Source organism: Sulfurospirillum sp., from assembly GCF_036802865.1.
Lineage (GTDB): Bacteria > Campylobacterota > Campylobacteria > Campylobacterales > Sulfurospirillaceae > Sulfurospirillum.
In genome coordinates this window covers 57672-115342 of record NZ_DAIRVK010000006.1, presented here as the reverse complement: position 1 = coordinate 115342, position 57671 = coordinate 57672, and the positions used below count along the sequence as shown (strand labels likewise).

50 protein-coding genes (1 of these 50 only partly in view) are annotated in these 57671 nt (G+C 40.0%); 16 read left to right on the top strand and 34 right to left on the bottom strand.

Features of this window, described 5'->3' with window-relative positions; translation table 11 throughout:
• The 9 genes from V7Q04_RS12445 to V7Q04_RS12405 all read right to left on the bottom strand — a co-directional run.
• Positions 1 to 462, bottom strand: partial view of an energy transducer TonB gene (locus V7Q04_RS12445; protein WP_333805505.1) — the 5' portion only. 228 nt of this gene lie to the left of the window's left edge; 462 of the gene's 690 nt are visible here — the first part of the coding sequence; the start codon lies at positions 460 to 462; its stop codon lies off the left edge, out of view.
• Positions 463 to 476: 14 nt separating this feature from the next.
• A complete protein-coding gene (locus V7Q04_RS12440; RefSeq protein WP_333805504.1) occupies positions 477 to 1172 on the bottom strand; it encodes a hypothetical protein in 696 nt (231 codons plus the stop codon).
• Between the two features lie 41 nt (positions 1173 to 1213).
• Complete coding sequence (locus V7Q04_RS12435) at positions 1214 to 1597, bottom strand: biopolymer transporter ExbD (protein WP_333805503.1); 384 nt, start codon at positions 1595 to 1597, stop codon at positions 1214 to 1216.
• Positions 1575 to 2009: a TonB-system energizer ExbB gene (exbB, locus tag V7Q04_RS12430; RefSeq protein WP_333805502.1), complete on the bottom strand. Its 435-nt coding sequence runs from the start codon at positions 2007 to 2009 to the stop codon at positions 1575 to 1577. The genes V7Q04_RS12435 and exbB overlap by 23 nt, the downstream gene beginning before the upstream one ends.
• Positions 2010 to 2172: 163 nt before the next feature.
• Positions 2173 to 3204, bottom strand: coding sequence for a sensor domain-containing diguanylate cyclase (locus tag V7Q04_RS12425; protein ID WP_333805500.1), 1032 nt, complete (start codon positions 3202 to 3204; stop codon positions 2173 to 2175).
• 2 nt (positions 3205 to 3206) lie between these two features.
• Positions 3207 to 5231 (bottom strand): ferrous iron transport protein B, encoded by a 2025-nt coding sequence (gene feoB, locus V7Q04_RS12420; RefSeq protein WP_333805498.1) that lies wholly within the window; start codon positions 5229 to 5231, stop codon positions 3207 to 3209.
• Positions 5228 to 5455: a FeoA family protein gene (locus V7Q04_RS12415; protein ID WP_333805497.1), complete on the bottom strand. Its 228-nt coding sequence runs from the start codon at positions 5453 to 5455 to the stop codon at positions 5228 to 5230. The genes feoB and V7Q04_RS12415 overlap by 4 nt, the downstream gene beginning before the upstream one ends.
• Positions 5452 to 6198 carry an EAL domain-containing protein gene (locus tag V7Q04_RS12410; RefSeq protein ID WP_333805495.1) on the bottom strand — a complete coding sequence of 249 codons (747 nt, stop codon included), beginning with the start codon at positions 6196 to 6198 and terminating at the stop codon, positions 5452 to 5454. The genes V7Q04_RS12415 and V7Q04_RS12410 overlap by 4 nt, the downstream gene beginning before the upstream one ends.
• A 62-nt stretch (positions 6199 to 6260) precedes the next feature.
• The gene (locus V7Q04_RS12405) at positions 6261 to 6569 is read right to left on the bottom strand and encodes a DUF2325 domain-containing protein (protein ID WP_333805494.1); all 309 of its coding nucleotides are present in this window, start codon (positions 6567 to 6569) and stop codon (positions 6261 to 6263) included.
• Between the two features lie 133 nt (positions 6570 to 6702).
• Here V7Q04_RS12405 and V7Q04_RS12400 point away from each other — a divergent pair, with 133 nt between their 5' ends.
• The 4 genes from V7Q04_RS12400 to V7Q04_RS12385 all read left to right on the top strand — a co-directional run bounded on the left by V7Q04_RS12400 (position 6703) and on the right by V7Q04_RS12385 (position 9824).
• Positions 6703 to 7029 (top strand): YnfA family protein, encoded by a 327-nt coding sequence (locus V7Q04_RS12400; protein ID WP_333805493.1) that lies wholly within the window; start codon positions 6703 to 6705, stop codon positions 7027 to 7029.
• 68 nt (positions 7030 to 7097) lie between these two features.
• Positions 7098 to 7844, top strand: a complete 747-nt coding sequence (locus V7Q04_RS12395; RefSeq protein WP_333805492.1) for a nickel/cobalt transporter — start codon at positions 7098 to 7100, stop codon at positions 7842 to 7844.
• 3 nt (positions 7845 to 7847) lie between these two features.
• Complete coding sequence (locus tag V7Q04_RS12390; RefSeq protein WP_333805491.1) at positions 7848 to 9299, top strand: nickel/cobalt transporter; 1452 nt, start codon at positions 7848 to 7850, stop codon at positions 9297 to 9299.
• 9 nt (positions 9300 to 9308) lie between these two features.
• Complete coding sequence (locus V7Q04_RS12385) at positions 9309 to 9824, top strand: DUF1007 family protein (protein WP_333805490.1); 516 nt, start codon at positions 9309 to 9311, stop codon at positions 9822 to 9824.
• Between the two features lie 152 nt (positions 9825 to 9976).
• On the opposite strand, the gene V7Q04_RS12380 is transcribed toward V7Q04_RS12385, so the two are convergent.
• The gene (locus tag V7Q04_RS12380) at positions 9977 to 10483 is read right to left on the bottom strand and encodes a flavodoxin (protein WP_333805489.1); all 507 of its coding nucleotides are present in this window, start codon (positions 10481 to 10483) and stop codon (positions 9977 to 9979) included.
• A gap of 23 nt (positions 10484 to 10506) precedes the next feature.
• Positions 10507 to 10950 carry a hypothetical protein gene (locus tag V7Q04_RS12375; protein WP_333805488.1) on the bottom strand — a complete coding sequence of 148 codons (444 nt, stop codon included), beginning with the start codon at positions 10948 to 10950 and terminating at the stop codon, positions 10507 to 10509.
• Positions 10951 to 11058: 108 nt separating this feature from the next.
• Between V7Q04_RS12375 and V7Q04_RS12370 the strand changes: the two genes are divergently transcribed.
• Positions 11059 to 11685 carry a LysE family translocator gene (locus tag V7Q04_RS12370; protein ID WP_333805486.1) on the top strand — a complete coding sequence of 209 codons (627 nt, stop codon included), beginning with the start codon at positions 11059 to 11061 and terminating at the stop codon, positions 11683 to 11685.
• Here V7Q04_RS12370 and V7Q04_RS12365 read toward each other — a convergent pair.
• From V7Q04_RS12365 to V7Q04_RS12340, 6 genes are read right to left on the bottom strand one after another with little or no spacing between them, the layout of a single operon-like run.
• The gene (locus tag V7Q04_RS12365; RefSeq protein WP_333805485.1) at positions 11682 to 12500 is read right to left on the bottom strand and encodes a TIGR01777 family oxidoreductase; all 819 of its coding nucleotides are present in this window, start codon (positions 12498 to 12500) and stop codon (positions 11682 to 11684) included. The two genes, V7Q04_RS12370 and V7Q04_RS12365, sit on opposite strands and share 4 nt — an antisense overlap.
• Position 12501: 1 nt before the next feature.
• The gene (locus V7Q04_RS12360; RefSeq protein WP_333805484.1) at positions 12502 to 13008 is read right to left on the bottom strand and encodes a hypothetical protein; all 507 of its coding nucleotides are present in this window, start codon (positions 13006 to 13008) and stop codon (positions 12502 to 12504) included.
• Entirely contained in the window at positions 13005 to 13964 is a 960-nt protein-coding gene (locus V7Q04_RS12355; protein WP_333805482.1) for a hypothetical protein, read from the bottom strand. Before V7Q04_RS12355 ends, V7Q04_RS12360 begins: the two co-directional genes overlap by 4 nt.
• Complete coding sequence (locus tag V7Q04_RS12350; RefSeq protein WP_333805481.1) at positions 13961 to 14629, bottom strand: ABC transporter ATP-binding protein; 669 nt, start codon at positions 14627 to 14629, stop codon at positions 13961 to 13963. The genes V7Q04_RS12355 and V7Q04_RS12350 overlap by 4 nt, the downstream gene beginning before the upstream one ends.
• On the bottom strand, positions 14626 to 15813 hold the full coding sequence (locus V7Q04_RS12345) for an ABC transporter permease (RefSeq protein WP_333805479.1): 1188 nt from the start codon (positions 15811 to 15813) through the stop codon (positions 14626 to 14628). Before V7Q04_RS12345 ends, V7Q04_RS12350 begins: the two co-directional genes overlap by 4 nt.
• A complete protein-coding gene (locus V7Q04_RS12340; protein WP_333805477.1) occupies positions 15803 to 16114 on the bottom strand; it encodes a hypothetical protein in 312 nt (103 codons plus the stop codon). The genes V7Q04_RS12345 and V7Q04_RS12340 overlap by 11 nt, the downstream gene beginning before the upstream one ends.
• Positions 16115 to 16368: 254 nt before the next feature.
• Between V7Q04_RS12340 and V7Q04_RS12335 the strand changes: the two genes are divergently transcribed.
• A complete protein-coding gene (locus tag V7Q04_RS12335) occupies positions 16369 to 16992 on the top strand; it encodes a LysE family transporter (protein ID WP_333805475.1) in 624 nt (207 codons plus the stop codon).
• Here V7Q04_RS12335 and V7Q04_RS12330 read toward each other — a convergent pair.
• Positions 16989 to 17330 carry an arsenate reductase family protein gene (locus V7Q04_RS12330; RefSeq protein ID WP_333805473.1) on the bottom strand — a complete coding sequence of 114 codons (342 nt, stop codon included), beginning with the start codon at positions 17328 to 17330 and terminating at the stop codon, positions 16989 to 16991. The genes V7Q04_RS12335 and V7Q04_RS12330 overlap by 4 nt on opposite strands.
• Positions 17327 to 19450: a diguanylate cyclase domain-containing protein gene (locus tag V7Q04_RS12325; RefSeq protein WP_333805472.1), complete on the bottom strand. Its 2124-nt coding sequence runs from the start codon at positions 19448 to 19450 to the stop codon at positions 17327 to 17329. Before V7Q04_RS12325 ends, V7Q04_RS12330 begins: the two co-directional genes overlap by 4 nt.
• Positions 19451 to 19581: 131 nt before the next feature.
• Between V7Q04_RS12325 and rarD the strand changes: the two genes are divergently transcribed.
• The 5 genes from rarD to V7Q04_RS12300 all read left to right on the top strand — a co-directional run bounded on the left by rarD (position 19582) and on the right by V7Q04_RS12300 (position 24710).
• Positions 19582 to 20478, top strand: coding sequence for an EamA family transporter RarD (gene rarD, locus V7Q04_RS12320; RefSeq protein ID WP_333805471.1), 897 nt, complete (start codon positions 19582 to 19584; stop codon positions 20476 to 20478).
• Complete coding sequence (locus V7Q04_RS12315) at positions 20479 to 21153, top strand: response regulator transcription factor (protein WP_333805470.1); 675 nt, start codon at positions 20479 to 20481, stop codon at positions 21151 to 21153.
• Positions 21137 to 22537 carry a sensor histidine kinase gene (locus V7Q04_RS12310; RefSeq protein ID WP_333805468.1) on the top strand — a complete coding sequence of 467 codons (1401 nt, stop codon included), beginning with the start codon at positions 21137 to 21139 and terminating at the stop codon, positions 22535 to 22537. The genes V7Q04_RS12315 and V7Q04_RS12310 overlap by 17 nt, the downstream gene beginning before the upstream one ends.
• A 62-nt stretch (positions 22538 to 22599) precedes the next feature.
• Entirely contained in the window at positions 22600 to 24156 is a 1557-nt protein-coding gene (locus V7Q04_RS12305) for a phosphoethanolamine transferase (protein WP_333805467.1), read from the top strand.
• Positions 24157 to 24239: 83 nt separating this feature from the next.
• Positions 24240 to 24710, top strand: a complete 471-nt coding sequence (locus V7Q04_RS12300) for a DNA-deoxyinosine glycosylase (RefSeq protein ID WP_333805465.1) — start codon at positions 24240 to 24242, stop codon at positions 24708 to 24710.
• Here the strand turns inward: V7Q04_RS12300 and V7Q04_RS12295 are convergent.
• From V7Q04_RS12295 to nikA, 6 genes are read right to left on the bottom strand one after another with little or no spacing between them, the layout of a single operon-like run.
• A complete protein-coding gene (locus V7Q04_RS12295) occupies positions 24707 to 25231 on the bottom strand; it encodes a GNAT family N-acetyltransferase (protein WP_333805463.1) in 525 nt (174 codons plus the stop codon). The two genes, V7Q04_RS12300 and V7Q04_RS12295, sit on opposite strands and share 4 nt — an antisense overlap.
• Positions 25218 to 25967: an ABC transporter ATP-binding protein gene (locus V7Q04_RS12290; protein WP_333805462.1), complete on the bottom strand. Its 750-nt coding sequence runs from the start codon at positions 25965 to 25967 to the stop codon at positions 25218 to 25220. The genes V7Q04_RS12295 and V7Q04_RS12290 overlap by 14 nt, the downstream gene beginning before the upstream one ends.
• Entirely contained in the window at positions 25955 to 26752 is a 798-nt protein-coding gene (locus V7Q04_RS12285) for an ABC transporter ATP-binding protein (protein WP_333805461.1), read from the bottom strand. Before V7Q04_RS12285 ends, V7Q04_RS12290 begins: the two co-directional genes overlap by 13 nt.
• Positions 26749 to 27594, bottom strand: coding sequence for a nickel/cobalt ABC transporter permease (gene opp1C, locus V7Q04_RS12280; protein WP_333805460.1), 846 nt, complete (start codon positions 27592 to 27594; stop codon positions 26749 to 26751). The genes V7Q04_RS12285 and opp1C overlap by 4 nt, the downstream gene beginning before the upstream one ends.
• The gene (opp1B, locus tag V7Q04_RS12275) at positions 27591 to 28520 is read right to left on the bottom strand and encodes a nickel/cobalt ABC transporter permease (protein ID WP_333805459.1); all 930 of its coding nucleotides are present in this window, start codon (positions 28518 to 28520) and stop codon (positions 27591 to 27593) included. The genes opp1C and opp1B overlap by 4 nt, the downstream gene beginning before the upstream one ends.
• 9 nt (positions 28521 to 28529) lie before the next feature.
• Entirely contained in the window at positions 28530 to 30125 is a 1596-nt protein-coding gene (gene nikA / locus V7Q04_RS12270; RefSeq protein WP_333805458.1) for a nickel ABC transporter substrate-binding protein, read from the bottom strand.
• 81 nt (positions 30126 to 30206) lie between these two features.
• On the opposite strand from nikA, the gene V7Q04_RS12265 reads away from it, so the two are divergent.
• Together V7Q04_RS12265 and V7Q04_RS12260 are read left to right on the top strand one after the other, a co-directional pair.
• Positions 30207 to 31400 carry an OprD family outer membrane porin gene (locus V7Q04_RS12265; protein WP_333805457.1) on the top strand — a complete coding sequence of 398 codons (1194 nt, stop codon included), beginning with the start codon at positions 30207 to 30209 and terminating at the stop codon, positions 31398 to 31400.
• Between the two features lie 113 nt (positions 31401 to 31513).
• Positions 31514 to 32701: an EAL domain-containing protein gene (locus V7Q04_RS12260; protein WP_333805456.1), complete on the top strand. Its 1188-nt coding sequence runs from the start codon at positions 31514 to 31516 to the stop codon at positions 32699 to 32701.
• Here the strand turns inward: V7Q04_RS12260 and V7Q04_RS12255 are convergent.
• The 5 genes from V7Q04_RS12255 to V7Q04_RS12235 form a co-directional block, all read right to left on the bottom strand.
• Positions 32698 to 33549, bottom strand: a complete 852-nt coding sequence (locus tag V7Q04_RS12255) for an FAD:protein FMN transferase (protein ID WP_333805455.1) — start codon at positions 33547 to 33549, stop codon at positions 32698 to 32700. The genes V7Q04_RS12260 and V7Q04_RS12255 overlap by 4 nt on opposite strands.
• Positions 33550 to 33558: 9 nt before the next feature.
• Complete coding sequence (locus tag V7Q04_RS12250) at positions 33559 to 34068, bottom strand: EF-hand domain-containing protein (RefSeq protein WP_333805454.1); 510 nt, start codon at positions 34066 to 34068, stop codon at positions 33559 to 33561.
• An 87-nt stretch (positions 34069 to 34155) separates the two neighbouring features.
• Positions 34156 to 35685, bottom strand: coding sequence for a PAS domain-containing sensor histidine kinase (locus tag V7Q04_RS12245; protein ID WP_333805453.1), 1530 nt, complete (start codon positions 35683 to 35685; stop codon positions 34156 to 34158).
• Between the two features lie 100 nt (positions 35686 to 35785).
• Positions 35786 to 36550, bottom strand: coding sequence for an undecaprenyl-diphosphate phosphatase (locus V7Q04_RS12240; protein ID WP_333805452.1), 765 nt, complete (start codon positions 36548 to 36550; stop codon positions 35786 to 35788).
• A gap of 75 nt (positions 36551 to 36625) precedes the next feature.
• Positions 36626 to 37354 (bottom strand): hypothetical protein, encoded by a 729-nt coding sequence (locus V7Q04_RS12235; RefSeq protein WP_333805451.1) that lies wholly within the window; start codon positions 37352 to 37354, stop codon positions 36626 to 36628.
• A gap of 282 nt (positions 37355 to 37636) precedes the next feature.
• Between V7Q04_RS12235 and V7Q04_RS12230 the strand changes: the two genes are divergently transcribed.
• Genes V7Q04_RS12230 through V7Q04_RS12220 form a run of 3 tightly spaced genes read left to right on the top strand, consistent with a single transcriptional unit; the run spans position 37637 to position 40856 of the window.
• Positions 37637 to 38956: a double-cubane-cluster-containing anaerobic reductase gene (locus V7Q04_RS12230; RefSeq protein ID WP_333805450.1), complete on the top strand. Its 1320-nt coding sequence runs from the start codon at positions 37637 to 37639 to the stop codon at positions 38954 to 38956.
• On the top strand, positions 38956 to 39714 hold the full coding sequence (locus tag V7Q04_RS12225; protein WP_333805448.1) for an acyl-CoA dehydratase activase: 759 nt from the start codon (positions 38956 to 38958) through the stop codon (positions 39712 to 39714). The genes V7Q04_RS12230 and V7Q04_RS12225 overlap by 1 nt, the downstream gene beginning before the upstream one ends.
• Before the next feature lie 59 nt (positions 39715 to 39773).
• A complete protein-coding gene (locus V7Q04_RS12220) occupies positions 39774 to 40856 on the top strand; it encodes a DUF4062 domain-containing protein (protein WP_333805447.1) in 1083 nt (360 codons plus the stop codon).
• Positions 40857 to 40887: 31 nt separating this feature from the next.
• Here V7Q04_RS12220 and V7Q04_RS12215 read toward each other — a convergent pair whose 3' ends face one another.
• The 4 genes from V7Q04_RS12215 to V7Q04_RS12200 are packed head-to-tail and all read right to left on the bottom strand — an operon-like array spanning position 40888 to position 57662.
• Complete coding sequence (locus V7Q04_RS12215) at positions 40888 to 42159, bottom strand: HlyD family type I secretion periplasmic adaptor subunit (protein ID WP_333805446.1); 1272 nt, start codon at positions 42157 to 42159, stop codon at positions 40888 to 40890.
• Positions 42160 to 42206: 47 nt separating this feature from the next.
• Positions 42207 to 43004 carry an FkbM family methyltransferase gene (locus V7Q04_RS12210; protein ID WP_333805444.1) on the bottom strand — a complete coding sequence of 266 codons (798 nt, stop codon included), beginning with the start codon at positions 43002 to 43004 and terminating at the stop codon, positions 42207 to 42209.
• Positions 43004 to 45115, bottom strand: coding sequence for an ATP-binding cassette domain-containing protein (locus tag V7Q04_RS12205; protein ID WP_333805441.1), 2112 nt, complete (start codon positions 45113 to 45115; stop codon positions 43004 to 43006). The genes V7Q04_RS12210 and V7Q04_RS12205 overlap by 1 nt, the downstream gene beginning before the upstream one ends.
• A gap of 7 nt (positions 45116 to 45122) precedes the next feature.
• A complete protein-coding gene (locus tag V7Q04_RS12200; protein WP_333805440.1) occupies positions 45123 to 57662 on the bottom strand; it encodes a hypothetical protein in 12540 nt (4179 codons plus the stop codon).
• Positions 57663 to 57671 lie beyond the last annotated feature (9 nt).

The window sequence follows — 57671 nt, the reverse complement described above, 5'->3', positions numbered from 1 at the left end:
CAAACGTGACAAGACTTTATCGCGAATAATCTCAAAATCGGTTCGCTCATACGGCTCAGCACTGGTTGAAGTAGGTGTCATAGGAGCAGCTTCAGGTATAAGATTAGGTTGTACTGCTTCTACAGGTGTGGGAGGTGTTACAACCTCTTCATGAACCCTCTCAGGATTAACGACTTCTTTTTTGACGATGGGTTTAGGAAGCGGTTTTACTTTTTCAATGGGCTTTACAGGCTCAACTTTTTTTACCTCTTGAACAGGCGCAGGAGGCGTTGGTTCAATGGGCTTTGGTGCGACACGCTCGATGTTTGAGATTTCTAAAACAACGGTTTTACTTTGCATGATTTCAAGTGGTTTTTGGTATAAAAACAGGAGATAAAAGCCAATAGCAGCACTGTGAAGTATCAAAGAAAACAACAACCCTTTGGCTTCATTATGACTTCTATAAATAGTTTCGTGTATCATTATTTTCTACTCCTTTAAACGGCTTTTTTATGCTTTTTTGAATACCAAAGATAAACACCTGTCGCAATAAAAAACAGTAAACAACAAGCTAAAATATCTTGCCATATCCACATAGCCTGCTCTCCCAAAAGTGCTCTGCCTGTGTGCAAGTCTAGGTTTAATTTTTTCAGCGTAATGCGGTTAAGTGTTTGAGCATCTTTTGGTATTTCTATAGGCTTCCATGTTTTTAAATCGTGTGAGTTCAACAAACCATCTTTATTGACAACAACGCTTACGACACCACCACGAACACTTAAATCCCAAATATCTTTTTTGAGTACCTCTTTAAAAAGCCCCTCTTGTTCACTGAAAAGTGCTTTTCGTGTTCCGACCAAAAGATGACCGTCCAGCATTTCAATGCCTCGAACTTCATGGGTATCGAAAAAAGGTACCGATGATACGATGCCCTCTTTTTGAATCAATAAGCCCATTTTATAGCCAAAGTACTCCACACCCTCTGGATCTTTAAAATACGATTTGATCTCATTGCGCATCATTGTTTTGTCATGATACCCTGGAAAAAATGAAGTAGAAATCCAGTATTTACCCAAGTTAATGCTTTTTTCATGTGCCATAAATAGTGCCGTAACACCCACAATGAACAACGGAATGGCAAACACCACGCCCAGCCATGTATGCCATTTACGACTCTGTTTTTTAAGCCAAGCCATTAAAACTTACTCTTACGTAGCCCAAAAAAGAGCATTTTACGTTATTCATTTTTAGTGACTACCATACCAATTTTCTCGACCTCTTTTTGTTTTAAAAGATCAATCACATAGATAAAATCTTCATAAGAGGCCATTTTATCGGCACTAATGGCAACAGAATCCTCTTTGCTCAGGCTTTCAAACTTCACCCCTAAAGCATCCCTGCTCGTAAACTCACCGTTGATAAAAAATTGATGATCCGCGGTAATGCCAATCTCATAAAATTTAGGCTCAACTTTTGTGAAGTTGCTCGCTTGAGGAAGTGTTATCTCGATTTTGCCAAGGGCAATGAACGAAGAAACGGTTAAAACAATGGTGAGCAGAACCAGCATAATGTCGATGAGTGGGACGACATTGATCCCCTCAACTCTTTTTAATGCTCTCATCTTCCCACTCACTCACTGCCACATCCACTTTACGTAAAAACGCACCGTAAATCATTGTCGAAGGAATCGCTACGATGAGTCCTGCCGCCGTTACTTTAAGCGCTAAAGCAAGCCCTACGATAACCTTAGACGTATCCAGCGCTCCTCCACTAATGCCTATCTCATAAAAAACCACCATAATGCCACCAACGGTTCCCAAAAGCCCTACATAAGGGGCATTTGAGCCGATCAATGAAATAATCGTTAAATTTTTAGAGACATCGCGTTCAAGCCTATTTTTACTCTCATAATTTTTCACACGCAATGCCCTAAAAAAGGCAAAACGCTCCATCGCATAACCCACAACCAAAATGCTCATCAAGAGCAAAATTCCCAGTGCGCCGTAATCTACGGCTAATTTAATATTTTCCATTTTTCCTCTACTTGTTAACTGACGTGTACACGCTTTGAAACGTTGCACAAAACCAGCTATATAATAACCATTCTCAGAATGTTAGACTTTTTGAGCTTAATTTCCTATGAAATTAATAACTCTTATCAAATTTAAAGAATCTATTTTTCGTCATTTATCCTGCTTAAGCAGTGAAACAAACGCGGTTTTTCCCACTTTTTTTGGCTTTATACATCGCTTCATCCGCTCGTTTGATTGCCTCTTCAAAAGCATGATTTTCAACCACACTTACGCCAAAACTGCAGGTGATGTTTAATGACTCGATGCTAGCATCTGCAATACTCTGACGTATTTTTTCAGCGATTTGCGAACCTATGTCTAATTCTGCTTCTACCCACATCACAAACTCTTCACCACCAAAGCGTGCTATCACATCACTTCCTCGAAGATTTGCCACAATGAGCCTACTAACACCTTGCAAAACTTTATCGCCTTTATCATGCCCATACGTGTCATTGATTGTTTTGAAATTATCGATGTCTGCAAAAATAATGCACCCGCTTTTACCCTCTTGAAGCCTTTTTTGAAGCGCTTCGTCAAACCCATTGCGATTGAACAGTTGCGTAAGAGGATCTTTTTGAGCAAGGGCTAAAATACGCTCTCTCTCACTCTGACTCTTTTCAATAATACGCAAATACTCTTTAGCTTCGCGCTTCATTTGGACATAACACAGTGTATCGCTTAGGTCATTTTCAACACGAAATGCCGAGATAAAAACATCTTTATACCCTTGTTTCGATCTACTTTTAAAAATGCCTGAGAACTCTTTAATGCGGTCTAACTCCTCTTTGAGGAGTACCTCTTTGGTATTGATATAAAAAGAAGCTTGCGCATTTTGCAATTCTTCTAATTCAAGCCCAAACAATGCGTGATGGCTTCTATTTTGCCAAATGTAATTTCCTGCCTCATCCACAATGCTGATGGCATCATTAGAGTGTTCAAAAATAGTTTGAAACAGAATAAATTTCTGTCCAAACGCATAAAAAAGCATATAAGCACACAGGCTTAAAAAGAGAATGAAAAGGACGAGCAACACACAAAAAGCACCTCTTTCATCATAACGGATCATCTGAGCTATTTTCGTGACAATCGTTCCTGCAACGCCTAGAGAAAAAAGGCTAAGCCCAATAAAAAGAGGTGTTTTTTTGGTACGCACGTTTAGTATCCCACCAAAGCAAGCAAATGAACAGCACTATACGCTAAGACCCACGCTGTAATATTGGGGAAAAGCAAGTACAACAGCCGCCATTTTGTCTCTTTGACTTCACTGAAAAAAGCACCCATCGCCGCAAAGCATGGCGAATAGACCATCATCAAAATCAAAAAAGCGATACCTGCTTTAAAGTCAATAGACTCTCTTACCACAGCGATTAGCCCATCGTTTGGCTCACTGTCTTCCAACTCAACAGCATTGAGTGCAGCAAGCGTACCAACGGCGACTTCTTTGGCAGCAAGCCCCGTAATGGCTGCAATGCTCATCTTCCAATCAAAGCCCAAAGGCTCAAAAACAGGCACTATCGCTTTGCCGATGGCACCTATGTAGCTCTGCTCTAAAGGCACCGAAGTTCCATGTTCATCTAACGGATAGGTACTTAAAAACCAGATCACCAGCGATGCACTGCCTATAAAAAGACCTGCGCGTTTCAAAAACAAAATGGAGCGAATCTGAAGCTCTTTGAGAAGGGCGAGCAAGGAAGGTAGACGGTATTTTGGCATCTCCATGACAAAGGGTTCGCTTTGACCCGAAAAAATAAGCCCTCTTAAGATGCGTGCCGCAACAAGACCCAAAAGTGCGCCAATCACATAGATGGCAAACAGCAAGTTCCCCGCATTATCAGACTCAAAAAAAGCACTCACAAACAGCACATACACAGGCAGTCTTGCGGAGCATGAAAAAAAGCTAATGACCAACATCGTGATGAGTTTATCTTTAGGATTTTTAAGTGTCTTGGTTGCGATGTAGGCAGGAATGGAACATCCAAAGCCCGTTACAAGGGGTATAAAACTCTTCCCGTGCAAACCAAAGCGTTTAAAAATACCATCGAGCAAATACGCTGTTCGTGCCATATACCCTGTCTGCTCTAGCAGATTAATCCCTAAAAACAAGATGATAATATTAGGCAAAAAGCCAATGACCGCCCCAATAGAAGGGATAACACCTTCGCTAATGGCTCGACTCACAATACCCTCAGGCAATGCATTTTTTACCATGTCAGCAAACACGACAACGCCTTTTTCTATCCATCCCATAGGAATTTCACCTATAACAAACGTGACTTGAAACAGAAGCCACATAATGACAAAAAAGAGCGGTAAACCAAACAATTTATGAATCAAAAGCGTATCTATCTTGCGGCTTAGCGTATCAAGAGAAGGTTGTTTCACAGCAATTGAAGATAAAAATTTGATAATAGAACTGCGTGCTGAGGACATCACAAAAGCATGGTTCTCTTCTGCTTCAAGAATCCCTAATTTGGCTTGTTCATGCAGTAACACTTCGTAAAACTCTAAAAAGATGGGCTTATCGTGAATCAATCGGTAGATGTCTTTGTCATTTTCCAATAAACGAAGGGCGTAAAAACGAGCATGGAGAGCTAACTCTTCATCTTTTTCCAAAAGCGCACACAAGCGTTCCAGTGCTGTTTCGATATTGCGATCAAACACCAAATTATGATTGGCTTCGCCAAAGGCGTGCATCTCTAAGATCTTTTGTGCCAGCATATCAACGCCCCGTTTCTCTTTGGCTGAGACCAACATCACAGGAACACCCAGTGCGTGAGATAGCGCTACATTGTCAATCGCACCACCGCTTTTTTCAACTTCATCGATCATGTTAAAACACAAAATGACCTTGGTACCCAGCTCCAAGAGTTGAAGGGTCAAGTCAAGATTTTTGCTTACCGCATTACTGTCGATGACGTTGATAATAAGGTCATATTTGTCTTGCAGTAAAAAGCGTTTTGTCACCTCTTCATCAGGAGCATAGGCGTTCAGCGAATAAATCCCTGGCAGATCAGTGATGATAATCTCATACCCGCCTCTACTCACATGCACCTCTTTTTTCTCAACCGTCACACCTGCAAAATTGCCTACTTTAAAACTAGCCCCAGAAATGGCATTAATAAGCTCGCTTTTACCAACATTGGGCTGACCAACGAGTGCTACACGAACAGTCTGGCTCATGCGCATTGCTCGATTAAAATGGCTTCGGCTTCCTCTTTACGAAGCGCTACAATGGTACTTTCCACACGCACATCAAACGTTCCCTTGGCAATGGTCATTGCTAAAAGCGTGATGGGAGAGCCGAGTGAAAATCCCATCGATAAAAGACGATAACTCAAAGGCGCTTTAGCTGTAATTTTGGTGATGGTATAGCTCTGATTGAGCTTGGCTTCTGAGAGTTTCATAGAGCATCTTTAGAGGTAAGATTGAGATGTTTAAAGATGTAGCCTTGCACAAAATCAACACCCAAAGACTTTGCAATTCTAAAATCCTCCTCACTCTCTACACCTTCAAGGACACTCTTTTTTCCTTGTGCTTTGGCAAAGCTCAAAAAGCCTTTGAGAATCTCCTGATAATCAGAGCATGCTCTAATTTTTGAAAGCCATGAGCGATCAAACTTTAAAAACTCTGCCCTCTTGGTAAGGTCAAAACAAAATGGCTTTTTATCGTTGCCAATGTCATCTTGTGCGATGGGAATACCGCTTTTTTGGATCTCATCTAAACAGTGTGAAAGCAGCGTTGTTTGCATATCATCGGTGTTTTCAGTCACTTCGATGCAAATATTATTCACCTCTTCAAAAAAATCATGCCAATAGGCAATCTTCTCACTATCACTAAAATTATGCGGATCGATGTTCACAAACAACATGCCACCTTCTTGTGGGCGATGGGCTATTTGTATGATTTTTAAAGCACGTTCTAGTCTAAAAAAAAGTTCTTTCACTTGATGCGCTACTTCTAAGATTGGGGTAGGAGGGATTTGTTTGCCATTTAAAACAAAACGCGCCAGTGCTTCATAGCCATAAATATCACCATTTTTCATATCGATGATGGGTTCATACTCGACCCAAAAACTTTGTGTCTCGATGATTTTACGTATATCATCGTAATTAAGGAGTTGTTCATACGCGGGGGTTGGAATAGACATTATAAAACCTTTGGAAATAGCTAAAGTGAATCCTAATGCACGTTAGGACTCACATAAAGCGTTTATTTTTCGAGCATACATCCGCCGTTAGGATTGTATTTTTTACAGAGTTCGCAAAAGACAGAGCTTTCGCTTCGTTTCGCACAAATAAATTCAATCGCTTTACGCTTGGCTTCGTTTTTGAATTTATTCATGGCATTGTGGTTTAAAAAATTGGTGAGCATAATCACCAATGTAATATCCTGAGGGATCTCTTTTTTTGTCACTGAAGGATTCCTTGCATCCCAATGCACGACTTTTTTAAAAGAGAAATCTTGCAATACCGAAGTTATCGAATCTATCTTATCGCCACCAATCACTAATACAGACATCATTTCTCCTTTTTGATAATTGTTATTGAAATAATAAGATAGTTAACCTTAATTTCTTTTAAATTTGATAGTTGTTATCATTTTATTGTATACTATTGGCATAAATAGGACACGAATGCTTCAAAGGAAAATGATGGATTATCTTAAATCACTGGGCTACTTTGTACTCGCAGGTATTTTTGAAATTGGTGGGGGCTATCTCATCTGGCTGTGGTTAAGAGAAGGTAAAGGGCTTCATTATGCGATTATTGGCGCTGTTGTCTTAGTACTTTACGGTGTTATCCCAACATTGCAACCTGCTAGTTTTGGACGTGTTTATGCCGCGTACGGTGGTGTTTTTATTGCACTTTCATTGCTTTGGGGTTGGGCGATTGAAGGCGTCATTCCGGATCATTTTGACCTTATCGGTGGAGCAATCGCACTGATTGGTGTAGGGGTTATCATGTATGCCCCAAGGTAATCTGATCTATTTAGCTTTCTTACAATGATGGTGCTGTATAATAAGTTTTACTTATTTTGGAGACTCCCATGCTTTCATCTCTCGCTAACAGTTTTGCTGAGGCAAATCGCTATTTTAACACCGAACTTTCTTCTCATTTTCGTGCCATTGACGATGGTAACCTTGCACCCATGTTGCTCATTTTTGCGCTCTCTTTTGGGTATGGCGTGGTTCATGCCATAGGACCTGGACATGGAAAAGCCCTTGTTGCAGGCTATCTTTTGGCAAACCCCACCAAGCGTTCTCATGTGTTTCAAATAGGCTTTATGATTGCCATCGTGCATGCACTCTCAGCGCTTCTTGTGACACTTGCCGCAACCTATCTGATTCAAATCAGCGCGATGAAACTTTTTCGTCAAGTTAACCCGCCGCTATTTCAAATCTCAGGTGCGCTCATTGTTCTTATGGGCTGTTGGCTACTGTATGATGTGTGGCGTTCACGAAACATCACTAAAGAGAGTGTTCGCCCTCATAAAAGCCGTTTTGGCGTTGTGGTTTTAGCGGGCATCGTACCCTGTCCTGGGGTGATTACGCTTTGCTTTTTTGCCATCACATTAGGACACATCACCATCGGTATGGTTGCTGCTGTGTTTATGAGTTTGGGTATGGGACTGACCATTTCACTGGCAGGATTATTGGTAAATACCCTTCAAAAAGCTCGTCCTATCGTAACGCAACCGCGTTGGTTTTGGGCACTACGTCTTCTAGGTGTTTTGTTCGTTATCGCCTTAGGGGTTTGGTTCTTACTCAATCCAATGTCAACAAGAGCTTTTTAAATCATGCTTAAAAAATTTCTTTTTGCTTTTTTGCTTCTGGCACTACCGTATCAGATGTATGCTTGTGCTTTGTGTGCGCTGTATACACCCTCAGCAACGGTGAGCATCAACCTCGAAGGCACGCCTACTAAGATAGAAACCATAACGTTTCAATGGACGTTTAGCCAAGATTTTATCAACACGCTTTTAGAACGTTACGATGAAAATCACAATAACAAACTTGACCCCAAAGAGATAGAGCGCATTAAGGTCATTTTAGAAAATTACATTTCAAAACGCCATTACCTTACCAACATCGAATACTTAAGCGCATCGCGCCCCAATCAAGAAGATATTAAAAAGCTTCCCCTTAAAATCATCTCTAAATCGTTTTGGCAAGAAGCGGATACGCTCAACTTTCGTTTTACCACCCTTCTCAACCAAGAAATAGCAACAGGGGATGAGCTTTCCTTTGTGATTGAAGACAAAGAGGAGTATTTTAAATTTCTCGTACACACAGTGACACATACGATTGCAGAGCCTTTTTCGCTCGAATTTAATCTCTTTAACCACATTGCTTTCACCAAAATCACGCATGGAACAACCACTCAACCGCAAGAGCTTTCAAAAGAACCAACAACCACTCAACCGCAAGAGCTTTCAAAAGAACCAACAACAACACTGCCGCAAGAGCAACCCAAAGAACTTCCGGCTTCCATGTCTTGGCTACAATCACGCTTAACCCATATGCAACAAAACATTCAAGAAACGATTCGCTCTCTAAAAGAACAAGGTACACCTTTAACGTATGCCCTATTTTTAGGGCTTTCTTTTTTATACGGGCTTCTTCATGCCGCAGGACCAGGACACGGTAAAGCACTGGTGAGTTCTTATCTTTTTGCGTCTGAGCATCGCTATTCAAAAGCGATCAGTATGGCAGCCCTCATTGGCATTGTCCACACGTTTGCAGCATTTCTTTTGACACTGGTTATCTACTTTTTATTCGACCTTTTCTTTAATGCCTTTTTTGACAATGTGACCTATTATGCGACAAAACTATCGGCACTTATCATCATTTCAATTGCAGGTTATTTGGTCTGGAAAAAGATAAAAGCGATGAAAGCACAACCAAAAATCGTCGCTTTTTCAACACACCCTTTTGCGTGCCAATGCGCAGGATGTTCGCAAAAATCGCAAAGTACCGACTGGGGTGTTGTGCTGAGTGCTGGGATTATTCCTTGTCCTGGCACCATCACTATTTTTATTTTTGCACTCAACACAGGAGCCTATATACTGGGCTTTTTAGCAGCCCTTAGTATGAGCTTCGGAATGAGCAGTATCATAGCGCTAACGTCCATAGCAACGCTCTTTACCAAAAAACGTTTCCAAACAAAAAGCCCAAAAATCATCCTCTATAGCGAAACGATTAGTCTTGCTATTATGTTGATTTTGGGTATTTTATTACTTATTGCGTAAGGAGCATTTGTGTTTTTTCGTTCACTCTTTGTAGTCGTTTTCTTCAGTACGTTTGTTTGCGCACATCCCCATGTTTTTATTGAAACAAAAGTCGAAGTTTTACCCGAAAAAATCGTCCTAATATGGAGTTTTGATGAGATGAGTTCTGCGATGTTAATGGATGATTACGATAAAAATAAAGACAAAAAGCTTGATGCCAATGAGGTCGCTTTCATGGAAAAAGATCATTTTAAAACGCTTGAGCCTTATACGTACTTTACGCATATGTCCGATGGCAAAGATGAGTTTGACCTCAAACGCGTTATGGAGTTCAATGCCAAGTTTGAAAACAAAAAGCTCATTTATACCTTTGCCATTCCCAAACCAAAATTCAAAAAGTACGAACTACGTTTTTACGATGCGGAGATGTATGTTGCACTCATTTTAAAAAAAGAGTGGCTTATCTGTAAAGAGCCTATAAAATGTAAAATTGAAGGTTACGATGCGGATTATTACTACGCCTATAAAGTGGTCGTCCAAGAGTAAGAGAAGGCAAAATGCCTCCTCAACTTAGCAAGTACATTTGCAAAACAGCAGTCGCTCTTTCGCACTTTTCGCATGCTTTTCATCTACCTTTTCGGTATTGTAAGATTTAAAAAAAGCCTTAGCTGGTCTACTGTAAACTATTTCGCAAGCACTCATGCACTCTCCTTTAAAGCAAGTTCTAATTGATCGCACCATAAAGCAATCCGTCCATCGCTCAGTTCACTTTGATTATCTTCATCCAAAGCAAGCCCCACAAATTTTCCATCAATAATCGAAGCCGAACTCTCGTACGAATACCCCGTATCGTCCCATGCCCCAATCACTTTAGCACCTTTTTCAACTACCTTATCGTAAATGAGGCGCATACCGCTGACATAGTCGCTACCATACCCCTCTTGATCACCAAGACCAAAGAGCGCTACGATTTTTCCGCCAAGATCTGCTGATGTGAGATGACTCATAAAACTATCCCAATCGTCTTGCAAATCACCGTCATACCATGTGGACGTTCCGAGTATAAGCAGGTCGTATTTGGCAAGATCATCGCCATTCTTGAGTTTCCCTACATCGAAAATATCCGTATTTAAACGTTTTTGTATTTTTAAAGCCGCATCGGCAGTATTGCCGTTTGTACTTCCGTAAAAGATAGCTGTCTTCATAAACTCATTCTCCTTTGTAAGATTTAATAGATAGTATAAGGAACTAATTTAAGCGTGTACTCAATGCCTAAAGCATCAAGCTTTGGACTACGAATGGGCACATGTTTTCTAAAGTTGGCACTTCGAGGAAAAAGCAAATAAATATGCTTGCACTCCAACGATTCAAGCAAATCAATCGCACGGTTGATCTCTTCGTGTGCTTCAAGATCAGCGCGCTCTTCTATCAATTTCCATGTTGGGTAAAGATGCAATGCCTCAGCGTCATCGCTTTTAATCACAATGCGTGATGCTTCTTGCATAATGGTCATATCAGGGTTTTGGCGCTTAACACGGCTAAAAACATGATGCGTAAAAAGTTCATAACTGTTAATGGTAAAACAAAGAGCAGGATGCTTTGCTAGCAGAGCCAAATCTTCTTTATCAAAACGCTTGCTTATTTCATTGAGTGTTGAATACGCTTCTGACATTGGACACCTTTTTTATTTCTTGAAATGATAACCGTTTTCAAATAAGAAGTCAATATCTTTTTATACTTTTCACTGTAAAATACATTTTTAGTTGAAAAGGAACGGATTATGCCACTCGATCTTTGGACATTTTTAATTGCTATTACACTTCTTACCATGACACCAGGTGCCGATACAATGATCGTCATTCGTAACACATTGCGTGGTGGGGCAAAAGATGGATTGGTTTCAAGTTTTGGGATTTGCTTGGGATTGTTTGTTCATGCGACACTCTCAGCAGTGGGCATTTCGGCTATTCTACTCTACTCAGCAACAGCATTTATGCTCTTAAAAACAGTGGGGGCACTCTATTTACTCTGGCTTGGTTTTAACTCACTTAAGTCATTTTGGAATGCAAAAGGCATCCACCAAACACATGTTGTTCCAAAGCCATTTCGCTTTTTGGTCTCTTTGCAAGAAGGATTTTTATCGAATGTTTTAAACCCAAAAGCAGTTATTTTTTACATGGCATTTTTACCGCAATTTATTTCACATGAGCATTCAGCCCTTGCACAATCGCTTTTTCTAGCACTCATACATTTTATTATTGCTATGATTTGGTTAGGACTTCTTATCTATACCCTTATCTCTGCCAATAGTTTCATTACGAAAAGAAGTGTACGTCAAAGCCTTGATGCCATCTCTGGTATCGTAATGATAGGACTTGGCATCAGGCTTTTTTTAGAAAAACGTTAATTTAAAATCTTGGTCAGTGATTTTTGTAAATCACCGTACGCAAACACAAATCCTTTTTCCAAAAGTGCTTTAGGATAGACCTCTTTACTGTCCAGTAAAACGCTCGACCCCTCACCAAAAAGTAGTTTAATGACAAAAGAAGGCACGGGTAGAAAAGTTGGACGATGCAACACATTTCCTAGAATCTTTGTGAAGTGGTAGTTACTAAGTGGGTGTGGTGACGTTGCATTAAAAATACCACCGTATTTATGCTCTAAAACAAAAGTATAAATAGCAACCAAATCATCAAGATCAATCCAACTGGTCACCATTTTTCCATCACCAATAATACCTCCAACACCCAGTTTAAAAGCCGGTAACATCTTCTCAAGTGCGCCACCATCCCGACCCAAAACCACACCAAAACGTAAAATAGTTGTTAGTTTTGTGCATTTTAAAGCTTCTGCTTCCCAATCGCGTGCAAGGTGCCCTAAAAAATCATCGCCCAATTGAAGCGTATGCTCATCGCTGGGCACATTATTTGGGTAAATACCCACGGCAGAGGTAGAGATAAAATGTTCTACGTCACTTTGATTCATCGCTTCCACTAACTTTTTCGTCGTTTCAATACGACTTGTGTAAAGCACTTTTTTGTACGCTTCATTCCACTTTGCCACAATTGGTGCACCCGCAAGATTAAAAACCGCTTGTACCCCTACCAATTTTTGACGAATTGCATCAACATCATCACCACGTTCAATGATGACAAAATCAGAAAATCTCTGTTTTAACGCATTGGCAACAAATCCGCTTGCCCCACTCATAGCTACTTTCATCTTAGTGTCCTTTTAAATGTTGTCGTACTTTTGGGTCACTCATAGTCTCACCTCTAAGCATACGAAGGTGCATTTGCTCAAAGTCTATCATACTCTCTTTTGACATCTCATATGCTCCAAATCCATAACGCATAGGCGTTTCATCATCACTCTTATAGCTTGCTTTGAACGCATCAATATAACGATTGGTATCATTACTAAACACCCAAAAAGTAATGGTTTGTGGCTCTATTTTTTGTTCTTTAAGCCATAAAATAGCACACCCAATGTCATCAAAAAAGTGGGTTTTTAAATCATTTGTTATAATTTGCGCTGTGTGTTTTTTACCCACAAGATACATATGGCACTGCGGGCATTGCACCGTATTGTCTTTAAAGTCCAGTGGGACTCTCTCTTTATTGATGATTTCAGAAGGGAGTTGATTTTTAAGATGCAACGTGTAAAAAAGTCCCCCAAGCGCTAAAAGCGGAAAAACAATCAGAATACTAATTAAAACATTTTTTTTCAAAGCCATACTCCATTACGTATAAAATAAACTATCGGATATGTCGAAATAAGAAAAAGATAAAACGCGTTTAATCCCAAAGAGAGCCTGCTAAAACGCATATTTCCTTTGGAGAGAAGCGATAAAACCGCGCCACCCATCCCGTAAAATGTGCCAGAGAAGAGTAGCGTATAAAGCAAATACCCCACATAGTAATAATCTTTTTGTAAAAGACAAAATGGACAGCGATGTGTGGGAAGTTCATACACATAAGGGCTAAAGAAAACAATCAAAGCGATAATCGAAAAAATAAGAAACATGGCGTTAGCAAAAAGTGTTAACACACCATTTTTAAGGTAAAAAGCAAGAATACACATCACAAAAAAGCCATAAAATAGCCCTACCCACAGCAATTCATTGACCGCAAACAACAGTGAGATATAAGAACTACTGGAGGCTGAAAAAAGCGTACCACAACAACTGACAATTTTACTGATATTAAGCCCTGCAAAAAAGGCTATTTCAAGCCCTATTTCTGCAAAAAGAGGTACAGCAAATAAAGCAAAAAGCGTAAATTTCAGCTTTGTAAAGGGCAACTTTTCAGAACTCACATCGGTATAATGAAGCAGCAACCAAAACCCAAAAAAATACAGATTGAGCAGTTTAAAGAGTGTTAGGTAAAGCCCAAAATCAACCGAATTGATGACACCACTCGCACACATAGCGCCTGCGATGATGTTTGAGAGTTTATCACACGTGTAGATAAAAAACAAAAACAGAGGCAGTTTGAGTATGAAGATGTATTTGATGATGGTGGCAACCAGATAACTCTGTTTGGTGAGACTGTACTGTAATGGGGTACTGGCGTTATTATTCCAGTAAAAAGCAAGTCTCATTGAAAGGAAAAAAGCAATAACACCAAAGAAAAGAAAAATGGCATCCAGCGTTAAGAGAGCAATAATCTCAGGCGTTAAGCTCATAAAATGATCTCACCATTTTTAATTTCAATGACACGATCTACAAAAGGCAACTCAAAAAAGAGCGGATCATGCGTTGCGATGAGCAATGTCACACCACTTTGTTTCAGTACTTCAAGTGAGACTATCAGTTCACGTGTCAGTGTTTCATCGAGATTTGCCGTTGGTTCATCGGCAAGAATAATGGAGGGATTGTTCACCAAAGCCCTTGCGATGGCAACACGTTGCTGTTCGCCTCCAGAGAGGCGGTTAACCCTCATCTTTGCTTTATGCACGATGCCATATTGCGCCATAATCGCTTTAGCTTTTTCTTCTAAAACATGCACAGGCAGGTTTTCAGGAATCAATGGAACTATAACATTTTCAAGCGCTGAAAGATGGGATATAAGATGAAATTTTTGGAAGATAAACCCAATGTTCTTTCGTCTAAGTTGCGCACTAAATGCCTCAGGCAGTTTGGAAATCTCTTTGCCATCCACACTGATTTTTCCGCTGCTTGGTTGCATCAGTCCAGCAATCAAAGAGAGTAAAGTACTCTTGCCACTGCCACTTGAACCTTTCAGCACCACACATTCACCCTTTTTTATCTCCAAAGAGATGTTTTTCAGCGCATGTGCTTCTTCATCCCCTTGCATAAACTGTTTGCATACCTCATGAAGGGTTATCATCGCATTACCTCGTCTGCATCCAAAATAGAAGCTCTCCATGCAGGAATTAAAGTTGCTGCAATATAAATGGGCACACTGAGCAAAAAAAGTAAAACAAGCATCGAAGCATCCACACTAAATGGAAGTACAAAAGAGGGTTTTAATGCGGAATAGCCCATAAAAAGGTTACGCAAGAGTGGTGCTTGCAAAGCGTACACGTAAAAGAGTGACACAACAATGCCGACTAAAAAAGCACTTACAGAGAGTGTAAAACTCTCGTAAAACTTCTCCTTAAGGATGTCATCACTGCTCCACCCCACTGCTTTTAAAATGCCAATTTCCTTCTTCTCTTCGGAGCTTAAACCACTTGTTTTATCGTAAATAATAATAAAAAAAGCAAACGCACAAATGCTAAAAAGTGCAAGAAAAAAACCGCTTTTATAATCAAAAATATTCTGGTAACTCACCCTAATGTCGTCTTGGGTAATGGCCCGCATATCGGGGTATCGCTCATTGATTTTCTGCACGATGGTCGGAATCTCTTTAACATTAGTAACTTTAATGACAATATCGGTGGCTTTGCTCTCATCCATACCAAAAATACCATACACCAACTTTTTAGGAAGGATGATGAGATCATTGGATTCTAATGCAAGATCGGAGTGAAAAACACCCGCAATGCGAACCCTTTGCCATTTACCTTCACTGGTGATGAAGTTAAAAAACTCAGTGTAATAATTCTCTTCCAAAATCTTTTTCACACCCTCGCCGATGATCATGCCATTCTCTTTTTCCAGAAGCTTGACATCAAAACGCTGCGTAAGCGTAGAGAGTGTTGCGGAGTACTGTTCTTCATAGGCATCTATACCCACAATCGAAAAATTCACACCTGCAGGTTTAAAGTAGTAGTAGCCCCACACACGAGGTGTCACCGCGCTGATGCCCTCAATATCCAGCAATGCTTCTACCCGATCAAGGGGCACATCACTTTGCTTTCCTGCTGAAAAACGCTGTAAAGTAATCTGCGGTAAAGCCTTAAGTGTAGTATTGAGCTCAAGTTTAATCGCATCGGCAATCATCAAAACTGAAGCAAGTACAAAAATCAGTAAGCTCAAAATAAAAAAGATGAAAAAACTCTTGCCAAAACGACGCATAAGGGAGCGAATGGCGTAATCAAGAAGAAGGAAATTGGGCTTAAAAGACACGTTCTATCCTTGAAGGATGTGTATATGGCGCATAACGATAAACAAAAGTGGAGGGAAAATACTCTAAAAGTTCGGGTGACTCATTAAAATAGGCAAAAATAGAACTAAGGCTACGGTGGCGAACATAGTGCGCTTCATTCACAAGAGCAAGGTCAGGCAACCCCACAAGCGCACTCAATTGCTCTTTTGATGTTATTTGCGTTGACGTGAGTGTGCGCGTATGAGAAAAGTAAATGCCCTGTGCCATTAGTGTGACACTAAGCGTAAAAAATAGTGTGAAAAACATGAATCTAGCGCGCATTGCTTCTCCTTAACCTAAGAAAAGATTGTACCACAGCAAGGCACTTTTATCAATAGAGTCATTATTGAACTCTTTACACGTTTTTAAAGCAAAGCTTCAAAAACTACGTTAACACTGGGTTTTTCTCGGCAAAATGCCCACGCACCCTTGGTGCTTCAAATTTTTGCAAAATAAATTTTGCAAAAACTCTATTCTCTCTAAGCCACTTTGGATTACAATTCCGTATCTTACATGCAAATGAGAAGGATTCTTTTATGGAGCTTGATATTTGGTTAACGATGCTTGTGGCATCTATTTTGATTAGCGTCTCGCCTGGAGCTGGAGCGGTTGTTTCAATGAACTATGGACTCAAATACGGACTTAAACGCTCATATGCAGCTATTATGGGGCTTCAAATGGGTCTTTTTGTGCAAACATTTGTTGTGGTCATTGGGCTTGGTTCACTCATTATGAGTTCGCTGATGCTTTTTAACATTATTAAATGGGTTGGTGTTGCTTACTTAGTTTTTTTGGGTGCAATGAAGTTTATCGAAAAGCCACATTTGCCAGATGATACTGCCAATATTAAAGCCTTTAGTGCCCCTAAAGCTTTCATCCAAGCGACCTTAATCAATCTTACTAACATCAAAGCAACCGTCTTTTTAGTCGCTTTTATACCCCAATTTTTAAACCCAAACCAGCCTCTTTTAGGGCAATTTATCATTATCTGCTCAACACTTATTGGTGTGGACATCATCGTGATGACAGGCTACAGCTCACTGGCATCTAAATTAAAAGGTGTGCTCAAATCTATTCGTGCCATTAAAATTCAAAACCGCCTCACAGGAGGGTTTTTACTCTTGGCAGCTTTTTTTATCTCCACCGCCAAGCGTGCTTAGACAAATTTTTGAGTGTAAACCTCTTCATCAAAACCAACCAAAAGCGTTCCATCTTCACACTCAACGATGGGGCGCTTAAAAAGCAGTTGTTCTTTTAAAAGCCAGCTTTTTTTCTCTTCATCGCTGATGTCTTTAGTGAGTCCCAACGTTTTAAACTTTGTCCCTTTTGTGTTAAAAATAACGGACATGGGCTGTTTGCTAAGCCACGATTCGAGCTTTGCATCGCTTAGTTGTGTACTTTTTAGATCAACAAAACTATAAGGTACTACCTTCTGTTTAAAAAATGCAATCGCTTTTTTTACACTACCACATGTTGTAATGCCGTACACTTTAATCATACATTCTCCTTGTAAAACTCTATACGATTTCGCCCTTTTTGCTTGGCTTGATACATCGCTTTATCGGCTTCGCTAAAGATGTGCTCTTTATGTTGTTTATCATATCCAAAAAGTGCTACACCAATGCTTGCCGTACACTCATGGGTAATCACTTTATCATCGCCTTCTTCATCCAATAAAAGGACATACGGCGCTCTAATATGAAAGAGTATCTTAGAAGCTACTCTCATCGCCTCAACCTTAGCATTCTCTTGATCTTTACTTAACTCACCAAGCGCCACGATAAACTCATCGCCACCAAAACGAGCGACAATATCACTTTGACGGACACACGCATTCAGACGTGCGGCTACATCTGTGAGTAAAAGATCGCCTGCTTTGTGCCCAGAAGCATCATTGAGCGGCTTAAAATTATCCAGATCTATTACCAAAAGCGCACCCCATTGATGATGACGTTTCGCTTGGGCGAGTAAAAACGTAAATTTTTCATCAAACATTCTTCGATTGGGTAAGCGTGTAAGCGTATCATGAAATGCAAGCTCACGAATCAGCTCTTCATTTTTCTTACGCTCCGTGATGTCTGTTGAAACCCCGCATAAAGCGTAAATACTGCCATCTTCACGTAAAAGTGGCATTTTAGTGGAAAGATATGTCGTGGTATTGCCTGTTTCTTTATGGGTATTTGCCTCTTCAAGCGTTACCTTACGTCCGTATTCAATCACTTCACTATCAAATTTTCGAATCTGACGAACCGTTGCTGCATCAAAAAAATCACTGTCTTCTCTCCCTATAATTTGATCTAAGGGAAGACCAAAGAGATCACATGTTTTTTTATTGGCATAAAGATAACGGTATTGCGTGTCTTTGATGTAAATGAACGCTTCTACACTATTAAGAATCGTATTGAGCTTGGCTTCGCTTTGCATAAACCCAAGGGTTCGTTCTTGAACTGTCGCCTCCAATGCGCTTTTGTTTGCACGTACGTATTCGATCATCGCTATAAACTGCTTGGAAAGTTCCTCAATCTCAGCACTTCCAACAGGGTTTAGATCAATCTCATAATGACCATTCCCAATCTTTTGCATCGATGTTTTCAGTTGTTCTAGTGGGTTGAGAATCAAAGAATGTAGCTCAATGCTTACAACAATAAGTGCAATTAAAAAAAGTACACTCAGCATCGGAAGAATAGAAAAATCTTTAATAACCTCCAACTCTTTGGAATCAATCAGTGTTAGACTAAACCAATCAATCTCTTTAAGATAGCTCATACCAAGAAGCTTTTTGCCACCTCCATACTCTACCCAAAACGTGCGAATTTCATCAGGATGAGCGCTCAAATACCCAATCGCTTCTTGAATCGCATTGCGATCATTTCTATGTATAAAGAGTGTATCTATTTTCCTATGACTGCCATCTGCTTTTTGTAAACTTTCATAGTCGCTAAGCTTGGTATCACGCTCAAGTTGAATATCTAAATGACGGTTAATAAAAAAATTCTTCACGCCTTCTTGCTCTATGCCAACAGACTCTCGCACAAAGCGTGTAAAATCCATTCCCGTACCAACAATGCCAACGATTTGATCATTAACTCTTACATCATAATTGATCCACACATACGTATTACCAAGTGCTTCATCCGTATCTACGTTAATTTGATATGCTTTATTATCCGCAAGAACGGCATAGAACCAAGAATCATTGCTTCTAAGGGAAGAGAGTTTATACTGAAGTTCTTTACCGGCATAGCTGTTTTTTGCATCGTTAAAATAATAATTTTCACTTTTTACAAATCCTGCAAAATAACTTTTACTTTGAAATTTTTGACGGTATGTCTCTAAAACTGCCAAGCCCTTTTGACGATTTGTATTGTTCTCATCATCCAATGCCATAGCAATTAAAGCTGGCTCTTTAATCATCTCTTTAATAATTTCAATCTCATGAGCCAAAGGAAGAAGCGTTCTATTTTTATCAAAAACAATTTGCTTTTTAATAAATCGCTCTGCCCACTTTTCGTTAATTTTAGAAAATAAAATCTCCGAATAAGACCAAACACATAAAGAGAAAAATATAAAAAGTGTAAACATAAACGTAAATAACTTTCCCTTTAGGCGCATTTGCATTTTCTTCCTTTCCCTATTTTTTAGATTATAACAATTTTTAGTAACAAATAAAAATAAATTATTGTTCTTAATTCATACATGTAAGTATCTTTATCCTATAATATCGACACTACTACACAAAGCTGGATTCCATGAACAACCTCTCAAAAGAAGCACAAGGCTACATATACGCTGTTTTAGCGTTCGTATTTTGGGGCTTAGTGCCGATCTATTTTAAACTTATCTCAAATGTAAGCGCTACCGAAATATTAGCGCACCGCATTATTTGGTCTGTTTTCCTTCTCTTTGGTATGATTCTTTTTAGTCGTCAATTTGGAGCATTTAAACTGCTCATCAAAGATGTTCACAAAATAAAATACCTTGTGCTCTCCGCCTTATTAGTCTCAACAAACTGGCTTGTTTTTATTTGGGCAGTGGGACACAATATGATCGCAGAATCAAGCCTAGGATACTACATCAATCCATTGGTTAACTTTGCGCTGGGCATACTAATCTTTAAAGACCGCCCCTCTTTTTGGCAAAAAATTGCGATTGCTTTAGCATTTATCGCGATTGCATATCAGGTTTTCTCGCTTGGCTCCGTGCCCATCGTCTCTTTACTCTTAGCATTTAGCTTTGCTTTTTACGGTCTTATTCGTAAGCAGGTCAATCTTCCTGCGCTGACAGGACTTTACATTGAAACACTCATTTTGTTTCCTTTGGCCCTGATCTATTTTGGCTATTTGATTGCAACCGATCACAATGCCTTTGTATTTCCACTCAATACAACTTCGTGGTTATTGATGCTTGCAGGTGTTATTACCGTTGTGCCTCTTTTATGGTTTAATGCCGCTGCTACGAGAATTTCCTTGATGTACCTAGGATTTTTCCAATACATTGGACCTACCGTTTCCTTTTTGTTAGCAATTTTTGTTTATGATGAGATTTTGGTTCCTGAAAAACTCACAAGTTTTGTGCTTATTTGGATTGCACTTGCCATTTTTAGTATGGATGGATACTTGAAAAAAAGACGCTCAAAAGAAGGTTAAATGAAAGTTCTGATCGTAGAAGATGATGTCAAAATTTCTGCTTTTTTAAAAAAAGGGCTGGAAGAAGAGTACTTTTGTGTTGACATCTGCGATAATGGCGATGATGCTATATACCTTGCGGAACTAGGTGCTTACGATGTTATTATTCTAGATATTATGATTCGAGGACTACAAGGTGATCAGGTCTGCTCAAAACTCAGGGAGCAAAAAATTGCCATACCTATCATTATGCTCAGCGCCAAAAGTACCATTAGCGATAAAGTGAGCCTACTCAACTCAGGCGCGGATGATTATCTGACCAAACCTTTCAGTTTTGATGAACTGCTTGCGCGTATTCATGTACAACTGCGTAAACATGACCAAAAAGAACAGCTTTTTCGTGTGAGCGATCTTGAACTCAATCCTCTTACCAAAACCGTTAGTCGCGCTAATGAATTTATCTCCTTAACGGCCAAAGAGTATGTTCTTTTGGAATACCTAATGCGCCATAAAAATGCCATCGTAGAAGAGCGTATTTTAGAAGAGCAACTTTTTAGTATGGAACAGAGTATTCAAAGTAATATTCTCAATGTTTACATGTACCGACTGCGTACTAAAATAGATAAAAATTTTGAACTCAAACTCATAAAAACACATCGCAACCAAGGATACTCCATCAGTGATACCGCTCTTTAAAAATTTTAAATTCAGACTGATCGCTATGCTTGGGATTGTTTTATTTGCTCTCTTTTATAGCTTTGGATACATCGTTGTACACACGCTTGAAAGTTCGTATAAACAGTCTTTAGAAGCCAATCTTTTTACCGTTTTAAAAGACATTAAACATGACTTTATCCAAGCTTCAGATAAAGAAACCATCATCCTTGATGACAATAAAAAAGAGTTTGATATCCCTGTTTTATACGCACAAATTGTAGCCTATGATAGCCTCTCAAATACGCCACACGTTCTCAACAAATCCAGTGATCTTAAAGGTGAAATTCTCAAAATAGAGCCTTCTATTGTTCAACAAATTTTTGAAGAACCAGAGAAAATTGTTTTTTCGATAATGTCCGATACCCAATTAACACAACGCAAGATCTATATTGGAACAATTTTTTTAGCTCAAAATGAGTTTCAAATGCTCTTCTTGCAATGTGCGATGCCTTATGATAAACATACTCCTCAAATCAAAGAGATGATCTCTACACTTTGGGTAGGGCTCTCTTTGTTGCTTGCCATTATTTTAGGACTGGCTTATATTTTAATTTCAAAATCACTTTCAAACGTTCAAAGAGTTACCAATATAGCCAAAGCAATAACGACGCAGGATTTACACTCGACCATCCCCAAAACGCATATTGCCTATGAAATCGATAATCTAATCGATACATTTAACGCCCTTTTGAGTGAACTGCAAAATGCGTATGCGCAGGTCAAGCAGTTTGGGCAAAATGCTTCGCATGAACTCAAAACACCGTTAACCATCATCAAGGGTGAAGTTGACGTAGGTCTGCGCAAAGAGCGCACAGCCGAAGAGTACCAACACATTTTAAAAAAGGTTGCCAAAGAGGTCACCACCCTTCATGAGGTCATTGAAAAAATTCTCTTTTTATCCAGTAACACTAAAAATGAGCTCAAACGCCATTTTAATGAAGTCTATTTAGATGAAATTCTCATGGATGCCATCGAAGAAAAACGCCTTTTATGTAAGCAGAAAAATCTGAACTTACAAGTCAATACCTTAGAACCTGTCAGTGTGTCAGGCAATGCCGCTCTTTTAAAAATCGCCATCGCCAACCTTATTGACAATGCCATCAAATATACATCAACTCCAGCCACCATTAACATCGCTCTTTTCCCGCATGAACTTCAAATAAGCGATGAAGGTATGGGAATTAGCAAAGAAGAGTTGGTACATGTTTTTGAGCAGTTTTACAGAGGCAATGAAAGTAAGCAAAGTACCCAAGGAAGTGGATTAGGGCTTGCCATTGTTAAAAACATTCTTGACCTACATGATTTTGGTATTTCAATCCAGAGCCAAGAAAAAGTTGGTACAACCATTTTTATAACATTTTAATTCATCCTAAATTCATTTATTTATACTAGAATGTGAGCATTAACTTAATAAGGATAGTATTCATGCCTTTTAAACTTTTTGCATCACACAGTCAAAGAACCATTCTACTGCTCTCTTTGGGTATGGTTTCACTTTATAACATTACATTCTTTTCAAAAATTTTCACATTTGCCATGGAAGAGAAAAACTATTTCATTGCCTTTAGTGCGCCTTTCATTCTGATGCTTATGTTCATTTGTATTCTCAATTTTCTTTTACTGCTGACACACCGAAAAGTATTTAGAATTTTTGTCTCTATCCTCATAGTGGTGGGTGCGATGTCAAGTTATTTCATCGATACGTTTGGAACGGTTATCGATAAAAATATGTTTATCAATGTGATGCAAACGGATAGTGCTGAAGTGCTTGATCTTTTTACGCCTAAACTTATCATCTACCTCAGTTGTGCTAGTCTTCTCTCTTTTTGGGTACTGTTTAAAGCACCTATCTCTTTTTCAACTTATGCGAAAGAGTTTGCACAAAAAGCTCTCGTGGGGGTCCTTTCTTTATTGATTATTGTAGGGCTTTATATGATGGTGAGCAAATCCTACAGTTCATTTTTTAGAAATCACCATGAACTCAAGATGTACCTCAACCCCGCTTATCCCATCGCGTCTTTTTCCAAATTTGTCTATGCTAAAGTAAAACCAAAGCCAGAATTTAGGGCTATTGCCACAGATGCAACACGCCAAAGCAGTGCAAAGAAAAAACTGGTCGTATTTGTCTTAGGAGAAACGGCACGTGCGCAAAACTTTTCACTGGGTGGCTATGACGTACCGACCAATCCACTTTTGTCTAAAAGAGATGACGTCGTTTACTTACAAAACTTCGCTTCATGTGGCACGGCAACGGCTATTTCAGTACCGTGTATGTTTTCAAAATTTGGCAGAAATGATTGGGGAGATGACAAAGAATACTTTGAAAATGCTGTCGATGTTTTGGCAAAAACAGGTGTTCGCATTATTTGGAGAGACAACAATTCAGGTGGTGACAAAGAGATCGCAAAGCGAATGAAAGACGTTGTTCAATATGGCGGTCAAGGTTTTGATGAAGTGTTGCTCAAAGATTTTCAAACCAACATAGATGCACGCTATGAAGATACGTTTATCGTGCTTCATCAAGAAGGCAGTCACGGACCAACCTACTTTAAACGTTACCCCGATACATTTAAAAAATTCACACCTACCTGTGACACACAAGAACTCGATAAATGTAGCCATGAGCAAATCGTCAACACCTATAATAACACGATTCTCTATACCGATTACATCATCAATGAAACCATCAATCAGCTCAAAGCAAACCAAGATAAGTATGACATTACGCTTATCTACTTTTCCGACCATGGCGAATCACTCGGGGAAAATGGCGTTTATCTACACGGCCTTCCTTATATGATCGCTCCAGAGACCCAAAAACACGTACCTGCACTCTTTTACTTTGGCGATAAAACAAAGAGAGAATCTTTACAGGTAAAAGCTAATGAACGCTTTTCACAAGACAATTTCTTTCACACACTCTTAGGTCTCTTTGAGGTGAAAACAAGCGAGTACAAGCCGAACCTCGACCTCTTACACTAGGTTTGTGCTATACTTTTTGATAGTTGATGGCTCTTGGGCAAAACTCATGAGCCATAAAAGTCCCTAATAGAAAGTAAAAAGAGATGCAACACTCCTTTGAACCTGTTTACAATACCGCCTCAAAAGTGCTTATTTTAGGCACATTTCCCTCTGTTAAATCACGTGAACAAAACTTTTATTATGCCCACCCTCAAAACCGTTTTTGGAAGGTGATTGCCTCATTAACCCATGCACCTTTGCCTATCACTATCGAAGAAAAAAAAGTACTGCTCTTAAAACACGGTGTCGCTCTTTGGGATGTCATTTACAGTTGCGATATTATAGGCTCAAGTGACAGTAGCATCAAAAATGTTAGACCGATGGATTTTTCCAAGATTTTAAAGGAGACTTCTATCAAGCAGATTTATGCCAATGGAGCAACAGCAGAAAAACTCTACCAAAAGTATTGTGAAGCAGAAACAGGTATTTCCATCATCAAACTTCCCTCGACCAGCCCTGCCAATGCGGCATTTTCACTGGAAAAACTTATTGCGAAGTGGCGTGTTATACTTTAGGCATAACACGCCACTTCGTATTCAACCAATTTTTCCATATGCACGGTTTGCCAAACGCCTTCTTCCTCAAGCGTTATCTCAAATCCCATAGCCCGCCAAAAAGAGAAGCCTCCTGGTAAAAAATAATGTGTGTGCAGGTAAAGTGTCTCATAACCGCACGCTTGCGCAAAAGTACTTGCGTGCTCAAATAACATAGCCCCTATCCCCTGACGGCGATGATGCTCATCCACATAGCAACGAGCGACTTCTGCTATTTTAGCATCGGTGGGGTAATACGTATGAAACGCTTCAATACGGTGGTCATACTTGGAAAGTGCGATACACCCTACAACCTCATTCGTTTCAGTTAATGCCACAAATAGGGCATTACAGGGATCATTACACTCTTTTTTAAAGCGCTCTTTTAGCATATCGTAGCGCTCATGTGTGATTCTATCACCAAAATGCCCTCGATGTTGCTCCCATAAAAACTGCTCTGTTGCTTCTTTTATCCAAGCACTTACCCGTTCAATTTGTATCATGACATCTAACTCCTTTAAAGGGAATAACCGCTTCTAAAAGCCGTTTGGTATAGGGATGCAATGTCTCTTTATGCACCTGCCCTAGGTCTATTGCATCAACAATTTTTCCTTGATGTAACACCAAAAAACGATCGCACAAGGCACTTACACTCTCTAAATCATGGGCAATGAACAGATACGTCATCCCATACGTTTCTCTGATCTGCCTTAAAAGCTGCAACATCTGTGCTTGAATCGAAACATCTAAAGAACTCAGCGCTTCATCCAAAAGTAAAAATCGTGGCTTCTTGGCTATAGCTCGTGCTAAACAAATACGTTGCAACTGTCCACCACTCAATTCATGCGCATAACGCTTCAGCAAAGATGCTGACAACTCGACACTCTCTAACAGTTTGTGACTGGATTCAAGACTAAGTGTGGTTTGACTCATCCAAAAAGGCTCTTGCAAAATCTCCTCTACACGAAATCGCGGATTGATGGAAGTGGTATAGTCTTGAAACACTATGCTCATAGCACCCATGTGGTGTTTTTTCCATATATGAAGGGGCTCATTTTCTATCATTATCTCACCGCTTTGCGCACTCTCAAGCCCTAAGATAAGCCTTCCTAATGTGCTTTTACCACTTCCACTTTCACCTACAAGCCCTACACACTGTTGCGCTTTGACATCAAAAGAGAGATGATCCAAGACTCTTTTTCCTTTATACTGTTTGCAAAGATCTTTTACGCAAAGCATTGTTGAAACCTCTTTGAGAGTATGTGCCTCGTTTGAATCAAATAACGAGTATATTCATGGGAAGGTGCACGAAAGAGTTGCTCTGCTTTTTGGTATTCAACACACCTGCCCTCTTTCATTACCAACACATTTTCTGAAAGGAATGAGATAACACCAAGGTCATGCGAAACAAAAAGGAGTGTCTTTTTTTCTTCCTCTTGAATGGTTTTTAAAAGTTCAATAATATGACGCTGATGAATCACATCCAAAGCGGAGGTAGGCTCATCTGCGATAATAAGACGTGTCTCTTGTGCCAACGCTAAAGCGATCATCACGCGTTGCAACATACCACCGCTTAACTCATGAGGGTATGCTTGCATGAGTTCGTTTGATGCTTTAAGTCCCATTTTATGGAGCCAATAAAGACTGAGTTCATTTGCTTCATGAAACGATTTGAACTCTATCAAACTTTCTAACATATGAGCACCAATCGTAGAGAGCGGATCAAAGGCATTGATGGCATCTTGTAAAACCATCGCTATTTTTTTACCTCGAAGGTGTCGTAACATTTCTTGTGAAGAGCCTATCAGCTCTTGTCCTTCAAATAAAATGCTTCCACGTACATCAAGCCATGGCGCATTAAGCCCCATAATTGCTTTACAGCTCAAAGACTTTCCACTACCACTCTCACCGATAATTCCCAATGTTTGAGCTTCTTTTAGCTCAAAAGAGAGATGACTGACCAATGTTTTTTGATTACGTTTGTCTGTAATACTAAGATCCAAAACGCGTAATAAATCGCTCATACATTCTCTTTAATAGGTGGATAATATTTTGGATCAAGCGCGTCGCGTATGCTGTCGCCTAAAAAGTTAAAAGATGCAACAACTAAAAGAATTGCCATACCGGAGGGAAGCATTTGTATAGGTGCTATGCTCATGACATTTTTGGCTTCAGAGAGCATCATGCCCCACTCAGGTGTTGGTGCTTGAACCCCAAGACCTAAAAAAGAGAGTGCCGAAATGCTCAAAATAACCCAACCTGTATCGAGTGTTGCGAGCATTACCACATCATCTACAATAGAAGGTAAAAGATGTTTACGAAGAATTGTCCATGATGAGACACCTGCAACCCGCGAAAATAAAATATAATTACTCTCCTTATGCGTCACAACAAAGGTATGAATCATGCGCGTGTACCACGCGACTTTGGCGATAACACTCGCGATAATAATATTTTCAATGCCAACCCCCAACATTCCCACAATCGCTAAAATGAGAAGTTCACTCGGAAAAGAGAGCATCATGTCACATACACGCATCATAATCTCTTCAACCGATTTAAAAAACCCAGCAATCAGCCCTAAAAAAGTCCCTACACTTATGGTGAGTACCATCGTAAAGAAGGCTAAAAACAGTGTTGTACGAATGCCATAAATCAGCCTTGAAAAAACACACCTTCCTAAATGGTCTGTGCCAAAAGGATACTCCACGTTCCATGGGGAAAATTTAACACTCAGGTTGGGAAGGAGTGGGTCATGAGGCACAATCCAAGGGGCAAAAACACCTAGAACTATCATCATCACGATCACGCCCAATGATGCAATCGCAAGGGGGTCTTTACCCATTTTAGACCAAAATGAATTCATAGGCTTTTTCTCAACCGTGGGTCTAAAGAGCGTACGAACACATCAGCACAAAGATTGAAGAGTATAAACAAACATGCCATTAAAAAAACATATGCTTGAATCATCGGGTAATCACGACTAAAGATAGCATGTACACAGAGCCTTCCAATACCAGAAAGTCCAAAGATATTTTCAACCACCACCGTTCCAGCAATCAGTTTTGGTATTGACATTCCAAGCGCAATGATACAGGGACGAAGCGCATTGTTGATGATATGCCAGTTGATAACCGATTCTCTTAGCCCTCGTGCCTTTGCATACAAAACAAAAAGCTCTTCTTTCGTTTCTATCATCGTGTTGCGCATCATACGTGCATAGGTCGAGATGTAACTCAAAGAGAGCGTAAGCGAGGGGAGAATCATACTCTCAAGCCCCACAAAGCCACTGGTAGGTAAAAGGTTTAAATGCAATGAGAACAACCACACCAAAAGAAGCCCTTGCCAAAAACTGGGCATTGCCGTTGAGACAAACACAAAAAAGCGGATGAGTTTATCACTCCAACTTCCCTCATACAAGGCACACACAATGCCCAGACCAAACCCAACACACACAATCAGCACTAGTGTAACCAGTGCTAGAAGTAGTGTTATCGAAAGGGCTTGTGTTATCTCCTGCACAACAGGTGTTTTGGTGGCATAACTCAGTCCAAAATCGCCATGAAGAATGCCTTTTAACCACAAAACATACCGCTCATACCATGGGGCATTTAAGCCAAGTTCTTCTTTCATTTGTACTAAAGCTTCTGGAGTCACGGTGATCTCATTAACGCGAAGAGCTACTTCCGCAGGATCACTTGGACTTAAATTCATAAGCAAAAATGTAATGAATGAAATGCCGATTAACAACGGTACCATCCATAAAATCCGCTTGAATATATAGGCTCTCATTCCATCTACTTATTGAAAAGACATCTTCTCAAATGCGATTTCATACTGCGATGGATTAAAACTCACCCCTTTGAGATGCGATGTAAAAACAGCTTTTGTACGAGAATAACTGAGTGGTACATAAACACTTTCATCGTGAATGTAGCGCAAAATCTCTGCATACATTGCTTGACGTTTGGCATTATCTGGTTCAATTAATATCGTTTGAATGCGTCCATCTAACCATGCTTTTTTCTCTAACCCAAGTTGTGCTTGATAATCCCCATGTGCCGCCATTCTCCATGAAGAGATGTACGATTGCGGATCATACGGTAAACCCCATGAAAGGGCGTATTGTAAGTCAAAGTCACCACTTTTTTGGCGGTCTAAAAAAGCTTGTTTCTCTTCACCGATGATTTTAAGATCGATGCCTACAGCTTTGAGATTGCTTTGGATGTATTCGCTAATGGTTTTTTCTTGCGCGTTGTTAATGTTAAAATAAAAACGCAAGCTCAGCATTGTGCCCTCTTTGACACGGTAGCTACTTTTTTCATCCATAACCCAACCCGCTTCATCTAAAAGTGCTTTGGCTTTTTCAAGATTGTATTCTTTAAGGCTCAATTCCACATTGCAGTAAGGGGTTGTCGGTGAAAAGAGTGTCTTTGCAATCGTTTCGGAATTATTCAAAATACCTTTGACAATTTCCTCTTTTTGAATGGCATACTGCAACGCTTCACGCACTTTTACATTGCTCGTAATGGGTTGTTTGGTGTTTAAAAGTATGGCTCTTGAAGCGGTTGGCTGACTTAAAAGTGTGGTGTATTTACCCTCTTTTTGAAGCACATTAAACGCATCAAGGTTAATCATATCGCCATCGGCTCCAAAGATAAGGTCTATTTCACCTTTTTGCAGTGCCAATAAAATTGTCTGATGATCAGGCATAACGCGCCATTTAATACTCTGTAATTTTGGCTTCTCGCCCCAATAAGTAGGGTTTGCCTTAAATAGGGCATGTGCATTTTTTTCATGCTCACTTAAAATCCAAGCCCCTGTACCAATGTAGCTTTTAACACCATTTTTGGTACCACCCTCCATAAAACAGTGAGGGGCAATAAAGCGAAATGGTCTGGTCATCGCCAATTCCATGAGTGTTGGATAGTACGGATTTTTCAGTGTGAGTTTATAGGTATACTCATCAACAACATCGCTTCCAATGATTTCATTGATAAGTTCTAACCATGCATGACGCGCACGATTGTCTAATACCGCATCGATGTTTTGCTTCACAACCTGTGCATTAAAAGGGGTACCATCGCTAAATTTGACATCTTTGCGAAGGTGAAAAATGTACGTTTTCCCTTCATCTTTTATCTCCCAACTTTGCGCCAACCAAGGCTTAACGCCCTCTGATGTGTTGATAACTAAGGATTCAAACACCATATTTTGAGCGGACATTTCACCACCGTAAAGATGCGGGTTTATGTTGCGAATATCTTTGGTACTTGCGTACACAAGTTCTTTTTTATCACTTACTTTGCTTTGTGATTGACGCTCACATCCACCCATAAATAGGGCACCCGCGCACACAAGCAATACCCCTAATATCAGCTGAATTAATTTTTTCATGCAACTCCATTTTATAATACTAATATAAATTTAGTGTTATTATAGCACACGAAATTAAATTTAGTATTATAATGGAGATGTATGACACATATGAAATTAGGGATGAATGCTCTCATTGTTATGGGTTTAGCAACTAGCACTTTCGCCGCGGATACGCTAGAAGATGCATTTAAAAAGGGGAAAGTAACGGGAGAAATTCGAGCGTACTACTTTGAACGCGATACGGGAACAAAAGATGCCAATATATTTGCAACCGGTCTGATGCTCAATTATGTTACCGATAGTTTTAAAGGATTTAAGCTAGGAGCTACCTTTCAATCCAGCTCAACCCCTTTTGCAGATGATGATGCAAAAGCACTTTTTATAAGAGATATGTGGGCGCAAGGTGCACAACTTTCTGAAGCGTATTTAGCCTATACCCTTGGTAAAACAGAGACAAAAGTGGGTCGTATGTATCTTAATACTCCGCTCATCGCAGGAAGCGGTTCTCGTTTGGTTCGAGAATCTTTTGAGGGAGCAAGTATTATCAATACTGACCTACCAAGCACAACGCTAGGGGCTGTGTACATCGACAAATTTCAAGCACGTACCAATCGAGCGGGCGATCTTGGAGAATTTGCCCAATATGGTGATGGTGTCTACTCACTGTATGCGATCAACAAATCTATAACGGGATTAACTCTTATGGGCGCATGGGCGCAAATAAACGATTACCATAAAGTTCTCAAAACAGCACTCGACACGGATCTTGATATTTATGCCGCTGAAATCATATATGAAAATAAAGTTGGCACTTTTGGGTACACCCTATCAGGTCAATACTGGTTCAATAAATACAGTTCCACCCTAGCGGGAACCGATGACACCATTAATGGGTATGGTCTTAAAGCAGGTGCAAGCTATGCCGACTTAAGCGGGTATCTCGCTTACTCAAAAATTTCAGATGACACGGTTGCTGCCAATCAGCTTCTACACGGTGTCGGTAATGGCTCAGATCTTATCTACACCAATTCACTTATTAGCTCTTATAACTATGACCCCGATATGAAAGCATACGCTGCGAATTTAGAGTATGCCCTGACACCATCCGCTAAAATCGGTACACTTTACACGTATACCGACACCAAAAATGTTGAAGTCTCTTACACAGGTTTTTATGCCTCTTACACCTTTAGTGGGTCACTTAAAGGTGTAAATCTCATTGCTCAGTATGAAAATCTTGGCGAAGATCAAGACGGTCATGAACTCCGTTTTAAAGGCGCTTATAAATTTTAGTTTGACCAATATACGGTGTTTTTTACACCGTATATCCTCTGCCTCTTTTTTAATCAACCACTCTAATTTACGCATGTTATAATGTGCCACATAACCCCTCAAAGGATCGACTCGTGGTTTCAAAACTTATAGAAGATAACAGCATCTGCATCTATTTTCAGCCCATTATTTCCATTCGCAGTGCAAAAGTTATTGGAGTTGAAGCCTTAATGCGTGCGCACGATGAGAACAATGAACCGCTTTCTCCTATCTTTGTATTTGACCAAGCGAAGAAAGAAAACCTCTCTTTTGAGTTAGATAAGTACGTTCGTATCAAAGCTCTTGAAACATTTAAACCCCTTCTTGAAGCCAATAAAGAGATTCTTTTATTTCTCAATTTTGAATCCCATCTGCTCGATAGTAAGATTAGCTTCCACGATTTTGCTTTTAGTTCCCTTGCCAATGATTTTGGAATTCCTCCTTCGCGCATTGTCATTGAAATTAAAGAGTACCAGATAGAAGACAGTGAACGGCTCAAACAGTTCTGCGACTTTTACAAAGAACGCGGTTTTCTTATTGCCTTGGATGATTTCGGAGCGGGCAATGCTAACTTTGACCGTATCTCTACGGTTCGTCCGCACATCGTCAAAGTCGATCGTTCCATTGTTTTTAATATGCATCAAAACTTTATCCATAAAGAGATACTCAAATCTATCGCCAACATGTGTTTTAATATCGGAGCACTTGTACTTGCTGAGGGTGTGGAAGAAGAAGAGGAGATTTTGCGCTCCTTGAAACTGGACATTGACCTTTTTCAAGGCTTTTGGTTTGCCAGACCGAGTGGATCACGGTATGATAAAGCACTTTTGGATGATAAAATCACCTATATTGGGGCAAAGCATACCCAAAATGTTAAAGCTTCCATGCAACTCAAAGAGCTTTTAATTGAGAGTGCCAAAACCTATACCCATACCATTATTGAAGCCATTAAAACAACACACAATCTCAATCTGTTTGGGTTTTTAAAAGAATTTGAAATCATCGAAGCCATCTACTTCATCGATGCACATACGGGCGTGCAAGAAGGCGATACGTTTATCAGTGCCGATACCAACGACTTTTTCACACCTGCTCGTGATGGCGATAACCACGCGCTTAAAGAGTACTTTTACATCACCAAAGAGTCAAAACGAGGCAATTATCTCAGCCAAAAGTACATCTCACGTGCCTCAGGAAGAATGTGCCGAACCTTTGCTCAAAAATTTGTCTTAAACGATAAAGAGAAAATTTTGTGTCTGGATCTTAAAGTGCATACCCTTTAATCATGGGATGCCCACACGCTCAATGTTGTGATATGCTGAGGCGAGCGAAGTAAAGGGTTAATCAAAAGTGCTGTACTCCAAATGCCTGCATCAACCGTTGTGGGTGCCATAATGCTGATTTGACAAGGTGGCATGAGTGATGTTACTTGCGTATGCGGAGCAATAATATGTGAAAAACGTTTTTCTTCAATGGACGTGAAACGTTTTGAATGCCCCGATGTACAAAGTGAAGCGTTATGAAGCTCTCGTATTGTGACGTTTTTGTCTGGATCTTCGGGATCTTGTATACCAATACGCCACGGTTCATTATCGCAGTTTCCATAAACTGCAACATCGCCTCCAAAATTGACCAACGCAGACGTAATGCCCATCTTTTGAAGCACTAAAATCGTTTGATCTACCGCATACTCTTTCACAATTCCCCCTAAATCAATCTGTGTATAAGGATTGGTAAAGTGCAGTGTCGTCTCTTCTAAGCTCAAACATTGGGATGAAGCAAAAGGACTTAGCGTTTCACATATACGTTGATATACGTGTAAAGAATCAGCCTTATACGCTTGTCGGAGTGTTCCAGCTAACGCAACGTCAAAGATTCCTTGCGTCATTTTTGTGTAAAAAAGAGATAATCTCAAAATGGCGGAAAGCTCTTGAGTGATCGTAAGAGTATCTTGGGTGCGGTGGTTTATGGCATAAATCTGAGAGGTTGTTTCAAAAAAGCTATACTGGGATTGTAAGCGTTGTATTTCGGTAAGCAAAAAAGAGAGGATCTCTTCTCCTTCTTGCTTGCTTGCGACATCCATTTGAATTTCGCACGGTGTTGTAAAAGCTGTAAAATGAGCGTTATACAACGTAAACTTTTAAGCCGTAAGTGATGTTGCGCTACTGCTACTGCTTGTTGTCGAATCCGTATTGCCATACGATGCTAAAATCTTTTGCAACAATGTTGATTGCAAATCTTCAATCGATTTTTGTGTCGAAACTTTCGTTGCTGATGTATCATTAGACGATTGGGATTGTTTGAGTGCGCTTAAAAGCTCATCCGAACTGATTGTGCCATCTTTGTTTGTGTCCAATGCGCTAAAGAGTTTATCTGCACTACTCGAACTACTGTTATCGCTGCTTGAGTTACCCGATAATGCATCAATAGCAGTTTGAAATTCAGACTTATCAATGCTATTGTCTTGATTTGTATCCATTGAAGTCATCAATGATGATGCCATCTGACTTGCAATGTTACTGTAATTTTGTGATGAAGAGACTCCGCTTGCACCACTTTGGCTGTGGCTTGAAGACATGCCACTCGCACCGCTTTGGCTATTGACATTACTGCTACTATATGACGATGTGAGGCTACTACCAATGGTCATACTAAACTCCTTTGAGTGCAAAACAACTTTTACATTATTTTACACCCAAAAGGGTAACTGAAAAGTAACAATACCTTATGAAAGTCCCTAATCCTTCGGAAATTCTAAGATAAATCGTACTCCAAGAGTTGTATTTTCATCTTTGATATTTTCAACTCTAATTCTACCGCTAAAACTCTGCTTCATAATCATCGAACAGATATAAAGGCCAATGCCACTGCCTTGCATTTTACCTTTGGTTGTAAAGTAAGGCTCAAAAATACGCTCCATCAAAGCCTCTTCAATTCCCCCTGCATTATCTTCGATACTCAAATAAATCTGTTCATCATCACTCCATGCAAATAAACAAATCTGCTTGGTCATCATCGTTTGCGAGCTAAAAGCATCTTTAGCGTTGGAAAGAAGGTTGAGAATGACTTGTTGCAATTCATTTACCAAACCATAGACTTTTAAAGAAGAATCAATGTTCAAGGAGAGAGAAATACCATCTGCATTGAGTTGCACTTCAACAATATGTGTCGCATAAAGTACGCTTTCATAAAGTGAAAAAGATTTTTTCTCTTTATTGGGGGTGTAAAAATTCATAAAGTCATTGATAGTATTGCTCATCTGCTCGGTCAGTGATTCTATCGTACTCAGTGAGCTTTGAAGCTTTTCATCACTTAATGTACCTAGCTCATGCTTGAACTTTAAATCCAAGGTTGTTATATTCATCACATTAAGTGGTTGGCGCCATTGGTGGGCGATATGCCCTACCATCTCACCCATAGCAGCAAGTTTATTTTGTTGAATAAGCATCGCTTCTTGCTCTTTTTGCACGGCTCTTGCTTCTACCATCAAGGTGATATCAAAAACCGTCATTATCTTATACGGACCACCGATAATATGCTCTAAAATTCCCTCACTCACATGGACGTGAATACTTTTACCATCTTTGCGTAAAAACTCCATTTCTCCATCATAGGCGATAGATTGGTGTTTGAGAAATGTCTCATGGTGTGCTTGCGTAATTGTCTGGAGAAGCTCTGGAACAAGCAGGTTAAAATGCCTGCCTATAAGCTCAGCTTCCGTATAACCATAAATATGACTGTACGCAGGATTTACGGCGACAAAGCGTCCCAATTTATCGATTAAACAGATGCCTAGATTGGCGGTTTCAAAAATCTGTTCGTAAAAAGCCTCGCTCTCCTCTATGTCACTCTCTTCATGAAAAATATGACCTTTGGCCGTTACACTTGTTTCATGACTTTCCAGATGGCACTCTTTATGTACCTCCCAAAATAAAACAACATAGCCTTGTTTAACACCCTCTTCAAAAATGGGATTTGCCCTGACATACACGTCAATCCATTTGCCATCTTTGGTTAAAAATATTTCTTCACTCTCATACGTTTTACCTTGCAAAAAAGCTTTGTAAAGTGAGCACTGCAAAAGCCCTTGATTGCCGTGATGTGCGTGAAAAATAAAATGCCCAATTTTACCAACCAGTTCGGATTCATCATAGCCTAAAAGCTTTTGAGCGGAGGGATTAAAATGTGTTATCTTGCCATCAACATCAAAAGCGTAAAGCCCTTCACGCATTGAGTCATAAAAATTTTTTAAAAAACTATGAGACATGGGATAGCTCCTTTGCTAAAGGAAATCGTATTTTTGACAACAGTTGAGAAAAGAAGTGGCGAAAATTTTATCTTTTTCGCCGTGGATTGTTACGTTTTTCTTAATAGTAAGCGAGAAGCGCTACACCAAAGATAATACGGTAAATACCAAAAGAAACAAACGTATAACTTTGTAAAAATCTCAAAAAGAGTTTGATGGTAAAGTAAGCCATAATAAATGCTACAACAAAACCAACACCCAAAACAAGAAGATTGTCAGCATTAAATTCTTGGTAGTTTTTAACGATGCTATACCCTGTTGCCGCGCTCATAACAGGAAATGCCAGTAAAAACGAAAACTCTGCACTCGCTTTGCGCGTAAGCCCCACAAACATGGCACCCAAAATGGTTGAGCCTGATCTGCTTGTTCCAGGAATTAAGCCTGCAAGTTGCGCTAAGCCGATTAAAAAAGCTTGCTTGTAGCTCACTTTTTCAACATCATTAATAAAATGTTCTTTAGGCTTGTAGTACTTCTCAGCAAGCAAAAACACAACACCGCCAACGATAAACATGGTGGCTACAACATCAACACTGAAAAGCGCTTTGATATGCTTTGCAAATAAAAACCCAACAATACCAATGGGTAAAAATGCCACTGCCATTTTTTTCCAAAGCTCGATTTTTTTGATGGTAAATTTCTCTTTGTACGCCACAACAACCGCCAAAATAGCTGCAAATTGAATGATAATCTCATACGCCTTGGTCACGCTGTCTTGTTTGATACCTAAAAAATCCGCCGTAACGATCATATGCCCTGTTGAAGAAACAGGTAAAAACTCAGTGAAACCTTCTACCATTCCCATAATGATTGATTGTAATATATCCACGAAAAATCCTACATGTAAAAATAAAAAAGGATTGTAACATAAGCCATATTAGACTTTACATGTAAAGGAAAAATGTTAGCTACTCTGTTGCAATAGTCCACCTACAAGGCTAGATTTGAGTGATTTGATGTAGTTTTTGTAGAGTTTTTTATTGAGTTGGTCAGATCCAGGGGTTTTGTCCTCTTCACTTTTTTCCATCTCTTGCATTAAGGTTTCAACCAGATCGTTATCGGTGCTATTGGTTGCCGTCGTTTCTGTATCGCTTTTAGGATTGGCATCTTTTTGCAATTCATCATAGATTTCGCCTAAATACTGAGAAAACTTACCAAGACCCGCTGATAAAGCGCCATTGGAAGCGTAAATATCTTTAAATTTACTCAAAACATTATTGACTGATTCAAGATCATAAGTATAGGTATCGTTTTTACTTGTTGACACACCATTGCCATACTCAACATCAGCTGAATAGTTATATTTGATGATTCCCAAAACACCTTTGAGAATGTTCTCATCCTCTCCTTCATCAAGCATTTTAGTGGTGGTTTGACTTACGGCATCCTTCAGTGTTGAAGAAGCGCTCTCGGGTAAAATGACAACACCTAATCCTCCACCATTTGCTTCATATTCTTTTAGCTCTGGGATACTCGCAACAATTTTCTCGATATAATCATGCAAGCTCGAATCATATGGCTTATCTACAACCGTACCAGAAATTTCCGCTTCACGCTCTTCAAGCACTTGATTGGCATATTTGTCATTTTGAATATAAAGCCAATACCCCACACCACTTTCATGTACATACATTTCCAGCCCCTTGTGTTAAAAGCATATGTTTGAACTAAATATATGCAAGCAAAAATAATTCCGATGATCTCATAAATGAGGTTTTACCTAGTAATATTTATAGATTAAACTTAAATCTAACTAATTTTAAAAGGTTAAACTTTTTTTAATGACTACTAGATTACAATACATTAAATGCTGTTGGTCTAAGGCTTAGACGTACATGAAGTAGCACCTCTTTTTCCTGCTTACCCCTTTACATGTAAACCCCACAGCACTACATTTTTCACACAAGGAACGACAATGGGTGTTGAACTCCATAAAGATTTATTGAGTAGTATTGGTGTTGACGTTGAGCGTCATGCAAAGATGATGGGTATGGGACTTGCAGGCTATCAAGCAGGTTTTATGAGCCAACCCAATCGCCCCAAAGCGATGGCATATTTTGACTGGTTTATGAGCGAAATCCAAGCGGAACGCATTGCTGAGATTAACGCGCTTAAAGCGCAAAAAAAACCAGCCGTGGGTACGTTTTGTATCTTCGTTCCTGAAGAGATTGTTGTAGGCGCTGGTGGGGCTTGTTTTGGACTGTGTGGCGGAGCCAATCCTCCTATCGCCGATGCGGAAACAGAGCTTCCTCGTAACATCTGCCCGCTCATCAAATCCGCTTACGGCTTCAAACTCCAACACACTTGTGCCTATACGCAATCGGCTGATTTTATCTACGGTGAGACCACCTGTGAAGCGAAGAAAAAGACATGGGAACTTTTGGGAAAACATCACCCTGTGCATGTCATGAACATTCCACACATGAAGCGCGAAAAAGATCTCAAAATGTGGCAAGAGGAGATCAAAGAGTTTAAAGAGCACATCGAAGAGGTCAGTGAGCGAAAACTCAGCCTTGCGGAGATGCTTGAAGGTGTCAAAGTCATCAATGCCAAACGTGACGCGATGAAACGCCTTGACACGCTTCGTGGCATGCACCCAGACATTATGCCTATCAGCGGTAAAGACGCACTGTTTATCAGCCAAATGAGCTTTTTAGATGACCCAAAACGCTTTACGCAAAAAGTGAATGAACTCTGCGATGAACTCGATGAGCGCATTAAAAATAAAGTAAGCGTTTTCCCTGAAAATACGCCTCGTATCATGGTTTTAGGCACACCTATTGCTCCACCAAACTGGAAACTTCACACCGCTGTTGAAGGCTCAGGTGCGTGCATCATCAACGAAGAAGGATGCATCGGACATCGTTACTTTAAAGACAATGTGGACATCGAAGGAGTACAAAGCGAAGACGAACTCTATGCACGCTTGATGCAACGCTACTCCAAAATCGACTGCGCGTGTTTCACGCCAAACACAGGTAGAACTGATAAAATCGTCCAAATGTACAAAGACCGCAAAGCCGATGGTGTCATCTACTACACCCTCTCTTTCTGCCACACCTACAATGTCGAGTCGCACCTTGTCACCGAAGCATTAGCGAAAGAAGGTATTCCGTGCCTCGTTATTGAGTCGGATTATTCCCCTGAAGATGCAGGACAGATCAAAACCCGTGTTGAAGCCTTTTTAGAGAGCATCACGTTTAAACAAAAAGCCGAAGCGTTCGCAAACAAATAATGTTTTGGGGCGTAGATATAGGCTCAACCTATACAAAAATCATCGGTATCGGAAGAGAGAAGGAGATCACCCATCACGCGGTGATCCCGACCATTTTTAACCAAGATGTCATCGTGGGCGAGTATTTGGCAGACAAAGAGGTCAAAATGCTCGTCGCCACAGGCTACGGACGCCATATGCTCGGAGATTCGCACGGTGCGCCCGTCATCTCCGAGATCAAAGCCCACGCTAAAGGGGCGTACTTTTTCCACAATGAAGTCAAAACCGTCATCGACCTTGGCGGTCAAGACAGCAAAGTCATCAAAATGGGCGATGATGGCAGCTTTACTGACTTTCGCATGAACGATAAATGTGCGGCAGGTACAGGAAAATTTCTCGAAATCGCCGCGAATCGCTTGGGCTTAGAGATGGAAGCGTTTGCCAAAGCAGGATTTCAGCACGACAAAGAACTCACCATCTCCAGCATGTGCGCCGTCTTCGCCGAATCTGAGGTCATCTCCCTCATCGCCAAAAAAGAAAGCCTAGCGAACATCTGCTGGGGAGTCCACGAATCCATCGCCTCTAGGCTTGCTTCGATGGCGAAGAAATTCGTCGTCAAAGAAAACGACTGCATCGTCTTCACAGGTGGTGGCGCACTCAACCCTTTTTTACATCATATGCTAGAGCTTAAACTCGAACGCAAAATCCTCGTTCCAACACACCCGCAACTCATCGGCGCGGTGGGTGCGGCACTTTCGGGGTTTGAAGTGGTGCAGTAGTTTTTTTACATGTAAAGGTTTGGATATAATTTTGTATCAATAATTTTCAAGGATATTTTGTGAATGACTCATACAAAAAGCACCAAATTTTTATAAGCTCAACCTATGAAGACTTAGCAGAAGAGAGAAAAGCGATTTTTGAAGCTATCTTGGAAGAAGGACACATGCCTGCAGGTATGGAGCTTTTTGCAACATCTGAGAAAAGTAAATGGTCATATATCACAGAGAGAATTGAAGACTGCGATTACTATATTTTGATTATTGCACATAGATATGGAAGCGTCGATGATGATGGGATTAGTTTTACCGAAAAAGAATACCGATATGCTCTTGAAAAGAATATCCCTATTATGGCATTTATCATTGATGAGAAAGCTTCTACAAATGGTACGAAACAAGAGAAAGACACTACAAAATTAAACGGATTATTAAAGTTTAAAGAAGCTATAAAATCTAATGGCAGAATGTGCCAATTTTTCCTCAACAAAGATGACCTCAAATCAAAATTTAAAACCTCTCTTCACCAATATATTCGAGACTATCCACGCACTGGTTGGGTACGTAGCGATAGTCAAATTATTCAAGAAAGAATGATGGAACATGATATAGAGTTTGTTTATATGTTTTTAACATACCAACGAACAGTGCTAACCACTTGTATCATTGAATCAACAAATCCAAAAGGTGAATCTTCTAATAAAGATTTGAACTTTCAAGATATACACAATTTATTTAATATAGCTTCACCTAAATTTAACAATAATACATCAAGTGTTTATGAAGTATTAATAAAAGAATCTAATCAACTTAGCAGTAGCATTCAATTTTTACTTAATAATCAGCGAATTCATTTAAATTATGAGTTGTCTCTGAATTTTTTTGATTTCGTAAAAAATACAAACTTTTATCTTCCTCTTATAGAAAAAATTTTTGCATTAGAGGTTGAATTTGAACCTTTTGAAGATTATTTGACTCAAATGATTAAAAGAACAACAAAACCTCAATTATCTGGAGACTATATTATGAATACTTTTTATTATTACCATCAATATTTAATTTTTATCAATAACTGGATTATAAAATACGACGACCTCGTATATGAAATTCGTTCCAAATACAATGCAGTTATAAAACCAAACTAACCATTACATGTAAAGAGCTTTGATACAACCATCAAGGCTCTAAAAGAGCATTTTTCCCCATGCGTTTAAGTGGAAGTAAAATGTACCCAAGTACAGTTCGTTTTCCTGTGATGATGTTAACCCCCGCTTCCATCCCAGGCATGATAGGCAAGTTTGGACCTAGCCTGTCTTTGGAGGCTTTGATTTTCACCGCATAAAAAATCTCACCTTTTTGGTTGGTAAAACTATCGGGGCTGATGGAAACTAGCTCGCCTTCGATCATGCCATAACGTGCATAATCATACGCGGTGATCTCGATGTTGGCTTTTTGACCCATCCAGATGCGTCCACGATCTGACGCTTTGATGTTTGCTTCGATCATTAAACCCTCTTCCAAAGGGGTGATTTCTGCCACTTTATCACCCGGTTTGATCGTTCCGCCCACCGTGTGAAAGTAGAGAACATTAACGATACCATTCACTGGAGAAGTGATGAGAAGACGGTTTGCTCGATCAACACTCGCTTCACTTTGTTGTGAAAGTTGGCTCAGTTTGAGGCGGACATCTTTGAGTTCATTGAGCAGTTTTGACTGGATGTCAGAACGAATGGAGCCTAGCTCATACATCGCCTCTTTGTATTTACCTTGGGTGACAGGAATGAGGTTTTTTACCTCGTCCACTTGCGTGATGAGATTTTGTTTTTTACTCATCTCAAAAAGATACTCTTTGCGTGAACCCGCACCCGATTTCATCAACTGCTCAGTAATGGAGGTATTTTCTTGAGCCATATTGAGCTCTAGGGAGAGGTTTTTTTGCCTGCTTTCTAGCTCTTTAAGTTCATACTGTCGCTGTTCTACTTTTTGTTGAACTCCATTGAGGCGTTCCGAATTGTTGAGCTTTTCACTGCGAAAGATTTGCAACTCATTGTGTACAATTTCAGGGTATAGCTCGGTCACATCTTTATCAAATACTAACTCTTTGTCATCAATCAAACTCATAAGCCTTTGCTCTTTGGCTTGCAAAGAGACACGATCCAAATCTTTACCTTTGAGGTCGGCTGTAAAAAAAGCTTGATTGAGCTGATAGATCGGCTGGTTTATTTTAACGTTATCACCTTCTTTAACGAGAATTTCAGAGACGATGCCACCTTCCATATGTTGAAGAACTTTTGTCTGACCTGAGGGGACAATTTTACCGTTTCCTCGTACCACTTCATCGATTTCACTCAAAGCCGACCAGAGGAAAAAGACCAGAAAAAAGAGCCCAATAGGCACAACGGTAATGTAATAATTCCAGCGCTTTTCAATCATCATTTTATTAATCATGGCTATTTGCCTTATTCATAAATTAAAACAGTCTATATAAATTTTGGCTACACAATTTCTTTTAAGCCATCTATTTTTAAATTTGAATCACGTGGTATACAAAGAATATTTTTTGAAACGATATTGCCAAAAACATTGACATCACACCCGAAAAAATTTTTACTACAATACAAAGGAGGTGTGTGTTCATAAATACGGTATCCAAAATCTTTAACGCGCTGAATCAATGACGTACTCTTTTCAACTCTATCATTCTCAAGATACATAATTGGTTGATACTTTTGTATCGTTTTTTGTGCACCAGATAAAACTTCACTCTCCATACCTTCAACATCTACTTTCATAAAGTGACAGCCTTCAAGTGCTAATTCATCAATGGGAATAGCATCAATTTTGCTACTATTTTTACCTTTAAGGTCTAATGATATCCCACCAAAATTATTGATGGCATATTGATTTAATTCTATCATGTTAACTTCTGCTCTTACACTGCTCACACAGCAATTATGGGCATCAACATTCACAAGAGAATTCAACGCCACATTAGCACACAACATTTGATGAACAATTCTCTGAGGTTCAAAGGCTAAAACACGACCTTCTACGCCTACTAGCTTGGAAAACAATATGGTAAAAGCTCCAATATTGGCACCAACATCTAAGACTATACTCTTTGGTTTGATCAATTTTTCAAATAACTGTGCCTCAAAATATGAAAACTCGCCATACAAATCCAATGATTTCCCAATATACATGTCATATTTATTATAGAGCATATAACCATAGCGTGTTTTTTTTACACAAGCATAGCCACTATCAATTAAAGTGTGAGAACAATCGGGCACTATTCATTTCCTTTTAGCTTTAGTAATATTTCTGATTTTGGACCATCGGCAACAATGCGACCATTATTGACGACCAAAACTCTATCGACCAGTTCAAGGGCTGCAAACCGGTGTGTAATGACGATGAGCGTTTTATCTTTTACCATCGGCTTTAGATGCTCAACCATCTCTTTTTCAAGCCCTACATCCATACCCGTTGTTGGTTCATCTAAAACGATAATAGCAGGATCGTTAATGAGTGCTCGTGCTAAGCCCACCAAATGGCGCTGTCCGACAGAAAGTCTGCTACCATTTTCGCCCACTTGAAAGTTTTCACCCTCGCCTGAGCGTTTGACTAACTCTTCAAGTCCTGTCATCGCAAGCAGTTTGATAAGTCTTTCTTTACCGATGTTTACACCGATTTCAATGTTCTCTTTGAGTGTTCCTGCAAATAAAAATGGTTCTTGCGGCATAATGCCAATGTTCGCTCTAAGCTCCACAGGATGAATCGTGTTGATTTCATGGCCATCGATGTGAATCGTACCAGATTGTGCGGTAGCAAGCCCTGAGAGAAGTCTTAACACGGTACTTTTACCTGCACCCGTACGCCCAATGAAACCAACTTTTTCACCCGGTTTTATTTTAAACGTTGCACCTTGGAGTGATGGTACTTTCGTACCTGCATAGGTGTAAGAGACATTGTTAAACTCAATATCACCGTGCAAGGTTTGGATGCCAATTTCGATTGATTTTTGTGTCTCTAACGGCAGATGCCAAAAGTTATTGATGGATTCTAGTGACTCTTTGAACTCTTTGTATTTACTCAAAATGGTTGAAATGTTCACAATAGGTACCATCGCACGCCCTACCAAAATACTGAGTGCCACAAGTGCACCAATGGTCATGTTTTTATCTTGAATTTCATAAACACCCACAACGAGTGTCAAGACGGTTGCCATCTGCATGACAATAGCCGAGAGGTTCATTGCCAGATTTGAATTCATCTGAATTTTGAGATTGATAAAATTGTAATAATTAACCAACTGGCGCCATTTAAAAAGTCTTCGTGTCACCGCATTGGTGAGCTTTAATGTCTCGATGCCTTTGATCGTCTCAAACAGATAATTATGCTTCATCTGTCCGTCTTTAAAGAGCTTTTTGCTCCAACTAAAAATCGTAACTTGAAATGCGAGATTGATTCCAACAATAATAAGCCCACATACCAGCGTCATAGCCGCAATGGCAGGAGAAATAATAAAAATAATAACAAGCGTCAAAAAGACAAACGGCAAATCCAGCGCTAAACTGATACTTTTTGACATGAAAAAATCGCGAATTTGCGCAATTTCCCTAAATAAATTGGCTTTTGAACCCGCCAATAAGTGATCATGCCCACTTTGAATGAGAAGAAGCCGTTTAAGCATCTCCTCTTCCAAAATACTACCAATACGCTTGCCCATACTCTCCAAAATGTACACCCTTGCCATTTTAAAGAGTGCGTCAAAAAGGAAAATAAGCGCTACGCCAATCGTTAAAACAAACAGGGTTTCTGTGGCATAATTGGGGATGACACGATTGTAAACATTCATCGAGTACATCGGAATGAGAATAACAAAAAGATTGATGAAAACTGTTAAAATACCGACGCGAATAATGTCAGCTTTGGAGTCTAAAAGATGCTTCCAAAACCACTCTTTATCTTTGGTTTCATGCGTCAAGATATTTTTATAGGAGACATCTTTGTAAAAAGAGAGCAACGTGGAAAAGCGTTGTTGCAATGTCGCTATGTCCACTTGCTCTTTTTGCTCTGTTTTAGGGTTAAGTAGCGTAATGACCCCATCTTCAAACGAGGTTACGATGCCCACATCTTCATTCTCAGCTATAACAATACACGGGAAAAGATGCGAATGAACCATGTCGGAAGAGAGTTCCATCTCTTCAAATTGAAGCCCAAAGTCTTTAGAGCCATAGCGAAGATCATCAATACTTGTTTGCTTTCGATCGTGCGCTAAAATGGTCTGAATCGTTTCAAAAGAGACGTTGCCATAGTAAAAATCAAGAATGTATTTAAAGGCAAGTAGTAACGTGTCGTTTTCGTTATTTCTACTTTGAACAGGTGTTGTTGATTTCATTTATATCCTAAACTGTTTGTACATGTAACATCAAACCGTTATCTAAAACATGATCACCTGCTGTTAAAGACGTAACACTTTGATAGGTAGTTTCGTTTGAGAGATGAATATACGAATCTTGTGTTGCCGTGCTACTTATCAACAAGGTTAAATCATTCGTCCCACTTGTGAAATTTTTAAGCGCATTTGCATCTATTGTCAAACCTGATCCGCTTAGTCCAAGATTACTAATATCTAATGTATCAATATTCTCAAAAGCGTTCGTATCAAATGTTGTACCACTTGCTACAGATGAAGATGTAAAACTGACAGTATCACTACCCGTTACGCCATCGAACTTGATTTTATCCAATTGGCTAAAATCAAGCACCAAATTATCATTACCTGCTGTACCGGCAATGCCCAATTTATCTGAACCTAACCCTGCGATATTTTCACTGTGAATATCCATAGAAGCGGCACCGTTAAGCGTAACGTTACCACTTCCAGTAAGCGTTGAAATATTTCCACCACCAACACTTAAATCATTATAATCAAGTGTCGTGGTTGTTCCACTCGCTACACTTAGAGTTTCAATTCCAGAAATAGAATAACTGCTTAAATTCATACTAGCAGTTGTATAAAGAGTATCAACCCCACCACTGTCAGCGACATTCATTGCATAATTAATCGTCGTACTATTGACACCTGAACCCGTATCAATCTGTGTAATGCCACTTGTACTGGTTAAATCTGCCGTACCGGTAAAGTTATTAAGGTCGAGTGTCTCCACGTTATGAATATTGTCAAAATCTGTCGCTGTCAATGCTGTATTGCCAGTCACACTTAAGGTATCCGACGCACCTCCTAAATCAACACTTGAAACTGTATGTAAAAAACTACTGTTTAGGGTTAATGATTCACTACCACCCGCGCCCGTCACAGACGTTGTGGTCGCACCAATCGTTGCAGCCGAAATATCAACATTTACACCGCTTTCGAGAGTAATCGCATCTACATTGGTAAGCGTTTGAGTATAGGTTGTTCCACTCGTAAAATTGAGTGTTTCACTGCTCAAAGATGCAGCGATATTTGACCATGTAAAGCCAAGATTGCTATCCACATCAACGATGAGTGCTCCTATACCAGTGATGGTATGTCCAGAAGCAATATCATCCGTAGTGTGCATCGTACCACTGGAGATATTTAATGTATCGACATTGCTCAAGTTTCCAGCGTATATAGCACTACCTACACTACTCCAATCTACATTGAGGGTTGTTGCTCCTGCCACATGTGAAAAATCAGCAGTAAGTGCGGCATCAAGATTGGTGACACTGAGTATTCCTGAACCATTAAGTGTATTGCCACTCAGCACAGAAGCGTCCGCACTCAGAGTAACGCCTGAAGCTACAGTTGTCGTTGTCGCAGAGAGCACTCCGTTGTTAAAGGTCGCATTTTGATTGACATTGATCGTTTCAATACTTGTAATATTATTCATATTGAATGTTAAACCACTTTTATTAATATTAAGAACATCTGAACCTGCACTACCATCAATAAGGCCTGTTAAATTACTACTTAATGTTGACAAAATATTGATCGTATCATCACCACTAAATGCTATGATATTGACGGAAGCATTATCTACATTGTAAACATCATTATTTATAGAGCCAATTAATGTCTGAGTACCTGTACCATCATTCAATGTGAATGTACCACTGTACCCTGTTACTGTTTTACTAGAAAGATCTATACTCGATGTTGCTCCAGCTTCAACAGTGATATTTCCCGTTCCTGAATATTGCCCAAAAGCATTTGCTTGAATTCCAGTAAGCGTTACTACTTTTGGTGAACTTGTATTAAGCTTATCCAATGCTGTTCCAAGTGTTGCTGTTGTCAGATCAAGATCAGTTGCACTAGTGACATTTAGGGTGACATTACCGGTAATCGCATTGGTAAGTCCTGAAAAATTATTAGTGGCTGCTGTCGTACCAGCGGTAATATCCAAAGCTCCCGCTCCTGAAAGAACAATAGTATGCCCACTAATAGCACTAGCCGTAACAGTACCCGTTACAGCACTATCGACACTAATGTTAGATATCGTCCCTAATAAACCACTAAAGGTTGATGAGGCACTAAATTCAAGCGTTTTTGTCCCACTACCCGAAATACGAGAAAAATCATAGGACGAATCTGCACTATGAAGCACAACGATATTACCATCAGTAGTAACAACTTTTCCCGTAACATCCGAAGCTTTAATGGTCAACGTTGCTCCATTTACCACATAATAACTTTCAATACTACTGAGTGTTGAATTCCTCAAATCAACACTATTCGCAGTAATAGAAAGTTGATCCGTTCCACCACCTGCATTAATGGACGTATAGGCAGAATCAATTTTGATCGTCTCTCCAGTTGTCGTATTGGTTGTCAAGGTTGTACCATTGTAATTGGTCAAGTCAACAATTTCCATACCACTGATTTTTGTAAAGTCTATTGCATTACTACCTGTGACAACAAGGGTATCTGATGCTCCACTTGAATCGCTGATAAGATCACTCGCATTGGTAAATTTTGCACTGTCTATTTTTATCGTTTCATTGCCTGAACTACCCGTAATTTGGAGCAGTCCATTGGTGTCTTTACTCATAACACTAGCATCCAATGTACCGCCAGAAGCAAGAGTAAAGCTTGCTGTTCCACCACTGTTTAGTGCCACATGCGATATATCTGTGCCATTAATATTTGTTGCGCTCAATGTACCATTCACATTAATCGTTTTTCCAGTAATAGAATCTCCACTGCTACCGCTATTTAGCATTGCCCCTGATGCTATAGTAAGTGTTGGAGAATTAGCAAATTGATTGGTGATGGTACTTGAACCTGTTGTAATATTGATTAAATCAACATTGGTAATGTTTGCTGCATTGAGCGAGACGCCACCACTAACATTAAGCGTATCAGTACCAGCGCCACCAACAACGCTGAGATTATTGATCGTACTATTGTTAATAATATTCGTTCCACCAGCACTGACATTAACGGTTGTAAATCCATTACCGCCATTATTGGCCTCTGTGCCTAAGGTAACCGTAGAACCTGCTGCTAATTTTAATATCTCAACATTGGTTACATTGGTTAATTGGGCATCGGTGATGGTTGCGACCGCATTGGTAATTTCAAGGGTATCCGAACCACTTGTATCCGAAATAGTATCCGAAGCATTTAAATAGTTACTGTTAATTTGGAAAGTGTCATTACCACTTGCACCTGCTAGGGTATCTGCGAGCGTTCCTGCAATGATTGTATCGCTATAACTACTTCCTGTAATGTTATTAGATATACCAGATGCACCTGTGAGCGTTACAGCGGCTGAAGCACTTGATGCATCAATGCTCACTTTAGCAATATCGGTATATGTTTTTGCATTGTTCATATTAAGGCTGGTAGTTACTCCTGTAACACTGAGCGTATCGGTAGCTCCTGTAAAGCCGGTAAAAGTTGCAATAGAAGTCGCTTGTGCTTGTGAAATTGTTAATGTTTGGACTTCTGCAGCTTGGTAAAATTTAAGCTCTTCAATCCCCGTGGTTGAAATATTTGCAAGAGAAAAGTTTCCACTTGCATCCATAAAGATAAGATCATTCCCAATGGTACCGGTATCTGCAATAACGTCTGATGAAATATCTGCTGCTGAGGTAAACCGATAAACATCACTATCCTCACCACCATTCATGCTATCTGTTCCCACACCGCCTGTTAGTGTATCATTTCCAGCACCACCTAAAAGCGTATCATTTTTGCCACTACCGACAATAATATCATCACCTGCACCACCGTTCAGCGTTATCGTTCCAGTGTATGATGTAAGCGTGGAGTTGAGCGTAATGGTATCATTGCTGCTGGTTCCATTGACTTGTAAAGCGCCCGCACCTGTAAAAGTAAGTCCATTGAGTTGTGTTGTGCTACTTGCATTGTTGATCACCAAAGTACCCGCATCGGCAATGCTCATTGTATCGTTACTTAAAGCACTGGCATCAAGGTTCAGTGTTCTTGAGCTTGCAATACTAAGATTGCTCACACCTGTAATGTTGCCTGTAAAAGTAGTATTGGCGTTTACATTGATCGTTTCGATTTTTGTGATCGCTGAAGCGTCTTGGGTGATGGCGCTGCCGATTGTTAAGACATCCGTAGTGGCGCTATTGCTACCAGTATAGGTACTTCCGCCAACGGTTGCGGATTTGATCGTTACACCACTACTCATAGCTGAAGCATTAATACTCAATGTTCCACCGTTTGTACTGGCATCAACCGTTGTGATTCCCATCGTCGTGGCATTTGTCCCCAGTGTAACAGATCCGGTATAGCTGTTGACATCCAAGGTCGGAATCGATGTGAACCCTACAAAATTCGTATCGGCTACGGATGTTGATCCCGTAATTTTTAAAATATCATTGCCACTTGAACCGATCAGTTTTGCATTCGCAGTGGCATCGGTTAATGCTGTTGACGTATAAATAAATGTATCAACTCCACTATTCCCAATTATACTCACGCCACTGAGTTGTGCTTCATTAGTGCCAATATTGAACGTATTAGCGCCAATCGCAAGCTTGATCTGATCTATAGAACTAAGACTATTAAATCTTGCATCATCTAAGATGGTTCCCGCATCCAAAAATTGAATAATATCGGTAGTACCTGCATTCCCAACAATGGTATCGGTACTGTCGAGCTTTGCGAGCGAATAGTTATAAGTATTGGTGCCACTTGTTCCTGCATGCAGTGTTGCAATGCCTCCCTCGAGACTACTGACATCAACGGTGACGGTATTAACTCCGTTGGCAAGTTGTATATTTTCAATATGCGAAATAGAACTGAGCATTGCATCCGTGAGGGTTCCTGCTGTTGTAAACGACAAAGTGTCATTTCCTCCAGCACCATCTACTTTATCAAGGCTATTAAAATTAGTTATAGCATAGTTAAAGATATCTGTCGATGAACCGCCAATAAGTTGGACACCATTAAGCTGTGTTGTATCAAGGCTGATGGTGTTAGCGACATCGGCAAATTGAACAAATTCGATATTGGAAACGTTGGAAAATTTGGTCGGATCATTGATGATTCCGCCGTCTTTAAAGACAATGGTATCACCGGTAGTGTGTGTACCGCCGGTTATGACATCGGCGCTGGTAAGTTCGGAAGCAAAGACATAGAGGGTGTCGTCTCCGGCTCCCATATCGATGTTGTCACTACCGCCGGTTAGTGTTGAGGATGCGGTGGCAATAGGGCTCATATAGATGGTATCATTACCGTTTCCAGCTACAATATAGTTATTATTGACATTACCGACGATGATATCATTGCCACCGCTTCCGATAACGGTGTTAAAGCCAAAAATAGTATCTGTTGTTGCCGGTGTGCCAACGAGTTGTGCAAAAGATTGTCCAGCCGTTGCATTAATATCAATATAAACGGCACTTCCAGCACCAAGTCCACTATAATCTATTCTATCGTTGCCACTAAATGTCGTAGCGTTATCTCCACCATAAAGGGTATCGCCATCAAGCATTCCGTAGAGCGTATCATTTCCTGCATTACCATAGACTGTATCAGCAGAGCCATCTGCGGTATTAGCGCTATTATAGGCAGAACCACCGCCGCGAAGGACATCATCATCTGCTCCACCGGTAATAATATCTGCGCCTAAACCACCCGCTATGGTATCGTTGCCTACACCGCCATCCATAGAGTCATTTCCTGAAGCACCAAAGAGTGAATCATTACCTGCATTTCCCAAGATCGTATTATCAGAAGCATTTCCTAAAATCATATCTGCACCAGTATTGGAGCCTGAAATATTTTCAATGCTATCTAAAAGAGTAACACTTCCACCGCCACCTGTTGCTTGGGCTGAAGTGAGCGCTAAATCAATTGTGATTGCTGCTGCATTATAAAAATTTAATGTATCTGTACCATTACCGCCTGTAATAGTATTGGTTGCGGTAGTGACACTCAGCTCAAACGTGTCATTGCCCTCATTGCCATAAAGGATATTGATGCCATTTTCACCGTTTAAGTAGTCATCGCCCGTTCCACCATAAAGGGTATCGTCATTATTTCCACCCCATAAGCTATCATTGCCCAAGCCACCGTACATCGTATCATTGCCGTCTTGCCCGTAGAGCAAGTCATTTCCTGTTTGTATACCATCAAAATTACCATTGAGAAGGTTATCATCACCATAAATGACATCTGCTCCTGCACCAGCAAAAATGGTATCGTCTAAAGCTCGTCCTACGAGGGTATTGTTATTGGTATCACCCGTAATGGTATCGTTAGCATTGGAGGCTGAAATATTTTCAATCTCGTAGATAATGTCGGTTCCAATATCAGTCCCACTGGCACTATTGGTTGTAAGATTAACGATAATCCCAGCCGTCGTTGCATTGATAAAATCTACCGTATCTCCATTGGGCTGAGATGTCGTACCACCATAGATAGTATCATTACCTGCTGTCATCACAAACCAGTCATCACCACCGCTACCACGTAACTCATCTGCACTCGAATTACCGGTTAAAGTATCAGCAAAATTTGAACCTAGAACACGTGAAAAACCACTAAGAGTATCGTTGCCTGCGGAAGTACCTGTTGCTGTTCCTGCAGTAAGATTAACCGTTACACCTGCTGTCTCTGCAGAATAATCAACCGTATCAATTCCTGCGAAAACACCAACACTATCGCCACCAACGAGAAAATCATTGCCACCATTACCCGCGATTGTATCATCACCAACCCCACCGTAAATAGTATCGTCGCCAAGCCCGCCACTAAGGGTATCATTACCACCCCAGCCGTAAAAAGTGTTGGCATTAGCATTACCAATCATTGTATCGTCATAACCAGCACTACCATAGACGACCTCGACCGTACTATTGATGATATCAGTACCGACTGTTCCGCTGGATGTGCCTGTTGTCAAATTGGTAGCATTACCCAGATCAACTGCAATAACAACTTTAGCGGTTGCACTACGATAATCTGCAATATCGATTCCCCCACCACCATCTAAGGTGTCATCCCCTGCTCCACCTTGAAGGATATCCGCACCTGCACCACCATAAAGTATATCGTTCCCTGCACTGCCAATAAGTGTATCGCCACTGTCTCCAGCATAGAGCGTATCATTGCCCACACCACCATCAAGGGTATTGTGACCATCCGCCGTCGTATGCGTATTGCCGGCATTATCTCCATACAAAACATCATTGCCATCATTTCCAAAAATCTGATCAGCTCCCAAATTTCCGTAGATAGTATTGGCCAAGCTATCACCTGATACGGTATCGCCGGCATTGCCACCTACAATATTTTCTATATTTTGGATAGATTGAATTTCGCCGTTACCATTGTTAATAATTTGAAATGCTGCAAGATTGATATTCACCGAAGAGTTTCGACTTGAAAAATCCATAGTATTGTTACCAAGACCACCATCAATAACATCCGCACCATTACTCACAAAAATAGTATCGTCACCAGCGCCACCCTTTAAGGTATTGGTATTTGCATCACCCGTAATTTGGTCATTTCCAGCGCCACCGGTTACATTTTCAAATTCGGAAAAAGTACTGACGGTAGAAGCGCCAATGTTAACCGTACCTGTTACCATATTGGCAATTAAATTTGTTGCAGAAGTTATATTTGAGAAGTCCAATGTATCGCTTGTACCAGCACTATTGCCTGTTCCATTATCGCCATAAAGGGTATCACCATCGGTTGCACCATACACCACATCATTACCAAGACCACCATAAATGGTATCTACTCCGCCGCCACCTTTTATCGTATCATCGCCTGTTTCACCATAAAGCGTTTCAGCTAAAGCGCCACCATTAATAACGTCATTGCCACTACCGGTATAAATTGTTTTTAAAACGCCTGTATCAGCGCCTGTAATGACATCAGCACCTGTTCCAGAGCGCAAAATTTCAATCGATGTTTTATCAATAATATCGATATCGATACCACCATTAATCATGCCTATATTAAGGAGTGCCGTAATTGTAATATTATTTGTCGCATAATCAAGCGTATCGATTCCCGCACCACCAAACAGGGTATCACTACCTGCATCGCCACGAAGAATATCCCCTGCATCTCCTGCATATAACGTATCGTTCCCTGCCCCACCGGATAGGATATTGTGTCCGTCACTTGTGCCATGACTCTTTGTAAGATTATCACCATAAATGATATCGTTACCACTGCCTCCAGTAATGGTGTCTGCCCCATTATTGCCATATATGGTCATGGCAGTCATGCTACCGGTTAAAACATCGTCACCTGAGCCCGCTTTAAAAATCTCAATCGAGGCAAGAGTATCTGTTCCAACATCTACCCCAATCACAGTTGTACCATTTGTTAATGTAAGTGCCGTCGTTACAGCACTGTAATCTATTGTATCGCTATCTGCTCCACCATCATAATAATCAATCCCGCTATCAATCGTGCCAATGATCGTATCCGCGCCACCATCGCCGTAAAGAACATCATTGCCAGCGCCACCATCGAGTATATCGGCTCCAGCATTTCCATGCAACGTATTGGCTGCACTATTACCTATAATCGTATCATCATTTTGTGAACCTGAAATATTGGAGATATTGATGATAGAATCATCTCCAGCACCACTATTAACACTCACCGTTGTGTAGCCACTATCTGCTAATGTAACATGAATATTTCCTTCACTTAGTCCACTATAATCGAGTGTATTATTTCCAGTACCGCCATCTAACGTTAATTTGGTCGAATCCTTACTACCAGAGAGCATAAAAATATCATTTCCAGAACCTGTTTGAATAATTTCAATTTTTTCAAAACTATCTTTTAGACTTGAATCAGATGTTAAAGCAACTATTTTAAGGCTCATATCAACGGTTAAATTAGCACTAAGACCATTATAAACTAAGGTATCAGTATTATCCCCACCATCCAAACTATCTCCATCAATATTTCCACCTAGCGTATCATTTCCAGCACCACCTTGTAGGGTATTAACAACACCAGCACCACCTATAAGGGTATCATCACCACTGGTTCCAACGATATTTTCAATATTGTAAACCGTATCTACACTAGGCCCAGAACTAGTGTATTTTGTAATAGTTCCTGTACCTGATATCGATGGAAGTGTCGCTACAATATGGTTAACGCCACTGAGCGTTGAATAATCAATTTTATCACTATCATTAGAGACAAAGGAACCGACATTGATTTCATTTCCCCAATACACATCATTGCTGGCTGTTGCAACAAATGTATCATTTCCACCATACCCTATCAAAGTATCACTATTTGCAGAACCCGTTATAATGTCTGCATACTGTGAGCCTCTCACACTTTCAATACCTGATAATGTATCCGTTCCACCCATACCATCACTGACACTATTCATTGTTAAATTTGCCACAATACCATTGGAAGATGTTGAATAATCCGCTAAGTCATTACCATCGCCACCAATTAATAAATCACTTCCCGCTCCACCTATAAGTGTGTCGTTGCCTTCTCTGCCATTAATTGTGTTATTAGAGCCATCCCCTGCTAAGATATCGTTGCTCTTCGTACCGTATAAATTTTCAATACTTGTTAGCTTATCAATGGAACTACCACCTAAAGTGACATTAATACCAGAGTCAATATTACCATAGTCAATAGCATCAATTCCACTACCACCATCAATGGAATCGCCATCAAAATAGCCGTAAAAAACATCATTGCCACCTTCACCGAGTAACGTATTGACAATGCCTTTAACGCCTCCTAAGGTATCATTACCACTTGAACCAATAACATTTTCTATGGAAATAAGGGTATCAGTATCTGTTGCAGAGACAATCCCTGTCCCTACACTTAAATCAACAACAACGCCACTACCTGCGTAAGAGTAGTCCACCCAGTCACTACCATTGCCACCATTAAGGGTATTTGCTAGCGTATTACCTGTCAAAGTATCACTAAGGTTTGAGCCAATAATATTCTCTATATTTTTAAGTGTATCTATTCCCTGACCCGTTGCAATACCTGTTGCAAGATTTACCGTAACACTGGCAGAGATACCACTATAATCAACAGTATCATAGCCACTACCACCCTCCATGTAGTCATTTCCTAAACCACCTTGTAGGGTATCATTACCACCATAAATTGTTGCTAGAGTTGCTCCTGCTTTATCAATAACATATTCTAAACTTTGATCAGCTGAAACAACAATATAAGATGTACTTGCAACAGGAGCAGAATCACCATAAAGTTTGTCATCTTCACTGCCCCCAACAAGAATATCATTGCCGCCGTACATTACCACTGTCGTAACTGCATCCACCATCATGTCACCGACAATTGTATCAGCCCCAGCAGCGCCACTGATCGTATCGTCATTTGCAGAAACGCTCGTTGCTAAATGGTTATAGCCGCCTATTAAGAGATTATTCGAATCATCTCCACTTATAATATCTTTATACTGAGTGCCCGCAACATTTTCAACATTTGAAACAACGGTGGTTGCAGAAGATGCGCCGATATCTTTAATGCTACCATTGGAAGAGTTGTTGAGTGTGATTTCAATACCAACCATGTTATTTGAAAAATCTACAGTATCAGTTCCATCACCACCATCAATTTTTGCATCACGGGTACTACCAATCAGCCAGTCATTCCCTGCTTCGCCATAAAGATAATTACCACCGCTGCTTCCACCATCAATGGTATCATTACCTTCACCACCGTACAACATATTTGCAACAGTATTGCTACCAATAATCGTATCATCAAACTTTGAGCCAATGACATTTTCAACGTTTGTGAGTGTATCTACAAGATTAACCAAAGCCTCACCATCGTATTCATCACTTGGCTTTGAATCATAAATCGTTTTCCCAGAAGCATACCCTGTTTGAAGATTAACGATAACACCTTTTGGATGTTGGTCATTTGAATAATTAAGACCTGTAGCAGGATCATTCATAGATTTATGGGTTGATAAAAATGTATCACTATAATTTTTAGTTATAAAATCATAACTGATCGTATCAATACCCGCCTCACCATTGATACTATTGGTTCCCGATCCTCCACTGAGTGTATCGTTCCCTCTATTACCATTAAGGGTATCATTACCAATATTGCCATAAATTGTATCGTTAGAAAGTCCACCATACACCGTTGAGTTTAATTTAGAGGTATAAATAATATTTTCATTAGGTGTTGTATCTACTACGAAACCTGAGGGATACTTCCCTGTATACGTATAATCTGACTCGGTATTAACATTTTTGACAATGACACCAATATCTTTAAAATTAGTCAGAGTCATTTTTTCAGGTTCAACAACTCCTGCTTGTTGTGCCACAGGGACATTAGCCATATCAAATTGTGATGTCAAATTCACTTTCATAAGATAATCAATATTAACGATACTAGGGTTATTTGATGCATAACGAATATAAAATTCTATCGTTTCTCCACCATCAGTTGCAGTATGTGAAAAGCCTGTTGTTGATAGTGCAGTAGCAGCAGAAAGGCTCCATCCACCACTTGTAGAATTAGCAGATGAAAAATCTGCATTCAGTATTTGAAAATCATTGGTTAAACTAGTTATAACAATATTCGAAATATTAAAACCGATAGGTTGAGAGACGGTAAGTCTCACTAATTTTGTAAGATATGTATCGTTAACAAGACTAGGATTGTCCGCTGTAATAACCGTCGGATAAGCATCATTACGGTAATCAAGTGTTTCGGCTTGAAATTGCGCAGCGGCACTTTTACTTACATTGCCTAATGCGCTTCCCGTACCACCCAAGACTTCTTTGATTCCGCCGACTAAAGAGTCTGAACTTTTGATTTGGTAAAAGCCAAGATCGAAAGAGAGCGCTGCCGAAACATCCGCAACATTATCTTTACTTTTACTTTGTTCATCCATATGTTTATTTTTTTCGGTACTATCGCTGATGGCAGGGTTATTACTCGTGTATTCTGTCACCGCTTCTTGAAGGTATTTGCCACTACTCTCTTTTGTATTGGCATTCTCTTGAGGCTTAATAAACGGTTGAGGATCTACATAATACGCGTTATAGTCATTAACAGGCGATTCATCTTTGTTACTGTGTTCCTCTTTAGCAGGATTATGCTGTTCACTTTGAAGCGATACAGGACCCGAAACCAAAATAGAATCTCTCGGAGCTTGACCAATATCTTGAACTTTATTTAAGATCTGTTCAATCTGCAACACCATGCCGCTTGGCAATTTAATAATAGGAGCATTGGCTTCAAATGCCATCATACCCAAAGAGACAAATGTAATCTGCCCGCCATTAGGAAGTGTTGCTATAACATCGCCACCGACAATTTGCAAGCTTGCTTTTGAGAGATCAACACCTAAAGAGAGCTCATCTCCAGGGCGCAAAAAGAGATTGATATTTTCGCCAGCAGCAGGAGGAGATTTAAGGGTTGTTGTACTCTTACTGTAATTAACTTCCGGTGTGTTTGCCATCCCTCTTTC

Coding starts and splice junctions, on each gene's coding strand:
- V7Q04_RS12215 (WP_333805446.1), bottom strand. CDS start 42,159: ATGATTAATAAAATGATGATTGAAAAGCGCTGGAATTATTACATTACC.
- V7Q04_RS12205 (WP_333805441.1), bottom strand. CDS start 45,115: ATGAAATCAACAACACCTGTTCAAAGTAGAAATAACGAAAACGACACG.
- V7Q04_RS12235 (WP_333805451.1), bottom strand. CDS start 37,354: ATGTATGTACATGAAAGTGGTGTGGGGTATTGGCTTTATATTCAAAAT.
- V7Q04_RS12250 (WP_333805454.1), bottom strand. CDS start 34,068: ATGACCATTGGTAGTAGCCTCACATCGTCATATAGTAGCAGTAATGTC.
- V7Q04_RS12200 (WP_333805440.1), bottom strand. CDS start 57,662: ATGGCAAACACACCGGAAGTTAATTACAGTAAGAGTACAACAACCCTT.
- V7Q04_RS12405 (WP_333805494.1), bottom strand. CDS start 6,569: ATGTCTGTATTAGTGATTGGTGGCGATAAGATAGATTCGATAACTTCG.
- V7Q04_RS12365 (WP_333805485.1), bottom strand. CDS start 12,500: ATGAAAGTAGCTATGAGTGGGGCAAGCGGATTTGTTGCCAATGCGTTA.
- feoB (WP_333805498.1), bottom strand. CDS start 5,231: ATGAGCCAGACTGTTCGTGTAGCACTCGTTGGTCAGCCCAATGTTGGT.
- V7Q04_RS12395 (WP_333805492.1), top strand. CDS start 7,098: ATGCTTTCATCTCTCGCTAACAGTTTTGCTGAGGCAAATCGCTATTTT.
- V7Q04_RS12370 (WP_333805486.1), top strand. CDS start 11,059: ATGCCACTCGATCTTTGGACATTTTTAATTGCTATTACACTTCTTACC.
- V7Q04_RS12375 (WP_333805488.1), bottom strand. CDS start 10,950: ATGTCAGAAGCGTATTCAACACTCAATGAAATAAGCAAGCGTTTTGAT.
- V7Q04_RS12245 (WP_333805453.1), bottom strand. CDS start 35,685: ATGTCTCATAGTTTTTTAAAAAATTTTTATGACTCAATGCGTGAAGGG.
- rarD (WP_333805471.1), top strand. CDS start 19,582: ATGAACAACCTCTCAAAAGAAGCACAAGGCTACATATACGCTGTTTTA.
- V7Q04_RS12335 (WP_333805475.1), top strand. CDS start 16,369: ATGGAGCTTGATATTTGGTTAACGATGCTTGTGGCATCTATTTTGATT.
- V7Q04_RS12300 (WP_333805465.1), top strand. CDS start 24,240: ATGCAACACTCCTTTGAACCTGTTTACAATACCGCCTCAAAAGTGCTT.
- V7Q04_RS12290 (WP_333805462.1), bottom strand. CDS start 25,967: ATGCTTTGCGTAAAAGATCTTTGCAAACAGTATAAAGGAAAAAGAGTC.
- V7Q04_RS12435 (WP_333805503.1), bottom strand. CDS start 1,597: ATGAGAGCATTAAAAAGAGTTGAGGGGATCAATGTCGTCCCACTCATC.
- V7Q04_RS12390 (WP_333805491.1), top strand. CDS start 7,848: ATGCTTAAAAAATTTCTTTTTGCTTTTTTGCTTCTGGCACTACCGTAT.
- V7Q04_RS12410 (WP_333805495.1), bottom strand. CDS start 6,198: ATGTCTATTCCAACCCCCGCGTATGAACAACTCCTTAATTACGATGAT.
- V7Q04_RS12315 (WP_333805470.1), top strand. CDS start 20,479: ATGAAAGTTCTGATCGTAGAAGATGATGTCAAAATTTCTGCTTTTTTA.
- V7Q04_RS12350 (WP_333805481.1), bottom strand. CDS start 14,629: ATGATAACCCTTCATGAGGTATGCAAACAGTTTATGCAAGGGGATGAA.
- V7Q04_RS12400 (WP_333805493.1), top strand. CDS start 6,703: ATGGATTATCTTAAATCACTGGGCTACTTTGTACTCGCAGGTATTTTT.
- V7Q04_RS12295 (WP_333805463.1), bottom strand. CDS start 25,231: ATGATACAAATTGAACGGGTAAGTGCTTGGATAAAAGAAGCAACAGAG.
- exbB (WP_333805502.1), bottom strand. CDS start 2,009: ATGGAAAATATTAAATTAGCCGTAGATTACGGCGCACTGGGAATTTTG.
- V7Q04_RS12285 (WP_333805461.1), bottom strand. CDS start 26,752: ATGAGCGATTTATTACGCGTTTTGGATCTTAGTATTACAGACAAACGT.
- V7Q04_RS12325 (WP_333805472.1), bottom strand. CDS start 19,450: ATGCAAATGCGCCTAAAGGGAAAGTTATTTACGTTTATGTTTACACTT.
- V7Q04_RS12355 (WP_333805482.1), bottom strand. CDS start 13,964: ATGAGCTTAACGCCTGAGATTATTGCTCTCTTAACGCTGGATGCCATT.
- V7Q04_RS12330 (WP_333805473.1), bottom strand. CDS start 17,330: ATGATTAAAGTGTACGGCATTACAACATGTGGTAGTGTAAAAAAAGCG.
- V7Q04_RS12265 (WP_333805457.1), top strand. CDS start 30,207: ATGACACATATGAAATTAGGGATGAATGCTCTCATTGTTATGGGTTTA.
- V7Q04_RS12225 (WP_333805448.1), top strand. CDS start 38,956: ATGTTTTGGGGCGTAGATATAGGCTCAACCTATACAAAAATCATCGGT.
- V7Q04_RS12340 (WP_333805477.1), bottom strand. CDS start 16,114: ATGCGCGCTAGATTCATGTTTTTCACACTATTTTTTACGCTTAGTGTC.
- V7Q04_RS12440 (WP_333805504.1), bottom strand. CDS start 1,172: ATGGCTTGGCTTAAAAAACAGAGTCGTAAATGGCATACATGGCTGGGC.
- V7Q04_RS12380 (WP_333805489.1), bottom strand. CDS start 10,483: ATGAAGACAGCTATCTTTTACGGAAGTACAAACGGCAATACTGCCGAT.
- V7Q04_RS12230 (WP_333805450.1), top strand. CDS start 37,637: ATGGGTGTTGAACTCCATAAAGATTTATTGAGTAGTATTGGTGTTGAC.
- opp1C (WP_333805460.1), bottom strand. CDS start 27,594: ATGAATTCATTTTGGTCTAAAATGGGTAAAGACCCCCTTGCGATTGCA.
- V7Q04_RS12415 (WP_333805497.1), bottom strand. CDS start 5,455: ATGAAACTCTCAGAAGCCAAGCTCAATCAGAGCTATACCATCACCAAA.
- nikA (WP_333805458.1), bottom strand. CDS start 30,125: ATGAAAAAATTAATTCAGCTGATATTAGGGGTATTGCTTGTGTGCGCG.
- V7Q04_RS12305 (WP_333805467.1), top strand. CDS start 22,600: ATGCCTTTTAAACTTTTTGCATCACACAGTCAAAGAACCATTCTACTG.
- opp1B (WP_333805459.1), bottom strand. CDS start 28,520: ATGAGAGCCTATATATTCAAGCGGATTTTATGGATGGTACCGTTGTTA.